Source organism: Shewanella salipaludis (genome assembly GCF_012911865.1).
GTDB classification, from domain to species: Bacteria; Pseudomonadota; Gammaproteobacteria; order Enterobacterales; family Shewanellaceae; genus Shewanella; species Shewanella salipaludis.
On the sequence record NZ_JAAXYH010000003.1, the window covers coordinates 57672 to 115342 of the forward strand.

52 protein-coding genes and 2 tRNA genes (2 of these 54 cut by a window edge) are annotated in these 57671 nt (G+C 54.8%); 13 read left to right on the forward strand and 41 right to left on the reverse strand.

Going from position 1 to position 57671, the window contains the following annotated elements; genetic code table 11:
- The 5 genes from HC757_RS05910 to trmB all read right to left on the reverse strand — a co-directional run.
- Nucleotides 1-216, reverse strand: partial view of a LysR family transcriptional regulator gene (locus tag HC757_RS05910; protein WP_169563396.1) — the 5' portion only. Its footprint begins 726 nt before the window's first position; only the first 216 of its 942 coding nucleotides appear in the window; the start codon lies at nt 214-216; the stop codon falls past the left edge of the window.
- Between the two features lie 444 nt (nt 217-660).
- Nucleotides 661-1485 carry a YggN family protein gene (locus tag HC757_RS05915; RefSeq protein ID WP_169563397.1) on the reverse strand — a complete coding sequence of 275 codons (825 nt, stop codon included), beginning with the start codon at nt 1483-1485 and terminating at the stop codon, nt 661-663.
- A 233-nt stretch (nt 1486-1718) separates the two neighbouring features.
- Nucleotides 1719-2633, reverse strand: coding sequence for a glutaminase B (gene glsB / locus HC757_RS05920; RefSeq protein WP_169563398.1), 915 nt, complete (start codon nt 2631-2633; stop codon nt 1719-1721).
- The gene (locus HC757_RS05925; protein WP_169563399.1) at nt 2633-2959 is read right to left on the reverse strand and encodes a 50S ribosome-binding protein YggL; all 327 of its coding nucleotides are present in this window, start codon (nt 2957-2959) and stop codon (nt 2633-2635) included. The genes glsB and HC757_RS05925 overlap by 1 nt, the downstream gene beginning before the upstream one ends.
- Before the next feature lie 63 nt (nt 2960-3022).
- Complete coding sequence (trmB, locus tag HC757_RS05930) at nt 3023-3739, reverse strand: tRNA (guanosine(46)-N7)-methyltransferase TrmB (RefSeq protein WP_169563400.1); 717 nt, start codon at nt 3737-3739, stop codon at nt 3023-3025.
- Between the two features lie 180 nt (nt 3740-3919).
- Here trmB and mutY point away from each other — a divergent pair, with 180 nt between their 5' ends.
- Together mutY and HC757_RS05940 are read left to right on the forward strand one after the other, a co-directional pair.
- Nucleotides 3920-5011, forward strand: coding sequence for an A/G-specific adenine glycosylase (mutY, locus tag HC757_RS05935; RefSeq protein ID WP_169563401.1), 1092 nt, complete (start codon nt 3920-3922; stop codon nt 5009-5011).
- A gap of 24 nt (nt 5012-5035) precedes the next feature.
- Nucleotides 5036-5314, forward strand: a complete 279-nt coding sequence (locus HC757_RS05940) for an oxidative damage protection protein (RefSeq protein ID WP_169563402.1) — start codon at nt 5036-5038, stop codon at nt 5312-5314.
- Between the two features lie 159 nt (nt 5315-5473).
- Here HC757_RS05940 and HC757_RS05945 read toward each other — a convergent pair whose 3' ends face one another.
- From HC757_RS05945 to HC757_RS05970, 6 genes are all read right to left on the reverse strand, one after another.
- A complete protein-coding gene (locus HC757_RS05945) occupies nt 5474-6055 on the reverse strand; it encodes a hypothetical protein (protein ID WP_169563403.1) in 582 nt (193 codons plus the stop codon).
- A gap of 1 nt (nt 6056) precedes the next feature.
- The gene (locus HC757_RS05950; RefSeq protein WP_169563404.1) at nt 6057-6296 is read right to left on the reverse strand and encodes a hypothetical protein; all 240 of its coding nucleotides are present in this window, start codon (nt 6294-6296) and stop codon (nt 6057-6059) included.
- 190 nt (nt 6297-6486) lie between these two features.
- Complete coding sequence (locus HC757_RS05955) at nt 6487-6942, reverse strand: GNAT family N-acetyltransferase (RefSeq protein ID WP_169563405.1); 456 nt, start codon at nt 6940-6942, stop codon at nt 6487-6489.
- A 34-nt stretch (nt 6943-6976) separates the two neighbouring features.
- The gene (locus HC757_RS05960) at nt 6977-7537 is read right to left on the reverse strand and encodes a DUF1579 family protein (RefSeq protein WP_169563406.1); all 561 of its coding nucleotides are present in this window, start codon (nt 7535-7537) and stop codon (nt 6977-6979) included.
- 133 nt (nt 7538-7670) lie between these two features.
- Complete coding sequence (locus HC757_RS05965) at nt 7671-8723, reverse strand: hypothetical protein (protein WP_169563407.1); 1053 nt, start codon at nt 8721-8723, stop codon at nt 7671-7673.
- 404 nt (nt 8724-9127) lie between these two features.
- A complete protein-coding gene (locus tag HC757_RS05970; protein WP_169563408.1) occupies nt 9128-10072 on the reverse strand; it encodes a choice-of-anchor H family protein in 945 nt (314 codons plus the stop codon).
- Between the two features lie 233 nt (nt 10073-10305).
- On the opposite strand from HC757_RS05970, the gene HC757_RS05975 reads away from it, so the two are divergent.
- The 4 genes from HC757_RS05975 to HC757_RS05990 all read left to right on the forward strand — a co-directional run bounded on the left by HC757_RS05975 (nt 10306) and on the right by HC757_RS05990 (nt 14509).
- Nucleotides 10306-10623 carry a PepSY domain-containing protein gene (locus HC757_RS05975; protein WP_169563409.1) on the forward strand — a complete coding sequence of 106 codons (318 nt, stop codon included), beginning with the start codon at nt 10306-10308 and terminating at the stop codon, nt 10621-10623.
- Nucleotides 10624-10626: 3 nt separating this feature from the next.
- Nucleotides 10627-11376, forward strand: coding sequence for a response regulator transcription factor (locus HC757_RS05980; RefSeq protein ID WP_169563410.1), 750 nt, complete (start codon nt 10627-10629; stop codon nt 11374-11376).
- Nucleotides 11377-11437: 61 nt separating this feature from the next.
- Nucleotides 11438-12859: an ATP-binding protein gene (locus HC757_RS05985; protein WP_169563635.1), complete on the forward strand. Its 1422-nt coding sequence runs from the start codon at nt 11438-11440 to the stop codon at nt 12857-12859.
- A 180-nt stretch (nt 12860-13039) separates the two neighbouring features.
- Complete coding sequence (locus HC757_RS05990; RefSeq protein ID WP_169563411.1) at nt 13040-14509, forward strand: DUF3300 domain-containing protein; 1470 nt, start codon at nt 13040-13042, stop codon at nt 14507-14509.
- A gap of 126 nt (nt 14510-14635) precedes the next feature.
- Here HC757_RS05990 and HC757_RS05995 read toward each other — a convergent pair whose 3' ends face one another.
- Together HC757_RS05995 and HC757_RS06000 are read right to left on the reverse strand one after the other, a co-directional pair.
- The gene (locus tag HC757_RS05995; RefSeq protein WP_169563412.1) at nt 14636-15223 is read right to left on the reverse strand and encodes a YceI family protein; all 588 of its coding nucleotides are present in this window, start codon (nt 15221-15223) and stop codon (nt 14636-14638) included.
- Nucleotides 15224-15227: 4 nt separating this feature from the next.
- Complete coding sequence (locus HC757_RS06000) at nt 15228-15779, reverse strand: cytochrome b (RefSeq protein ID WP_169563413.1); 552 nt, start codon at nt 15777-15779, stop codon at nt 15228-15230.
- A gap of 386 nt (nt 15780-16165) precedes the next feature.
- On the opposite strand from HC757_RS06000, the gene HC757_RS06005 reads away from it, so the two are divergent.
- A tRNA-Phe gene (locus HC757_RS06005) sits at nt 16166-16241 on the forward strand.
- A gap of 7 nt (nt 16242-16248) precedes the next feature.
- Nucleotides 16249-16324: transfer RNA gene (locus HC757_RS06010), tRNA-Thr, on the forward strand.
- Nucleotides 16325-16602: 278 nt separating this feature from the next.
- Here HC757_RS06010 and HC757_RS06015 read toward each other — a convergent pair.
- From HC757_RS06015 to HC757_RS06070, 12 genes are all read right to left on the reverse strand, one after another.
- Nucleotides 16603-17919, reverse strand: a complete 1317-nt coding sequence (locus tag HC757_RS06015) for a sugar MFS transporter (protein WP_169563414.1) — start codon at nt 17917-17919, stop codon at nt 16603-16605.
- A gap of 228 nt (nt 17920-18147) precedes the next feature.
- A complete protein-coding gene (gene nagX / locus HC757_RS06020; protein ID WP_169563415.1) occupies nt 18148-19284 on the reverse strand; it encodes a transmembrane glucosamine N-acetyltransferase NagX in 1137 nt (378 codons plus the stop codon).
- Between the two features lie 104 nt (nt 19285-19388).
- On the reverse strand, nt 19389-20522 hold the full coding sequence (gene nagA / locus HC757_RS06025) for an N-acetylglucosamine-6-phosphate deacetylase (protein WP_169563416.1): 1134 nt from the start codon (nt 20520-20522) through the stop codon (nt 19389-19391).
- Nucleotides 20523-20628: 106 nt separating this feature from the next.
- Nucleotides 20629-21627 (reverse strand): glucosamine-6-phosphate deaminase NagB-II, encoded by a 999-nt coding sequence (nagB-II, locus tag HC757_RS06030; RefSeq protein ID WP_169563417.1) that lies wholly within the window; start codon nt 21625-21627, stop codon nt 20629-20631.
- Nucleotides 21628-21689: 62 nt separating this feature from the next.
- On the reverse strand, nt 21690-22589 hold the full coding sequence (gene nagK, locus HC757_RS06035) for an N-acetylglucosamine kinase (protein WP_169563418.1): 900 nt from the start codon (nt 22587-22589) through the stop codon (nt 21690-21692).
- 220 nt (nt 22590-22809) lie between these two features.
- Nucleotides 22810-25554 carry a family 20 glycosylhydrolase gene (locus tag HC757_RS06040; RefSeq protein WP_169563419.1) on the reverse strand — a complete coding sequence of 915 codons (2745 nt, stop codon included), beginning with the start codon at nt 25552-25554 and terminating at the stop codon, nt 22810-22812.
- Nucleotides 25555-25615: 61 nt separating this feature from the next.
- Entirely contained in the window at nt 25616-27103 is a 1488-nt protein-coding gene (locus HC757_RS06045; RefSeq protein ID WP_169563636.1) for a methyl-accepting chemotaxis protein, read from the reverse strand.
- Nucleotides 27103-28002, reverse strand: coding sequence for a pilus assembly protein PilM (locus HC757_RS06050; RefSeq protein WP_244623227.1), 900 nt, complete (start codon nt 28000-28002; stop codon nt 27103-27105). Before HC757_RS06050 ends, HC757_RS06045 begins: the two co-directional genes overlap by 1 nt.
- Before the next feature lie 431 nt (nt 28003-28433).
- Nucleotides 28434-29993, reverse strand: coding sequence for a tryptophan halogenase family protein (locus HC757_RS06055; protein WP_169563420.1), 1560 nt, complete (start codon nt 29991-29993; stop codon nt 28434-28436).
- 15 nt (nt 29994-30008) lie between these two features.
- A complete protein-coding gene (locus HC757_RS06060) occupies nt 30009-30704 on the reverse strand; it encodes a SapC family protein (protein WP_169563421.1) in 696 nt (231 codons plus the stop codon).
- A 23-nt stretch (nt 30705-30727) separates the two neighbouring features.
- Entirely contained in the window at nt 30728-32272 is a 1545-nt protein-coding gene (locus tag HC757_RS06065; protein ID WP_169563422.1) for a tryptophan halogenase family protein, read from the reverse strand.
- Nucleotides 32273-32382: 110 nt separating this feature from the next.
- On the reverse strand, nt 32383-34872 hold the full coding sequence (locus HC757_RS06070; RefSeq protein ID WP_169563423.1) for a TonB-dependent receptor: 2490 nt from the start codon (nt 34870-34872) through the stop codon (nt 32383-32385).
- Nucleotides 34873-35388: 516 nt separating this feature from the next.
- Between HC757_RS06070 and HC757_RS06075 the strand changes: the two genes are divergently transcribed.
- On the forward strand, nt 35389-36405 hold the full coding sequence (locus HC757_RS06075; protein ID WP_169563424.1) for a LacI family DNA-binding transcriptional regulator: 1017 nt from the start codon (nt 35389-35391) through the stop codon (nt 36403-36405).
- Nucleotides 36406-36458: 53 nt separating this feature from the next.
- On the opposite strand, the gene HC757_RS06080 is transcribed toward HC757_RS06075, so the two are convergent.
- Nucleotides 36459-37748 (reverse strand): NAD(P)/FAD-dependent oxidoreductase, encoded by a 1290-nt coding sequence (locus HC757_RS06080; protein WP_169563425.1) that lies wholly within the window; start codon nt 37746-37748, stop codon nt 36459-36461.
- 241 nt (nt 37749-37989) lie between these two features.
- Nucleotides 37990-38328 carry a nitrogen regulatory protein P-II gene (gene glnB / locus HC757_RS06085; RefSeq protein ID WP_169563426.1) on the reverse strand — a complete coding sequence of 113 codons (339 nt, stop codon included), beginning with the start codon at nt 38326-38328 and terminating at the stop codon, nt 37990-37992.
- Nucleotides 38329-38544: 216 nt separating this feature from the next.
- On the opposite strand from glnB, the gene HC757_RS06090 reads away from it, so the two are divergent.
- Both HC757_RS06090 and HC757_RS06095 read left to right on the forward strand, forming a co-directional pair.
- Complete coding sequence (locus HC757_RS06090; RefSeq protein ID WP_169563427.1) at nt 38545-39057, forward strand: GspH/FimT family pseudopilin; 513 nt, start codon at nt 38545-38547, stop codon at nt 39055-39057.
- 216 nt (nt 39058-39273) lie between these two features.
- Nucleotides 39274-39771, forward strand: a complete 498-nt coding sequence (locus tag HC757_RS06095) for a GspH/FimT family pseudopilin (RefSeq protein ID WP_169563428.1) — start codon at nt 39274-39276, stop codon at nt 39769-39771.
- Between the two features lie 10 nt (nt 39772-39781).
- On the opposite strand, the gene HC757_RS06100 is transcribed toward HC757_RS06095, so the two are convergent.
- The 12 genes from HC757_RS06100 to murJ form a co-directional block, all read right to left on the reverse strand.
- Nucleotides 39782-40081, reverse strand: coding sequence for a TapY2 family type IVa secretion system protein (locus HC757_RS06100; protein ID WP_169563429.1), 300 nt, complete (start codon nt 40079-40081; stop codon nt 39782-39784).
- Entirely contained in the window at nt 40078-40485 is a 408-nt protein-coding gene (locus tag HC757_RS06105) for a type IV pilin protein (RefSeq protein ID WP_169563430.1), read from the reverse strand. Before HC757_RS06105 ends, HC757_RS06100 begins: the two co-directional genes overlap by 4 nt.
- A gap of 79 nt (nt 40486-40564) precedes the next feature.
- Complete coding sequence (locus HC757_RS06110) at nt 40565-44086, reverse strand: pilus assembly protein (protein ID WP_169563431.1); 3522 nt, start codon at nt 44084-44086, stop codon at nt 40565-40567.
- Between the two features lie 2 nt (nt 44087-44088).
- A complete protein-coding gene (locus tag HC757_RS06115) occupies nt 44089-44523 on the reverse strand; it encodes a pilus assembly PilX family protein (RefSeq protein ID WP_169563432.1) in 435 nt (144 codons plus the stop codon).
- 11 nt (nt 44524-44534) lie between these two features.
- The gene (locus HC757_RS06120; protein WP_169563637.1) at nt 44535-45479 is read right to left on the reverse strand and encodes a PilW family protein; all 945 of its coding nucleotides are present in this window, start codon (nt 45477-45479) and stop codon (nt 44535-44537) included.
- Nucleotides 45480-45518: 39 nt separating this feature from the next.
- Nucleotides 45519-46118, reverse strand: a complete 600-nt coding sequence (pilV, locus tag HC757_RS06125; RefSeq protein ID WP_169563433.1) for a type IV pilus modification protein PilV — start codon at nt 46116-46118, stop codon at nt 45519-45521.
- Nucleotides 46119-46315: 197 nt separating this feature from the next.
- A complete protein-coding gene (gene ispH / locus HC757_RS06130) occupies nt 46316-47245 on the reverse strand; it encodes a 4-hydroxy-3-methylbut-2-enyl diphosphate reductase (protein WP_211164306.1) in 930 nt (309 codons plus the stop codon).
- Nucleotides 47246-47286: 41 nt separating this feature from the next.
- Nucleotides 47287-47709, reverse strand: a complete 423-nt coding sequence (gene fkpB, locus HC757_RS06135) for an FKBP-type peptidyl-prolyl cis-trans isomerase (protein ID WP_169563435.1) — start codon at nt 47707-47709, stop codon at nt 47287-47289.
- Complete coding sequence (gene lspA, locus HC757_RS06140; protein ID WP_169563436.1) at nt 47710-48231, reverse strand: signal peptidase II; 522 nt, start codon at nt 48229-48231, stop codon at nt 47710-47712.
- A 9-nt stretch (nt 48232-48240) separates the two neighbouring features.
- Nucleotides 48241-51063 carry an isoleucine--tRNA ligase gene (gene ileS / locus HC757_RS06145; RefSeq protein WP_169563437.1) on the reverse strand — a complete coding sequence of 941 codons (2823 nt, stop codon included), beginning with the start codon at nt 51061-51063 and terminating at the stop codon, nt 48241-48243.
- A gap of 31 nt (nt 51064-51094) precedes the next feature.
- Nucleotides 51095-52030 carry a bifunctional riboflavin kinase/FAD synthetase gene (gene ribF / locus HC757_RS06150; RefSeq protein ID WP_169563438.1) on the reverse strand — a complete coding sequence of 312 codons (936 nt, stop codon included), beginning with the start codon at nt 52028-52030 and terminating at the stop codon, nt 51095-51097.
- Nucleotides 52031-52095: 65 nt separating this feature from the next.
- On the reverse strand, nt 52096-53655 hold the full coding sequence (gene murJ / locus HC757_RS06155) for a murein biosynthesis integral membrane protein MurJ (RefSeq protein ID WP_169563439.1): 1560 nt from the start codon (nt 53653-53655) through the stop codon (nt 52096-52098).
- A gap of 251 nt (nt 53656-53906) precedes the next feature.
- Here murJ and rpsT point away from each other — a divergent pair, with 251 nt between their 5' ends.
- Together rpsT and HC757_RS06165 are read left to right on the forward strand one after the other, a co-directional pair.
- Complete coding sequence (rpsT, locus tag HC757_RS06160) at nt 53907-54173, forward strand: 30S ribosomal protein S20 (protein WP_169563638.1); 267 nt, start codon at nt 53907-53909, stop codon at nt 54171-54173.
- Between the two features lie 238 nt (nt 54174-54411).
- Nucleotides 54412-55839 carry a M20/M25/M40 family metallo-hydrolase gene (locus HC757_RS06165; protein ID WP_169563440.1) on the forward strand — a complete coding sequence of 476 codons (1428 nt, stop codon included), beginning with the start codon at nt 54412-54414 and terminating at the stop codon, nt 55837-55839.
- Between the two features lie 83 nt (nt 55840-55922).
- Here HC757_RS06165 and yaaA read toward each other — a convergent pair whose 3' ends face one another.
- A complete protein-coding gene (gene yaaA / locus HC757_RS06170) occupies nt 55923-56696 on the reverse strand; it encodes a peroxide stress protein YaaA (RefSeq protein ID WP_169563441.1) in 774 nt (257 codons plus the stop codon).
- Between the two features lie 126 nt (nt 56697-56822).
- A protein-coding gene (locus HC757_RS06175) for an alanine/glycine:cation symporter family protein (protein ID WP_169563442.1) crosses the window boundary here: on the reverse strand, nt 56823-57671 show its 3' portion. Its footprint extends 615 nt past the window's final position; the window shows 849 of its 1464 coding nt (coding positions 616-1464); the start codon falls outside the window, past its right edge; the stop codon is at nt 56823-56825.

The following is a 57671-nucleotide window of genomic DNA, read 5'->3' on the forward strand; positions in this document are numbered from 1 at the left end:
TTCCTCCCCCTGGACATAGAGCAGGTGTCCGGCTTCGGTCAGGCTCAGGCTGCGGGTGGTACGCTGTATCAGTTGCACCCCTAACTTATGTTCCAGATCGGCCACCTGAGTACTCACCTTGGACTTGGAGATCCCCAGCCTTCTGGCCGCCGCGCTGAAACTGCCGGCTCTGGCCACATGAGTAAATATCGCAATAGGTTCTAACAGTTCTAACATGAAAGTTGCCTTAAGCTGGTTACGTCACTGAAGTAATAATTTTCGGCGGCCTAAAATCAGAGTATTCATCTTTTCCATATGTCTTATCCAGCTATATCTGCTGATATTGGCGACATGGAAAGTCTGTCAGGCCGGGGAAAACAAAATAATGCAGGGCTTGCCATCTGAATCTAGAGTCAGATTTTTGTTATTTTTTAAGAGTATATCAAATATTGGCTTGCTGGCTGCATTTATCCTCGAACCTTGGGGTTAAAGCGGCTCCCCGCCTCAGCCAAGCAAGGCAAGATTTCCCGGGAAGGCTATGTTGCAAATGTCGGTGACCCTGGTGCGGCGGCCACTTTCCGGACGCCAGATAAGAAAAAACCCCTGCATCAAAGGGGAATGCAGGGGGCGCAAGTCATTATCGAGCAAGGGAGGTAACAGGCTAACTAATCTCTGATTGAACTATTCGCGCAGAGGCCGAGGCTCGGATTCTGCCAACACATAGGGAGCCAACTCGGGGATTTCCTGTCTCAGCTGCCCTTCGAGCACCAGCAGCTGCTCGAAGCGATTGCACAGGCCTTCGGCCTTGGCTTCCAGGGCCGAAGATTGAGTTTCAACCTGGGTCTCTATATCATCGCCTATGGCCTCCATCTTGGCGGAAAATGTCTCCATTTTCTGCTCGAAGCTATCCCCATCTGAGGACATCAACTGGCTGCCGAGGCTCATCATCAGGCTGCCGATGGAGTTCTGTACCAGATCCTCGATTTCCTGTTCAAATTCATCACCGAAGGCCTCATCCAGCGACGAGTCGGTCGCGCCAAGATAGTAACGCTCACCATCCCGGTAGGCGATGCTGTCGAGACGCTGCTTAAGCCCGGATACGAGCTTGTCAAACTTATCCCCTGAATCTTCCCCCAACAACGGGGTCAATGCCATGGTGACGGCCTTGGATGCCAAGGAGACCGCCTCGTTCACCAGGCCTATGACCTCGGGAACCTGTGCCGACACTTCGGTCGAATACTGGGTAAGCATTGCCTTCTGTTTGGCATTCAGGCTTACCTGCTTGCCTTCGACATAGAGGCGATCCAATTCGATACGATACTGCTCAACCCCTTTGTCGCTGACGGTGAGCTTCTTGGGCTCGACAGTCAGATCGTAATTCAAAGCGACCTTACAGTTATCCACTTCCACGCCATGGGATTGCGCCTCATGGGCCTGTGCCAGGCCGCCCAGGGCAAACAGTCCTGTGCTTATCACTAAACCTGTCATTAACTTATTCATTTTCATCTCTAGCATCCTATTCCGTAAGGGTCCTGATGTGCTGCTTCTTGATACATAGATAGCACAGCGCGTGCCAATCTTTCAATACATTGAAAATAAAGGATTTTAAATGGGATGATACTAGGACTGCGGCCCTGAGTTGGCAAATAACACCATTATCTGGTGTTATTTTCCAGGCGTTTTTCGCCGGGATTGGCGCCATGCGCCTGAGGATGAAGATTCAGAAAAGTGAGTCGAGGCTAGAAGATGCAACGTCCGAGCTCTTGGCTCAAATGCTCCAACATGGCGGTTCCGGCCAGGGAATTTCCCTGTTTATCCAATTCCGGCGACCAGACACAGATAGCCATGTCCCCAGGGATCACGGCAATGATGCCGCCACCTACGCCACTCTTGCCCGGCATGCCGACTCTATAGGCGAATTCACCGGCACCGTCATACAGGCCTGAAGTCGCCAACAGGGCATTCATTTGCCGGGTCTGCACCTGGGTAATCAAACGCTCGCCGGTGAGAGATACACCGCGATTCGCCAGATATATCATGGCCCTGGAGAGATCGGCACAGCTCATCTGCAACGAGCAATAATGGAAATAGCTCTGGAGTACAGTGTTGACGTCACCATGGAAATTACCGAAGGATTTCATCAGGTAAGCAATCGCCGCATTGCGGGCACTGAACTGATACTCGGAATCGGCAACCAGCCTGTCGTAGCTTATCCTCTCGTTGCCACACAGCTTGCGGACCACTTCCAGCATCCTGTGTTTTGGAGCCCCCAGGCGTGCCTGCAGCAGATCGGCAATCACCAAGGCACCGGCATTGATGAAGGGATTACGGGGTATGCCGCTCTCCAGCTCGACCTGCACCAGGGAGTTGAAGGAATGCCCCGACGGCTCCTTGCCTACCCTGGCCCAAATCTCGCTTTCTTCATAAAGCGTCAGTGCCAGGGTCAGGCTGAAGACCTTGGAAATACTCTGGATCGAGAAAGGCTCGAGATAGTCGCCGGCCCCCAGAGTCACACCTTCGACTGTGGTGATGGCGATCCCCAACTTACCCGCATCTACGCTGGCAAGCGCAGGGATATAATCTGCGACCTTTCCCTGCCCTAACAAGGGTCGAACCCGCTCGACCACTTGCTGCAACAAGGCAAGTTCCGGCATTAACCCCACCAGATATCGTAAAGTTCGCTCACTTCGACTTGGGATACTTTTTGCTTATCCCAGAATCCCTTGACCGCGGCTATGTCGTCGGCGGTGCACTTGCCTATGGTCTGGGTCGCAATTATGCCTTCCCATTCCTTATGACCGCCGCCATGGAAACCCAGCTTACGGTTTTCGATCACTTCATCGATAAACTGATCCACCAATGCATCTATGTCCGTCTCAGACACTGAATCATCGAAGGTCCAGCTGATATCGAAACCCAGCTCCTGAAACTCATCTACCCGCAATTTTTTACGCAAACGACGGCTACGGTTCGTGGCCATAAGATTTTCTCCCTAATATGAAATGAGTCACTCCCCGCCGCTGCGGCAAGGAGTGGTATTGTGTCAGGCTATGCGTTCGAACATAAGATCCCAAACTCCGTGGCCCAATCTATGGCCGCGGGCCTCAAATTTGGTCAAGGGTCTATGATCCGGACGTTCGACCACAGTGCCTGTCGCCGACTGGTTCTTGTAGCCGGGTGCGGCATTCATGACTTCCAGCATGTGCTCGCTGTAATCTTCCCAGTCTGTCGCCAGATGGAATACCCCGCCAACTTTCAGTTTACGGCGAATGAGCTCGGCGAACTCGCTCTGTACTATGCGGCGCTTATGGTGACGCTTCTTATGCCAAGGATCCGGGAAGAAGAGTTGTACCCGGGTCAGGGAGCCATCGGCTATGCTATGTTCCAGCACTTCCATGGCATCGTGGTGATAGACTCTCAGGTTGGTGACCCCGGCCTCGCCGGCGCTACCCAGACAGGCACCGACGCCCGGCTTATGCACTTCTATGCCGATGAAGTTAAGCTCGGGAGCCGCGGCCGCCATCTCCACCAGAGATGCGCCCATGCCGAAGCCTATTTCCAGCACTGTATCTGCCTCACGGCCAAACACCCGGGACAAGTCCAAAGGCGCCGGGCTGTAATCCAGGCCCATGGCCGGCCAATGGGATTCCATCGCCTGTGCCTGACCCTTGGTCAGACGCCCTTCTCTCAAGACAAAGCTTCTGATCTTACGCAGATACTTGCCTTCTTCATTAAATTCAGCGGTGGTAACGTCGCTCATGTTTGCCTAGCCTCGTGGACAGCACGGTATATAAAGAAGGGGCATTATCCAAAGTTCAACATACAGTGCAAGCCCTAATGCTGAAAAAGTATACCAAGAATCCCTGGCAGTGCGAGCTTAGCGAATTTACCGGGGATTTTCGCCCTTGTTAAAGGCATTTCCAGTCGCTACACTGCGCCGATGAAATCGACTCCCTCTTTCGCCGAGCGCATCAATGCTTGGTATGACCAACATGGCCGCAAGAGCCTGCCATGGCAACAAGACAAGACCCCCTATAGCGTCTGGGTGTCGGAGATCATGCTGCAACAGACCCAGGTCGCGACCGTTATCCCCTACTACCTCAAGTTTATGGCGCGTTTTCCCGATGTGTGTGCCTTGGCCGATGCGCCCCAGGATGAGGTACTGCACCACTGGACAGGCCTGGGTTACTACGCCAGAGCCAGAAACCTGCATAAGGCGGCACAACTGATAAGGGACGAGTTTGCCGGGAAGTTTCCCGAAGCATTCGAACAGGTACTGGCACTGCCCGGCATAGGCCGCTCTACCGCCGGGGCCATCTTGTCCCTGTCATTGGGGCAACATCACCCCATCTTGGACGGCAATGTCAAACGTGTGCTGGCCAGGCATGGCGCCATCGCCGGCTGGCCGGGGCAAAAGGCTGTCGAAGAGCAACTGTGGCGACTCACCCAGAAACTGACTCCGGCACATGAGATCCAAAAGTACAATCAGGCCATGATGGACATGGGCGCCGGCATCTGCAGCCGCTCCAAACCAGATTGTGCCGCCTGCCCTGTGGCCATCGACTGTCGTGCCCAGTTGAGTGGCAGACAGAGCGACTATCCGGGCAAGAAGCCGAAGAAGAGCATTCCGGCAAAATCGGCCTGGATGCTGGCCTTGGTACGCGACGGCGAGGTACTGCTGCATAAGCGTCCCCCGGCCGGGATCTGGGGTGGCCTCTGGTGTTTCCCCGAATTCGGCACCCGGGCCAGTCTGGATGAGCATCTACAAGGCTTGGGCCTTGGCGGCAAGCAAGGTCTGTGGCTGACGGGTTTTCGCCATACCTTCAGCCACTTCCATCTGGATATCCAGGCGCTGATGCTGGATGTCTCGGGTGGCAAAGAAACCCGGCTTGAGGCCCAAAGCGCTAACCGCATCATGGAACCCGAGTCGGCGCTCTGGTATAACATACACAATCCCGCCAGGATTGGGCTCGCCGCCGCCACCGAGCGGCTGCTTGCCGATCTGGCCGCCACTGGTTCAAATAAGCAGTAAATAAGCAGTAAATAAGGAGTAGTCATGGCTCGCACCATCAATTGTGTGTACTTAAACAAAGAGGCCGAAGGCCTGGATTTCCAGCTTTATCCCGGCGACTTGGGCAAGCGCATCTACGATAACATCAGCAAGGAAGCCTGGAGCCTGTGGCAGAAGAAACAAACCATGTTGATCAACGAGAAGAAGCTCAACATGATGAATGTCGATGATCGCAAGTTTCTGGAAACCCAGATGATAAACTTCCTGTTCGAAGGCAAGGACGTAGAGATCGAAGGCTATGTGCCGCAGAAGGATCAGGACTGATATCAAAGCCTCGATATAAGATAAGCCGAGCAAAAAAGCCACCTGCCGTGCGGGTGGCTTTGTGTATATGGCTGCAGTCACTGTTAGAGTGATGCAGCGACTGCACTGTCACGAAAAAGGGCTGACATCATCCCTTTTCAGCTTTCCTGCGAGTGTAAGCTAAAGCAGATCGAAGCGCTTTTTATAGTCAGCCAAAAGTTGCTGCTGTTTTTGCGTGAAGGCTTCAAGGCTCGGGTTGATTCCACTGTTATGCTGGGTTTCAAACCAATCAATCAGCTCAATACGTATCTGGTATCCCTGTTTTACACAATAACCTGGGTCACTAAGCATAATTTTTGGCGCACCTAAGGTGGCACCCGAATACCAGGTACACTCGGTGTAACCATTGTCGTCAAACCAGTTTCCCAGCTGCCAGCTGTAAACGGCCCAGACCAGTAAAAAAACGGGAAAACTGGCGATGATAAAATAAAGCCCTTTTTTCTGGGCCCGTTCAGATTCTGGACGCCGTAACCGGCAGGCTATGCCTCGTATAAGCACTGCCAGGGCAGGCATCATGACCAGAAGTGGAGGAATCGAGGTGCGTATCTTTATTAAAGTTCCTTGCTCGTGAACACGTGCCAGCATAGACAACTCTGAAAAGAGCGAATACACATAACCCGCTATAACAAGTAAAAGCAGTACTATAAAAAAAATACCCTGTGCTGGTCTCAATTGAGCGTCTTGTGACGACGAAGTGTTCATATTAATAATCGCGTCCGTAGTATGGGATGCCAAACAAACGATGTACAAAACCTATGGGATCTTCATCGTACATACGTCCGGCCCGGTTAATTTCTTGCTTTATTTGCTTCAGATTACTTTGGATATTTTTCTCTAAAGTACGCAAGCTTTCTGAAATTCGGCCATGAGAATGGACAACTCTGGTCAACGCTTGCCTTGGATGAGATTGTAAAATGACGTTCACGGCAATGATATCAGCCATCCAGTGTAGTCCTATTTTTAAGCGCCATTACAAGCAGCTGAAGGCTGCGGAAAAACGCCTCAAAGTGGTACCTATTGCCTGCATGCGAAAGCTCATCGTGATCCAGAATGCCATGCTGAAAATGAGGAGTTGCGGTGTGCAAAAAATGTATAAATATGTTGACTGAACACCACAGTCACTTGTCAGCAACTCACAACACCAACTTGAAGCCTTCATGGGTCGCTTTGAAGCCAAGCTTCTCATAAAACCTGATTGCATCCGGGCGCAACTTGTCACTTGTGAGTTGAACTAGGTTACAGCCCTTACTTTTAGCCTGTTTGATTGCGAACTCAAACATTTGCTCACCGAAACCTCTACCACGGAAATCTTCGTGAATTCTCACGCCTTCAATCAGACAACGCCAACTACCAATATGAGTTAGATAAGGAATAAACATAAGCTGTAACATACCGACTAAAAAACCCTCAAACTCTACAACTAGCAACTCATTATTCGGATCTATATCAATGGCATTAAATGCCGATAGATATGCTTCATTCAGCGGCACTGTTGCGTCTTCCCTTTTGCTACCCAAAGGATCATTTGACAGCAAAGACACTAGACTTTCCAAATCATCGAGTTTAGCTGGACGATATTTCAGTTCCATTGATACTTCCTTTTTGCTTCTGCCTGCTAACACTTCAACCAGCTGGCGCGCTAGTGGTCGGCTGCATTGACTTGTTAGCGCCTTGTTTTGGACGATAGACATCATAGCGCGCAAAATGCTTCCATGTGCCATCCGCTTTTGATGATTCTAGGACAAATACCCAAGTATTAGTTTCCGGGTTGTAGGTAAATGTATCTCGGAAAGTACTAGCAGCACCGTACGGAATTGAAAATTGAATGGAGTTATCAGTGACGCCGCCTGTACCATGTGGAACTGAATATTTTGCGCCAAAGCTATCCAACCAATGTGCAATGATCGTACTACTTTCTGAATCGTATCCGATTAGCACGCGTGCCTCATACTGTGAAGGCACCTGAACATCATCCATGTGGATCTCGGTAAATGTGCCTTGCAGCGTAGGTCCGGCATTCATTCGGTAAGTGACAGGCTTACCCATGACATCACCGGACATAACCCAATCGCCATCCAGTGCTTTTAAGACCTCTGGCCGTTCCGAGATTTTGGGGTGTTCTTCGGCATGCAGGGAGACAACTCCAAAGCACACCAATAAGCCGGCTATTTTTAAAAGTTGCATAAATTTTTCCTTTGAGTACTAGACATAATAATTCCCTGGGCAAGTGTCGGCCTCCTGGTTACTGGCGTAATCGGAAATCTCACATTAGTCATGGTGCTAAATCCGAGGGGAAGGTCAGGCCTTGTTAGCCGAATTATTGATATAACCAATTAATTTTAGCTAGCTCATTATCAATGACAGAACTAGAAAGCTGCTGTGTACCACATTGAAACCATGAGAAATTTGCACGAAACCTATGAAGTTGAGATATTTTCTTTTTAACACCATCAGTAAGTGGCGTAGATGACCAAGGGTTTTCAAAGAATATAATGCCGTCCTTCACTAACAATATTGCACCATGCAGTTGGTTACGCTGTCTAAAAAGCCCTTCTTGCTGCTGTTGATAATAACCAAATTTAAGGTCTAGGTATTTAAGAACAGTTCTTTCTGGAACAAATGTGCTCTCACCCGACTTTCCATAAAATGCATGCCAAACGCCAAAACTACCCGTATAGGCTGTACCTGCATGTAAAACGGTTTTCAATGGTTGTGTATCATCGCTAACCACATCAAAGCCATGAGTTAAATCTAGCCATAGTAAATTTGTCGCATCTCCACGTGTCTGATCGTTTTCGCGCTTATGATTAATTACACGATCAATTACTTTATTGGCTGGATATTTTTTTGCTCCATATGCCTGACCAGTTAGAGGGCGTGAGAATGTGAGAACAACAGATTTACCCTTTTGAGACTTTTGCTGTTCACTCACCGCGGCTATATTTTGCTGTGATGTCTGGGGGCAATAAACCTCAGCAAAACCAGAATCAAATAGCTCAAAATCAGGTGTTTTAGCCCCTTTAGCTTCAGATAAAGGCTTTAGATCGTTAAATGTCTCAGCGAGAAGCCCACCTGCGGTCACTTCAGCAGCAACTTTTGAGTTAAGATAAATCTTATCCTGCATTTCAGTATAAGGCGATGTCGATAATTCTTTCAGATTATCTACTAACCATGAAGTGTGCATATCACGATCAATTAATGCTTCGACTGCTACTGAAAGATTAAGCAAATTCGAATAATTAGCTGCAAGGACACTATTCCCAGCATTTGTCGACATCATATGACCAAGATAGCTATCAGCTAAGACTGATATCTCATTTTTCTTTAAGAAATCATCAAAGCGATGATACCCAAAGTCTCTTAATTCCATAAACGATCATTCCTAACTGTATATTTAGGCGGCTAACAGCTGTATAGTGCGCATGGTCCAATATAAACCACGTTATCATAAGTTGCTGTTGTGTAAAGCATTAAATCCGACTTTCGTGCAAAAAATCATAGACAGCCTCAAAACTTTTACTCAGTAATAAAACACCCTGAACAGAGTCCGTCATTCACTAATTCACCGGTCCCTGGCCATAGCTCACTGGGTAATAAACGCATCAAAGGTAAGGTTGTCGGGGATTGAGATGGCTAATGCGCCAAAGCTTGAGTGCACAAGTGAATTTATGCTGCAAGCTTGACAAAAAGAAACAGCGCCCTCGGGCGCTGTTTCTTTTATCCATGCTGACAAATGCCTGATTGCAATTCCTGGCTACAATTCCTGACTGCAAATCAGGCTGCAAGCCGGCGGCGCAGCCAGGCGCCTCCCGCCAGCAATGACAGGCCGATAAAGGACAGCGCGCCGCCGGCATGGCCCTCGCTATGGCTCTCTTCGGGCGGCAGATCCCAATCGCTGCTCTCCAGCGGCAAGGCATACAACTCATTGGTGTCGTAGGAGCTGATGCTGGCGACCACGTCACCGAAGCCCACTTCGTAGAGATCGATCAACACATCATAGTGATCCGGGCTATAGCCGCTGTAGAGGTTGGTCAACACTTCGAAATCGTCCAGATCTGAGTCGCCCCTGATGGTGAAGACCTCGGTCGTGAAGTAATGGATCCAGGGGCCGCCATCCTTGCTCAAGTAGAGTTCGGCGAACACATCCGCATAGGCATCCGCTTCCAGGCCAAAAACATCGGCATCGAAGGTCACGCTGAAGCTCTGGTAGAAGCCGTCATAGTCATAATCTTCAAACAGACGGCTGCTGACATCATAGATGCTGAACTCATGATAGGCAGGGTTGCTATATTGCTCGGTTGCGCTGCTCGCCTGGCGCTCGGCGGCGCTCGCCTTGGCCTCATGCTCTGCCATCACCTGTTCCCTGGTTTTATCCTGCGCCACGGCTTGCGGCGAGTATGCCTGCTGTGTCTTCTTCAACTGCTGCAGCTGTTGCAACTTTTGCGACTCGTCTGACTGCGCCTCCGTTCGAGCGCCGCCATCGAGACGAGTGCCTGCATCCTCGGCGCCGACCCTGACGGCCTGGGACGCCAGCCTCTTTTGCACCGGCTTTGACCCCATTGCCTCCTCCTCTGCATGGACACTCCCGTGAGCGCCGAGCGCCAGCAAAGCACTCAGTAAGAGTCCCGACTTAAAGCTGCTCTTGGCGGTAACGAAATTGAGACCAGTGCCTGCCTGGCCGACACTCTTTGGCTGGATTGCGGTGGATGAATCTTTCATTGTTCTAACTCCATGAAATGCACTTATGGCCGCCATTAGAAGCGAGCCAAGGTGAACCCAAGCTGAACGTTGCCGGGCAGAATCGTCACCGGGAATGGCATTCAGCCTGGGTTCAGCCAGGCTGGTTAAATTTGGTACGGACAACAGGCATTTCCGCCCTATCTTTAGTCCCATGTTTCTTAATTTTATGGGATCTTTTACACTGAGGTTACGACGCTGAACTGGTGGAACCCATGAAAATTGCTGCATCTTTGTCCCTGATGATCTGCTTATTGCTGCCTTGCCATATTGCGGCGGCGCAGCTACGGCCTGCGAGTCCAGGCCCGGGCGAACGCGCCAGTCAGCCGCCCGCGGCTGAAGCCAGGCTCCAGGTCAACAGTGCACAACAGGCAGTCCAGCTGGTTAAACGTCAATACCAGGGCAAGGTATTGAAAGTCAAAGCGGCCAGGGTCAATGGTCATCCGGGTTATAAGGTCAAGCTGCTGAGCGATGATGGCATGGTGTTCTATGTCGCCGTCGATGCACAAACCGGCAGAGTCATGAGGAACTAACCTATGAGATTACTACTGGTAGAAGATGACATTGACTTACAGAGCAACCTCAAGCACCACCTGCTCGAGGCGAATTACACGGTAGATCTGGCGTCCGATGGCGAAGAGGGTCTGTTTCAGGCCAGTGAGTACGCCTATGATGCGGCCATCATAGATGTCGGCCTGCCGAAGCTGGACGGCATCTCACTGATCACCGAGCTGCGGGCCCGGCAGATAAGCTTTCCTATCCTGGTGCTGACGGCGCGAGACAGCTGGCAGGACAAGGTCGCAGGCCTGGATGCCGGTGCCGACGATTACCTGACCAAGCCGTTTCATCCCCAGGAGCTAGTCGCCAGGCTCAAGGCGTTGATCCGCCGCTCGGCCGGCAAGGCGAGCCCTCTGATCCACAATGGTCCTTTCAGCATCAATACCAGCAGTTATGAAGTCTGCAAGGATGAGCAGCCCATCAACCTGAGTGGTTCCGAATACAAGCTGTTCGAGTTCCTCATGCTGCACCAGGGGGAGGTCAAGTCCAAGACTGTGCTGACGGAACACATATATGATCAGGACTTCGATCTGGACTCCAACGTCATAGAAGTCTTCATCGGCCGGCTGAGAAAAAAACTCGATCCCGACAATCACTATAACCTGATCGAAACCTTGAGGGGCCAGGGATACAGATTGAGATCGCTGGCCGGCGAGACAGCCAACGACCCAGAAAACCCGGCCAACAGCGCCATGGCGGGCAGGAATGCAGACAAGCGGCATGAGTGAGATGAGCTCCTATCCGGCTGCCGAGCCCGAGCCTAAACCTAAGCCAGAGCCTAAAACTGAGATGAAAACGGGAGCAGCAAGAACGCCGCCTCGGGCGCCTTGGCTCAAGACCGGCGTGCTCAACTCCCTCAAGGCCAGGTTAATTGTCAGCGCCCTGCTGCTTATCCTGCTATTGCTGCCCGCCATTGGCATCACCCTGAATGATGCCTTCAAGCAACAAGTCACCACTGCCGCCAGGAATGAGCTGAGCGCCTATGTCTATTCGGTGCTGGCGGTAGCCGAAGTCGATGGTGACAAGCTGTTGATGCCTGAGCAACTGCTTGAAAACCAGTTCAATCTGTTGCAGTCGGGTCTGTATGCCATCATCACCAAACCCGAACCGGGCGCGGTGCAGGAACCCAAGACGGGCATGCTGTGGCATTCAAACTCCTTTCTCGGCCTGGAGCCGCCAGCATCACTACCCGCTCCGGCGATAGGCCGGGGGCAGTTCGGCCGGTTAGCGCTCGCGGATAAGCCCTATCTCATCTACAGCTTCAGTGCCAGCTTTGCCGGCGATGCCCAGGGGGACGAAGCGATCCCAAGCCAGGCCAGGAACTTTCCCATCACTGTGCATATCATCAAGGACATGGCCGATTTTGAGCGACAGAATCGGCTGTTTACCCACAAATTATGGACCAGCCTGTTGGTTATCATGCTATTTCTCATCATAGTGCAACTGGTCTGGCTGTTATGGACACTGAAGCCGCTGGCGAAGTTTAAACGGGAATTGGCCGAAGTCGAGCAGGGAAAGGCCATGCAGCTGAGCACCAGCTACCCCAGGGAATTGCAAGCGGTGGCGCGGCAGCTCAATACCTTACTCGACACTGAGCAGCACCAGCGCAAGCGTTATCGCAATGCCCTGGCCGATCTTGCCCATAGCCTGAAGACGCCGCTGGCGGTGATCCAAAGTCAAACGGATTTGAGCAAGAGTTCGAGCGAACAAGTCGCGGCCATAAATCGCATCATAGGCCACCAGCTGAAACGGGCGCAATCGGCGGCCGGCGCCTCCTGGCACTTGGGGGTCACAGTCGCCGGTCTGGCAGAGAAGTTGCTGCGCACCCTGGGGAAAATTTATCCCCAGGTTGGGCTCCAGAGCCACATAGATCCCCAAGCCCAGTTCAGAGGCGACGAGGCGGATCTGGCCGAACTCCTGGGTAATCTATTGGACAACGCCTGCAAGGCGGCGAGCAAGCGAGTGAGTCTTGACGTCGCCTATGAAGGCGACAGACTGGTGTTCACCATCGAAGATGATGGCCCGGGCGTCCCCCAGGCACAGGAGTCACAGATATTCGAGCGCGGCATCCGTGCCGACTCCTATCACCAAGGCCATGGCATAGGACTGGCGATCGTCAGGGATCTGGTCGACAGTTACCAGGGACAGCTGTCTCTGGCGCGCTCGGCAACACTCGGTGGTGCCAAGTTCAGCTTATCCTTCAAGCGCTGACCCCTTCCAGCTAGATTAAATAATCAATTTACTATCAAATACTTATTGATAACGCATCGCGCTAAACCGGCAAGCATCGGGGGCTGTTTCCAGCCCTGGCCAAGGTATTTTCAGCCTTCAGCTTATGTTCATCTTGACCCGGATATCATCGGCTCATAGTCAAAAGAGACTGGAGGCGACATGAACAGAATCATCAAGTGGAGTTGTCTGTCTATCATGATAGCGCTCAGCCCTACACTGGTCGGTACCCAGGCCCATGCAGAGGAAACCGCTGCGGCGAGTGAACAGGGCCAGTTCAGCGAAGCCGAGTTGGCACAAATGTTGGCTCCCATAGCCCTGTATCCCGACAGTCTGCTCACCCACATACTGATAGCTGCTACCTATCCACTGGAAATCGTCGAGGCGCAGCGCTGGCTCAATAATCATCCGGGACTGAGCACCAAGCAGCTGATGGCCAAGGCCGAAGATCAGGATTGGGATCCTAGTGTCGTGGCCCTGTTGGCGTTTCCCACCGTCCTGAAACAGATGAATGATGATCTGGATTGGACTCGGAAACTCGGCGATGCCTTCTTGCAGGATGAAGCCGGCGTGCTGGCCAGTATCCAGTCCCTGAGGCGAGATGCAGATGCCGCCAACAGCCTGGCCGACATGGACAATATGAAGATAAAACGCGTCGAGCAGCAGATCATCATAGAGCCGGCGCAACCACAAATGGTGTATGTGCCTTACTACGACCCATGGATTGTCTATGGTCACTGGCGCTGGGTCGGTTATCCGCCCGTCTATTGGGACCTCCATCCCTACTACACACGCCATGGACACTTCTATTGGCATACGGGGATATATATCAGCTTCAACTATTTCTTCAGCGCCTTCAACTGGCCTCATCACCACATAATAGTGACTCAGCCGCGGGGGTCGTACCATTACCGCAGCAGACCAGTCATAGCCCACAGCCATGGGGTGCAACGCTGGCACCATCAACCTCACCATCGCCGGGGGGTGGCCTACAGGAATGACAACCTGAGGCATAAGTACCATAGCAACAGACCCAGTATGCTCAGGAGCGACAGCTTGGGCCATAGGCCACAACAGAGTATCAACCGTTCGAAACAGGTACAAACGCTCAAGGGGCTGGAGAATTTCCCGGCATACCAACGCAGTGACAGGCTGCATCAGCCCAGAGATAAGGTATTCATCGACAAGCTGAGGGGCAACGATTACCGCGCCAAGGTCAGGGGGGATGTGCATAAGGGCAAGCACCAGTCGGCTCATGGGCAGCGAGGGCTATCCGGCCCCATGCCCAAAACAATCCCCACCAGGAGGCTGGAGCAAGGAGCCAAGTTCAAGGGGCATCATGATGTGACGACATCGAAACCGGCTGCGGTTAAACCTCAAAACCGGGGAAACAGGGACTGGGGGCACAGGGTCAACAAGAGTTCGGTCGATAGGAGCTCGGTCAACAAGAGCTTGGCCAACAAGAGTTCGGCCGTGGGCCACAACAGGGTAAACCAGGCGAGCAACAATAGCCGCAGTCATTATAAGCAGAATAATCACGGCCACAGCCAAGCCAAGCCCGAGAGCAGACGGGCGCACACAGGGGGAAGACACAATGCGAGCGATGGCAGAAGAATGGAGCAGCGAAAATAGCCATGAAGCCGGATAGGGCTCCACGCCCACAGAGATTGGCGGCGAAACAAGATAGTGCCACAGCAAATGGCCACTTCGAGAGTGGCCATTTTTATCACACAGGCTCAGGCGGCCAAATCCAAAGGCCTACTGACGCACCCCTTCGACCACCAGATTCAGGGCGACATGGGTCGATGCCGGGCCCAGATCGAAGTTGATCCCATAATCTTTCAGGGCAAACTCGCTGGTGCCGACAAAACCGGCACGGTAGCCGCCCCAGGGATCCTGACCTTCACCGACCGCATGGGCCTTGATTGTCAGCGGCTTGGTCACGCCATTAAGGGTCAGTTCGCCCTCAATCAACATATCCCCCTCCCCCTTGTCTGTCACTGAGGTAGATGCGAAGGTCGCGGTGGCAAATTTTGCCGTGTTGAGGAAATCCGGGCTGCGCAGATGCTTATCACGCTCGGCATGGTTCGAATCCAGGCTCAGGGTATTGATGGTGACATTCACCTTGCTCTGGGCCGGCTTGGCCGCATCGAAGTTGAAATTACCGCTGAAGTCGTTGAAGCGTCCGACAACGAAGCTGTAGCCCAGATGGCTCACCCTGAATTCAATCGAGGCATGGGCGCCCTGAGTGTCTATCACATAGTCTGCGGCAGAGGCCGTCAGCGGTGCCGCGGCAGCAGCCAGGAAAGATGTCGCCATCAATGTCTTGAGTAAATTGTTCTTCATTATCCTATCCCCTGTTGAAGGTGAGCATTTTGGTTAAGGTGTTATCTTTATCGAACAGATGATGCTTGAGAGCGCCAGCTGCATGTATCAGTACCAGGGCCATCAGGCCGTAGGCCGCAAATTTGTGAATATCGCCGGCGATATCTGCCTGGTCCGCAAACAATAATCCCGCCGAAGGGATTTCGAACCAGTCGAAGACCCAGAGTCCGCGACCATCGGCGGTCGAAATCAAGATCCCGCAGCCCATGATGAGCAACAAGAGACCATAGAGTAAAAGGTGAGCCAGCTTGGCCAGTCTTTTCTCCCAGGGTCTATGGCCAGCTTCGGCTGCCGGGCGGGTGTCGAAACGCCGCCAGACCAACCTGAATAGCGTCAACAGCAGCAACAGGATGCCAACACTCTTGTGAATATGGGGCGCCGTCTTGTACCAACTGCTGTAATAACTCAGTTGCACCATATAGACCCCCAAGGCAAACAAGCCGAGTACCACCAGGGCCGTCAGCCAATGTACCAAGATGGCCAGGCGGCCATAGGAGCGCTCATTACCGCGAAACATAAGGATCCCCGCTGCTGAATGTTAATGACTATGATAGCGCCATTCTGAAATACTAATATCGCTAAAAATCGGCTATATCGTCCTAATTTATAGAAAGCTGGTTAAAGTGTCAGTTTTATCCATTAATTCGCAGTAAAACAGCCGGGTTAGCCGAGTGGAAATCACAATTAGTGCCGGTTATATCTCCCTTATGGGCCTGAAAGTCCCTCTAGACAGGTAAAAAACACCCACATTGAGCATTAACTAGCCGAACAATTGAGTCATCCGGAAAAAGCACTTGCAGGATGAAAACCCTAGCTATATTATGTGCGCACTCCAAACGACGCAGGCATTAACGACTCAGTTAATACGCGGTTTGCAGTAGTCAACTAGCGCTCAGTTTAGTTGCCCGAATAGCTCAGTCGGTAGAGCAGCGGATTGAAAATCCGCGTGTCCCTGGTTCGATTCCGGGTTCGGGCACCACAATTTAGCCGGCATAGCTCAGTTGGTAGAGCAACTGACTTGTAATCAGTAGGTCCCGAGTTCGACTCTTGGTGCCGGCACCATATAAATAAAGAAACCACCTTATAGGTGGTTTTTTTATGCCTGAAATTTGGCTTAGTGTTTATGGGCAAGTTAGCTAGCGAAGCGTCACTGACGACTCTCGTTAATCACACAGGTCCCGGGCTCGACTCTTGATGCCGACAGCATACAAATAAAGAAACCACCTCCTAGGTGGTTTTTTTATGCCTGAAATTTACGCTTGGCACTGACGACTCTCGCTAATCACGGCGCCATGAAGCAAAAAAGGAGCCAGAGGCTCCTTCTCACAGACTCCCTGCCCCTACCAGCTGCGCATCTTATGGCCCTTGAGCGCATAGAAGAGGATGAACAGATAGCATGGCAGGCCGACCCAATAGCCGAGTTGGGTATCGCCGGCAAAATGGGCCAGCTTGCCGAAAAACAAGGGCAAGATAGCACCGCCGGAAATCCCCATGATCAGCAAAGCCGAACCTTGAGCCGTATATTTGCCCAGGCCATCCAACGCCAGCGGCCAGATAGAAGGCCATACCAAGGCATGCGCCAGGCCCATCAGGGCGACACAGGCAACCGAATTGGGGATGACAGGAATCCCCATCCAGCCCCAAAGCACAGAGGCAATGCCGGTGCTCTCGGTCGAGCCAAACACCACTCCGAGGATACAGAGGCTGCCCGCCAGGGCCGAGGCGAGCAAGGCTTGCTTCTGTGACATGAATCTTGGGATGCAAGTCACCCCTATCAGGTAGCCCAACACCATAAATACCATGGTGTAGGACGTCAGAGACGAGAAGTTACTCAGCCCCAGACTGGCGCCATACAGGCCTATGGTATCACCGGCGATCACTTCGACGCCGACATAGGCAAACAGCGCCATGGCGCCCAGGATCACCTGGGGAAAATGCATTATGCCGGCCTTGTCTGCATGTTCGGCCGGCTGCTCGGCGACCTCCAACTCGGGCAGTGAAGAGAACTTGACCAAGGCGATGAGGAACACCAGAGCCCCGGCCATGTAGACATAGGGCATCACCAAGCGGGAAGATAAGGCGTCGATCTGCGCCGCCCTGTCCACCGGATTCAGGGCCGCCAGATGTTCGGCGGTGAAGTTTTCGAAGCCCGATAGCACCAGGGCGGTGAAGATCAACGGCACTATGACGCCGGCACCCTTGTTGATCAGTCCCATGATGCTGATCCGCATCGCGGCACTCTCACGCGGTCCTATATGCACCACATAGGGGTTCGAAGCCGTTTGCAGAATAGTCAGCCCGGTACCCAGCACAAACAGGGCGGCGAGAAACAAGAGATAATTGGCGGCCTGGGCGGCAGGAATAAACAACAGCGCCCCAACGGCCATGATCCCCAGGCCTATCGCCATGCCATTCTTGTAACCCGTCAGTTTCAGAATGGATGACATGGGCAATGCCATCACCGTGTAGGCAATATAGAAGGCGAATGTCACGAACAATGCCTGAAACTCATTCAACTCACAGATGATCTTCAAGAATGGGATCAGCGAGCCGTTTAACCAGGTCACAAATCCAAAGATGAAGAAGAGCACGCCTACGATAGTCATAGGCAGGACACTGCTTCTTTGGCTCACCTGAGCCTGGGTTGTTGCTGTCATGTTCATAAACCTGCTTCTTATAGTTGTTAATCCCTGATGCCGAAAGACATCCCAGCCATCCTATAACATTATTGGTTGTGACTTTGTAAATATTGCTGTGATCTTTGATGGCTTTTCGGGCCGATGTTTCACCGATGTTAGAACATAAAAGCCAAAAAGACAACGCTGTCATTCATCTGAAATAACAAACCTGTACCCAAGCCGCCGACCCAGGCTGTGGCGCAGGAGTCAGATGCGAATGAAGATGCCACGCAGATACAACCAACGGAGCAACAACCATTGCACCAACAGCAGGGCGATGACACCCAGTAGCTGCTGCGCCGCCAGCGGCGCGGCGGCTATCACACCACCGAACAGACTCTTGGCCAGAAACGCCCAATCGAACAGACTGGATGCCAAATAGATGATGATGGCATTTGTGCCTATCACCACGAAGGGAAAGAAGGCTTTCTGCCACTTGAGCACATCGACCAGGGCGTAGAAGAGCGCCAACAGTATTAAGCTCCAGCCGCTGGTGACCAACACGAAGCTGCTGGTCCAGAGATCTTTATTCACCGCCAGCACGGCATCCAGCCACCACCCCAGCCCCAGGCAGAGCCCCCCCGCCAGCACCAGCATGGCGACCTTGAACCACTCGCCTTTGACATGGGGCCTGATGATGAAGTGGCCGGTGAATACCCCGGCGAGCGCATTGACTACGGCAGGAAGGGTCGACAAGAGTCCCTCGGGATCGTATTCACGTTGCAGGTAAGTGATGCCGGGCAACCAATGGCTGTCTACATAGGCATTGATAGACCCGGCCTGGGTCAAGACGCCGGCGCTGCCGCCGGGGAAAGGCAGCCACAGCTGTATCGCGGCATACCCACATAAGATCCCCAGGGCGCAGATGATTTGTGTCCTGAGCCCCGTATGCCACACCAGCAGCGCGGCGAAGAACCAGGCGAAGCCTATGCGGGCCAATACACTGGCATATCGCACCTTGTCGGGATCGGCCGGCAACCCTGCCCCCCAGCCATGGTTGTAGAGTATACCCAGCACTATCAGCAGTGCCAAGCGCTTGACTCCATGAAGATAATGCGGCCTGCGCTCGGAAAATGGCAAGCTGTCCAGGCGTTTGGGCGACAGCCCCAAAGCGACCCCCGAGAGGAAGATAAACAGCGGAAAAATCAAATCATAGAAGGTGAAGCCATGCCATTGACTGTGGTGCATCTGGGCATCGCCCCGGGTCCATCCCTGCCAGCCGGTTAAGAGCAACAGGGCGGCAAACAGGCCTTCGCCGCCGAGTATCCAGAACATGTCGAATCCCCGCAGCGCATCCAGCGACATGAGCCTGGGTTTGCCCGGTTTGACTTGGTTCGAGTGCATTTATGCTTACCTCTTATTATTATTTTTCAAGTAAAATTAAGCCCTTGCAATAGATTAATATCACAAGGGCTTGCTTCGCATGCCGCCAGGGCTCCCCTACCGGCTCAGCCGGGGAACACGGCTCGCCCGGCTATATAGGTCGCGCTTACCCTTCCCTGGCCGTCCAATATGGCCAGATCGGCACTGTATCCAGGGCCGATGCGCCCCTGTCTATCCGCTATGCCCAGAAACTGGGCCGGATAGAGGGAGGCCATGCGCAGCGCCTCTTCCCTTGGCAGCCCCAGCAGCTCGATCGTGTTGTTGACGGCGCTGGCCATGTCGAGCACACACCCGGCCAACTCGCCGGTCACGGCATTTAACCTGTCACCGACACGGACTACCTGGGTACCGAAGAGTTCGAAACCTGCTTCCTCATCCTGGCCCACGGGCGGCATGGCATCCGTGACCAGCATCACCTTGCCCCTGGGTTTGGCCCGCAGCGCTATTTTAGCCGCCGCCGGATGCACATGGTGACCATCGACAATCAAGCCACACCAGGCATCCTGGCTCTCTATGGCGGCGCCCACCATGCCGGGACTGCGGGAGCCCAATCCGGACATGGCGTTGTACAAGTGGGTGAAGCCAGTCGCCCCGGCTTCGAGCGCGGCAACAACTGTGTCGTAGTCGGCGTTGGAGTGTCCGAGACTGACCTTCACCCCGGCTTCGACCAAGGCCTGGATCACTTCGGGGGCGACGTTCTCCGGGGCCAGAGTCACCAGCTTGAGGCCGAGATCCTGACGGCTGAACAACGCCAGCTCCGCATCCGAGATGCGCCTTATGTACGCCTGGGGATGGACGCCCTTCTTGGGCAGCGACAAGTGTGGGCCCTCGAAGTGTATCCCCAGAACACCGGCGCTGCCCCGGGAGATGGCCAAGGCCACGGCATCGGCCGCCTTGGCCATCACGGCCACATCGTCGGTGATCAGGGTAGGCAGAAAAGCCGTGGTGCCGAAGCGGGCATGGGCACTGCCTATGGTTTCTATGCAGTCCAGAGTCGGGCTGGCATTGAACAGGGCGCCACCGCCGCCGTTGACCTGAACATCGACAAAACCTGGCACCAGGGTGCCGGAATGCCGCGTCTCCTTAACGCCGCCGACGGTATCCAGTGCCAGTATGTGGCCGTCTTCCAGGGTAACAGGGATGTCATGATGGACTCGCTCGCCATCGAATAGGTGTTCGGCTATGAGGGTCTGTTTCATCTTGTCTCTCTATTGCTCATACTCGGGCCTGTGGTTGTCAAAGGTCTCAAATCCCGGCGTCTCAATCGAAGTGCCAAAGTCAAAGTGTCTCAAGCAAAGTGCCGGGTCAAAGTGTCTGGGTCACTTTCTTCAGCCCGGCAGGTTGATCCGGATCTATGCCTCTGGCGAGCGCCACCGCCGCCACATCTATGTAGAAGCGCTGCAGCAAGGCTAAGGGCGCGACCCTTGGATGTATGTGACTGGAGGTCTGGTTCAAATGTACCAAGTCTGCCCCGCGCTGACCTACGTCTTCTATCTTCTCTATGTGACTGGCATAGGACTCATCGCCGACACACACATCCACTATGGTGAGTTTCTTCTCCACCAGAGTCACAGGCCCATGGAGGAACTCGGCGCTGCTGAACGCCTCGGCATGGATGGAGCAGACCTCTTTCAGCTTGAGGGCAATTTCCTTGGATATCGCATAGCCCAGGCCACGTCCCAGCACCACCAGGTTTTTCACCTCAGCCAACGCCGGCGCCGTCAACTGCGGCTCGGCATCGATGGCCGACTGCAGCGCCGCCGGCAGGCCGGCAACGGCTTGTGCCAGTGAATCACTCTGGGTCCAGGCAGCCGCCAACTGCAACAAGGCCGCCAAGGTCGCCAGATAACTCTTGGTCGCGGCAACGGCCTTCTCTTCACCGGCACGCAGCGGCAGCACCACATCGACTATGTCTTTGATGGGGGCCGTCTCATCGTTTACCAGGGCGACGCAAAAAGCGCCGGCATTCTTGGCCATGCGGGCCTGGGCCAGGATATCGGGACTGCGGCCCGACTGGGAGATGACGATCACCAGGCCAGTGTCCAGCTTGAGCGACTTGCCATAGACGCTGGCGACCGAAGGTGCGGCAGCGAATGTCGGCACCCCGGTTTCGATTTCGAACAGGTATTTGGCAAATACACCGGCATGATCCGAAGAACCGCGACCTACTATCATCACGAAACGCGGATTGAACTCACGCAGTTGCTTACCCAGTTCGGCGCTGATGCCGGCATTGGCACTCAGCTGTGCGGCTATTTTTTGCGGTGCTTGACGCGCTTCTTGCTCCATTATGGTATTTGTCATCTCTGTACCCTTAAGTTCTATTACTGCGATAAAGGATCGGCCCGGCAACCGCCGGGCCGCGACTAAGCCAGCTTGTTAAATTCTTGGGTGGCGAAATACACAGCGCCTATTTCCGGTGGTGCCAGGGTCGGTGCCAGGCGCGCCACCACCTCCTCGGCCAGCCAAGGCAACAGGGGCTCGGCCAGGCCTCCTATCATGGAAAATCGCGGCGGATCTATTTCGAAGAGTCTGAGTGCCATCTCGCTGATGTAAGCTGCGCCCTCCTCGACTATGGCCCTGGCGACGGCATCCCCCTCCTGCGCGCATTGCAGCACCAGGCGCGCCAGCCTGGCGTAGTGGCTAGATGAGCGGCCGGCGAGATGCTCGACTATGCCCATGGCATCCGTCGCGGCGAAGTGCGCCAACAGCCGCTCGCTCAGGAGTGTCTGTGTGGCGAAACCATCCAGCGCCAGCAATGCCTGCTCTGCGGCCCTGAGGCCCAACCAGGCGCCACTGCCCTTGTCGCCCAGGGCGAAGCCATGGCCGCCGAGACTGAGACTCTGCTCGCCCACATGGGCATAACCGCAGGAGCCGGTGCCGGTAATGATCACCGCCCCCTCGCCGCCGTTATGGGCACCTATGCAGGCGGTGTGCAGATCTGTGGTGACAAACATCTGCTTGAACGGATGGCCCCAGGTCGCTATCTCTTGGTATAGGTGCGGCACATTGACGCCGGCCAAACCTACACCGGCAACGAGCTCATGAGTGTCACAGCTCGACATGCCCGCATCCTTCAGGGCCAATTCGGTCGACGCCAGGATGGATTCGAAGGTGTGTGCCAGACCATGGAGCGGATTGGCCCGCCCGGCGATACCCGTGCCCAGTATCCCCTCTTCATGGCTATACAGGCTCGCCCGGCATTTGCTGCCACCGCCATCTATACCTATGAACACTTGTTGTATTTTTGTCTGGTTCAACCCCATACACCCTCTGTAGCCATGCATTCAGAACCGCGGCCCAACAGGCTTGGCCGCCGGCTCCTGATTAAGTTAACTCGATGTTACAGCAGAAATGACAACGCTGTCATTTACTTTTTTTAAAAATATCCATGATGAAAAAGATATCTGTGAGCCGCCACGGGCCGAGCTCCGCCGGGGAACATCCGCTTGCCGAGGCTCAGCGCCTTATCTAGCCCTCAATGCCTTATTTGCGCCTCTCGATTAGCGTCAGGCTGCGTCCCCTGCGCCGGCCATCGGCGGCCAGCACCCTGACATCCAGCGGCGGCTTGACCGCGACCGGCCCGGCATAGGGCTGCCATTGGCCTCCGGCTTCGCGGTACTCTATGCCCAGGCCGGGGAAAATCACATTGGCCACCAAGTTGCCGTCGACGATGCGGGCCCCTGGGGTCGGCACCCGATAGCGAATCCCCGCCAGATCGAGTTTACGCAACTCCTTGCTGCCGAGGGTATTGGCCATCCGGCTCCACTGCGCCGCCTGCTTGGCACGCATTTCCTGGCTGAAGAAGCCCGAAGTCCGGTTATAGAGAGCCCCCTGATACTGATAAGGCACCTCCCAGTCGGCCTTATGCCAGGCGCGCTCGGCCAGCATCAACAGCCGCGGAAAGACCATGTACTCGACCGTGGCATCGCTGCGCAGGGTCTCGCTCCAGAGCTGCCCCTGGATCCCCTGAAACCCTTTCCCCTGGAGCAGAGGACCACCTAGCTTCTGACCCGCGGCATTGAGCTTGAGCCTGTCATCGGCTTCGAAGGGCAAGCCTTGGATGTCGGTCCATTGCTCGGCATTGGCCGCCAGGTTATCCGGCATGAAGCTGAACACATGGCGACTGTTGTTACGGCGGGTGCCCCAATAGTAGCCCGGCTCCTTGGGATCTGCCTCATAGGGGAAGTCGAAGTACAGCACCTCGGGGTTGGACAGCACTGTATCCCAGCCGAGATTCGCCTGCTGATGGGCGCGCACATGCCCCCCATAGGCTATTATGTCCCAGACGTTGGACTGCACCTTGGCGGGCATCTTCTCCGCTCTGGTATGACTCATGCCGTCACTCCAGCCGGCGGCTTCTATGCCTTTGGCCTGCAGCAGTTTGGCGATACGCTCGATGAAGTAGGCGCCCAGCTGCGCCGTCGACCCGAGTTCCTCGCCTTCATCTCTGTCTTGGCTGTCGGCATTGGCGCTTACGAGATGCCGGCAGGCCGGCGAGTCCACCCAGGCACCCGCGGTCTCGTCGGCCCCTATGTGATAATGGCGCAGCGGCTGTCCCGCCTGCCGGTGCAGCTCGGCGATTTCATCTATGACCTTTTCGACAAAGTGATAGCTGGACTCGAGGCATACGTTGAGCGTGTTGTCATCGTAATACTGCACCGAGGCATAGCTTGTCTCGTCCAGCGGGTCCACCAAGTTATACTCGGCGGCAGCGACAGGCTCACCGGCGGCGCTCAATCTGCGGCTCCTGGCTGCCATCGACTTGATGGCCGCCCGCGAATGCCCAGGCATATCCATGGAGGGGATCACTTCTATCTGCCTCGCCGCGGCATATTGCAGTATCTCGATATAATCCGCCTTGGAATAGTAACCGCTCACTCCCGTATCTGCATCCGGACCGCTGCCCAACTGAGGCAGCAGGCAGGTATCTTCGGTGAGATCGTGGCAACGCTTGCTGCCCACCTCGGTTAACTCGGGTAAGCCCTCGATCTCCAGACGCCAGCCCTCATCGTCGGCCATGTGCAGATGCAGCTTGTTGAGCTTATAGGCCGCCATCTGATCCAGCAGCTTCAGGATAAAGGCCTTGGTGTGGAAGTTGCGCGCCACATCCACATGCATGCCGCGAAAGGGGTATCTGGGGCTGTCTTCTATGCTCAGGGCATTTACTTTCAGGCTGTTAACATCGACCAAGCCGGCGAGCGACGCCAGTCCATAGGAGAATCCCGCCGCATCAGCGGCGCGTATGTCTATGGCACCTGGCCGGATCTCCAGCCGGTAAGCTCCCTCGCGGGTCTCTGCCCCGGCCTCATTGCCCGTGTCTGTTTCCTTCCCGGCTTCTGCCAGGGGTAAAAAATTCACTGTCACCCCGGTATCTGACTCGGCGACACCGAGGCGAGCCAGGCGCGCCAAGGCCGCGGCGACCTCGGCGCGGGGAAGCCGATTCAATACCACCTCTATGCCATTGGCCAGCGACACAGGGCCGACATCTGGGACGGGGGTGACCGCTTTTGGGGTAGGGATTATGCTGTTCAGCGCCAGTGCCGGCGCGATTGGGGTGGCGGCATTGGCCTCAAACAGGACCCCGGCGCCGGCCCAGTCGATGGCATCTGTCTCGCTGCGCTTATACTGGCGCTCGGCGTCGACGAAGTCCTCGACATAGGGCCGGGTTTCCAAGCCCGTGTCGGGATCGCGGCTCAGCCTGGTGCTGGCGATGACCACGGGTTTGAGTCCGGCGGCAACCAGATAATAGTTGGGCATGGCATCGATTTCCGACAGCTGCCAGTAATCCCCGAGGAAACTCAGGGTGTGGGTCTCCCCCGGCCTGAAGCCGTTGAAGGCCGGCGTCGGTGTCAGCTTATGCAAGTCGCCCTTCACCTGGCTGAGGTTGAACTCCTGCGACCGGAACACTTGTACCGGTCGCATCTGGCTGAAATAGATCGCCCACCCCTTGGCCCGCATCTCGACAGAGGAAGTGAAATCAATCGCCGCGCTGAAACAGCGGCCATCGGCCCTGGCGGCATCACAGCCCTGGGTCCCCACATTGGACAACACCCGATACTTGACCTGGAGTCCATCGGCAAAGCGCTGCAGCTCGGCTTGGCTGATGCCCCCCTGTTGAGCGGCGTTTTTTGTGCCAGGCTCGGTCCGCCCTTGGGTATCGGCAGGCCCGGAGCAGGCCGACAATCCCATGGCCAGGGTGAGGGTAGCGGCGGCAAATGTGAGTTTCATATTCATCCTTATTCGATTAACTGCTGTCCTGGCTATCCGGCGGACACCATCTGGATTGGGGTTATAACCTGAAAGAATTGACCAGTGTCCGCAGTCGCTCACCCTGCTGGAATAAACGCTCACCGGACTGGGCCAACTGCTCGCTGTCCACCGACGCCGAGCCGGAGACATGGGCCAAATCGTTCAAGCTGCGGGAGATAGCCTCGGTGACGCAGGTCTGTTCCTGCGCCGCGTGGGACACCTCTAGGTTCATGGTGCTGATGTTCGACACTAAAAGCGTCACCCGAGTCAGCACCAGCTTGATGTCTTCCGAACGGCTCAATGCCTGTTCCGACAACTCCTGGCTCGAGTGCATCCCGGCAACGGTCGCATCGACCCGCCCCTGCACCTGCTGGATCATCTGCTGAATTTCCCCCGTCGCCTGCTGGGTGCGACTCGCCAGGGTTCTGACCTCATCTGCGACCACGGCGAAACCGCGTCCCTGCTCACCTGCCCTGGCGGCCTCGATAGCCGCATTGAGTGCCAACAGGTTGGTCTGCTCGGCGATGGCCTGGATCACGACCACCACCTCGTCGATCTTCTGGGTCTCCAGTTGCAGCCTGGATACCGAATCGGCCGAACGGGATAACTCCTGTGCCAGGCGGCGGGTGACAGCGAGTCCGGCATCGAACTGAGATTGCCCCTTGTCGACCTCCAGGTCCGCCTGGCCGGCTTCCTCTGCGGTGCGCCTGGCATTGGTCGCCACCTCATTGGCGCTGGCACTGAGCTCGGTCACGGCAGCCACCGCAGCCTCGGTTTCCTTGCGTTGGGTCTGCACCCTGGCATTATTGGCCCTGGACAAGTCCCCCAGGGTCTTGGCCTCCTCGAGCAATTGCGCGGCCGTCTCGTGCACCCTGGCAATAGTGCCATGAATTTGCTCGACAAAACCATTGAATGCCTTGGCTAATTGGCCTATTTCATCCCGGCTCTCTACCGGCAGTCTATGGCTGAGATCGCCATCGCCGCCGGCGATCTCCTCCATGGCCCCGACCACATGGGCCAGAGGCGAAATCACCAGGCGCTTAATGATCAGGAAGATAGCCATTAAGCTGGTGCCGAGAATGATCAATGCCTGCAACAGATATCCCAGGAGGAGCGCCGTCAGTTGTTGCTGCATGGGGTCGGCAGAAAACACCAACGTCAGGCTGCCGGTGGGCTTGCCATTGTCCTCGAAGTGGATCTGCCGCGACGCCAACATAGCCTCGCCCGCCCCGCTCGCTTGCGTATTTTCGGCCAGGAGCTTGCCACGATGATCTCTTACACTAATCGCATGTATTTGCGACGATTTTAGCATCACAGAGAGCACGGCATTCATCTGTTCATAGTCGTAGGTAAACACAGGCTGGGCCATGGTCACCTGCAGATTGGCCAAGGTATTGGCTTCAAACTCGGCAAAGTCCGTCGCCAGCTTGCTGCGCTCACGCCAATAGGCAGATGTAAACAACAGACTCACTATCAGAAACAGTGCCAGCGCCAAGCCCAGCTGTACTTTAGTCGCCAGGGAATTCATCATTTGACTCCTTGCATGCTGAAGAGATCCAACCACAAGGCAGGGCGCGCCGTCGGGGTCAGGGGACTCGAGTCCTGGGTATCCAGTCGCACTATCAGGCGCCGCTCGAATTGAGCCAGCTCATAGAGGGCATCGAGCTTAAGCTCGCGCTTGAACATAGCGTCGAAGCTGCCATCGGCTATCATGCTCTCCAGACCGGCTTCCAGGTCTTGGGCGAGCCGCTGGCGTTTCGGGGAGACGAAAAAATAGGCCGGCGCTCTGTATTGCAGCAGGATATGGCTGTCGACCTCCAGGGCGGGATCCGGATGCTTGGCGAGCTCCTCCCATATTTCCTGGGCACCGAGCGCCAGATAGTCGAAACGTCCGCCCTCGAGCATGGGATAGAGATTCTTGTACTGATAACTGGTCACCAGAGGCAAGCCGTTGGCGGCCAGTATGTCGGCATCCGGCCAGTAGCGGTTTTGTCCGGCGCGCAGGGTGGCGAATTCTTCCTTAGAGCCAACGGCGGCAAATTTGGCCCTGTCTTCGGCGCGGATGATCAGCAGTCTATTCCCCAGCAACCCTTTGAAAATGGGGATCCGCACGGGTATGACGCTCTCCTCCAGCGCTTTGGATGTCATGCTCCAGAACACATCGACATTGCCCGCCAATGCCTCCTCGACCTTGCGCTTCTGGTTCATGTCTGTGGTCAGGGATTGGATCTGATACTGCTCCCGGGAGCGGCTCAGCGCCGTCTGTAATAATGTCAGCTGCCAACTCGGCGGTATGCTGGTAACCACCTTCCCGGCAAGAGGAAGGCTCTGAGTGTCGGCAAGCGCCGGGAATATGCCGCAACAGGCACACAGCAAGACTACGGGAGCCACCCATTTGGATATTGGCACCCATTTAAATATTGGCATAGATGCAGCACCTCTCTCATACCCGGCGAGAAGCCGAGGGCCTTATTCTTATTTTGCCGCTACTTTCAGGCGCCGCTGCTCGATAAAAGCCCGGACCCGATACTGCTGCCGCAGCGTATTTCCCTGAAAAAAAAGCCGGGTACCTGTTACAGCACCCAGCCAACGCTAGTTTCTGGGGAGAGACTATTCAATTACAAACACAAGTGCACAGTCGTTCGACGAGCATGCATTTGCCAAAGACATGAAGCAGGAGACCTCTTCCTCTTCATGCTGATCTACAACAGAGTCACACAAGCAAAATGACAACGCTGTCATTTGTAATGTACACAAGAAAAAACAAGATTTCTACATTTTTTTGACATCTTGGTGTTTTTTGCGATCCAAGGCTGGAAGGCCCGAGCAACGCTCAGGCTCCCTGACAGGGTTCGGGATTAAATCGTCTGGAATCCGAACCTGTATACCTTCTCCAGCAGGTGTCTGTGGCTGGGTAACTCGGCCATCAGGCGCTCGCTCAGCTTGTCTATCTCGGCAAACTTCTGCAGCGCCTGTTCGCCGTCGCTGAAGGCGCTGCGATTGGCCGACAAATCTGTATTGAACCCCATGCCATAGAGCACGAACAGATAGCTGTCGAGCACGAAGGGCTCGAAGGCATAGTCGAAATCATGTTTGCTGGGGGGATGATGGCGCCATTGCGTCAATTTCTCCTGCAGGCTGTCGGGAATCGAAGTCGGGGCGACATTGTCCCGCCAGTACTGGCTGTCTCTGCGACCCGAGATGCAATAGTGCAGCTTGATAAAGTCTATGCTCTTGTCCCACCTGAGCTTGAAGGTGGCATTGAACTTGCGCCCGGCATAGTCGAGCGATGCCCTGCGGCGGGGAAAGGTATCGGCCAGCATATTGGCCGCGGCTTCGACCAGGAAGATGGCCGAGGCTTCGAGCGGCTCTATGAAGGCCGCAGACATGCCGATGGCGACGCAGTTATGCTTCCAGAACTCTTCCCTGTAGCCCAAATTCAAGGGGATCTTGCGTACCTCGAGGCCTTCGCTCTCGGCACCGACATAGTCGCGCAACACCGCCTCGGCGCGCTCGGCACTGCTGTGACGGCTCGAATACACATAGCCCACCCCGCGGCGATTGTGCAATCCTATGTCCCAGGTCCAACCCGCTTCATGGGCCGTGGCTATGGTATGGGAGGCGATAGGCGCATCGGGGCTGGAGTAAGGCACCTGCATCGCCAGCGCCGTGTCGTTGAATATAATGTCGTCTATCTTATGCCAACCTACATTCAGCGCCTGCCCCAACAAGATGGCGCGGGAGCCCGAGCAGTCGACAAAAAAGTCTGCGTCGACCCGCCCCCGGGTGTCTGTCACCAGACTGCTGATGGCGCCGGACCCGGCTTGCTCGACCTCAATGACATTGGCGCAGATGAACTTGACCCCGAGTTTCTGGGTACAATGCCGCTTGAGAAAGTCGGCAAACTTGGTGGCGTTCAGGTGATAGGAGTAATTCTGGATGGCGCCATAGCTGGGGGTGGTGATCTTCTTCGGTGCCAGCCCCAACCGGGAGATGCGGCTCTGGGTGGTGGTCGCCATATCGTAGGGCTGTGGACTCTGCCCCAACAACCAATAGGGTGCCAGATTAAAATCATAGGCGGAATGGAATACCGCGCTCAAGGGATGGAAGTAGCTGTGTTTACTGCCCTTGAGCGGCGTCTCGCGCCAGTTGACGAACTCGGCCCCCTGTTTGAAAGTGGCGTCACATTCGCGCATGAATTCGCTCTCGTCCACCCCTATGGACTGCAACGTGCTCCGTATGGTCGGCCAGGTGCCCTCGCCGACCCCGAGGATGGGGATATCCGGCGACTCTATCAGAGTCAGCTGCACCCCGTCAGGGTCCAGGCTATTGAGCTTCTTCGCCAAAATCGCGGCGGCCAGCCAGCCGGCGGTGCCGCCACCTACTATCGCCACTCTGTCTATCGTCTGCTTCTCCATCTGTCCTCACCCCGGCTATTGAGCCAACCTGACTAATGATTGCACCTGATTGAGCGACAGCAGTGCGGCATAAATGGGCGCAAGATAGCCCCCGTGCTTAAGCCCGATGAAAGCCTGATCATCGAGCCGGTTCAGCGCGGCTTCGTCTATCACATAACAGCCCGTCAGTTCGTAGGGCGCCCCTGAATTCAGGCGGATGCTCAGGCTCTGGGACTGGAGCAGCTTCAGCTCAATCAGCCTTTGAATGAATGACTGGGTTATGAGGTTTTTCTGCGCCCAGGCGACAGCCGCTTCGCTGCGGCGATTGAGAAATTCACTGGCATTGGCCCCGTCAAACAGGGCCTCACCTGTTTCCCGGCCGACGAGCGGGCTGGCTTCGTCGATGCAGATGGCGAAACTGTCGCCGCCCTCGCTCACTTTGAGCGCCACCAGCGGGTAATGGCGCAGAGATTCGGGCACATAAGCCCCCAACCAGCCACCGTCTTTCCAAAATAGATTCTGCTCGGGTTTGAGCCCGGTCAGGGCACAGGCCCTGAACTGGCCTGTGTCGCCGTCCTTGACGAAGACTATCGGCAAATGGGTCGCCGCCATGGCAAATTCATGCACGGCCACAGGCAGCAGGTGACGCGTTTTAGCGTGGGCAAAACTCTTGTCAGTGGTTAATTTCAGGCTTTGATGTTTCTGACTGTCCAATGCAACCAAGGTACTCATAAGTTATTCTCGTTATTAGTCGACTAAATGGTTGAAAAACCGTATTGATAGATCCTGTCGAGCAGGTCTCGCTGTTGAGGTAACTCTTTGATTAAATACTCAGTCACCTGCTGCACCTTCTCGAACTGCGCCATGGCTTCGGCATGCAACGGGTAACGCTGCCAATTCACCTGCTCGGGTTTGAACCCCATGCCATATAACACATATTGATAGCTTTCCATCGGGAAAGGCTCATACACATGGGGAAAGTCATAGGCACTGACGACTTGCTGTTGCCAACTGGCCAGGGTCTGCGCCAGCGATGCGGGTATGCTCGACGCCTCCCTATTATCCAACCAGAAGGCCTCGCTGCGCCCGGACAACAGATAATGCATCTTGATGAAATCGACGGTTTTCTGCCAACGAAAATGAAAGGAAGCATTGAACTTCTTCTCCGCATGGATCAGCCCCTGGCGTCGTGACGGCAATTGATCCACCAGCATGTTGCCCGCGGCTTCGATCAAAAATATCGCCGAGGCCTCCAGGGGCTCGACGAAGGCGGCCGACAAACCTATGGCGACACAGTTCTTATGCCAGAACTTATTGCGATAACCCAAGTCTATCTTGAGCTTCCTGGCGGTAAGCCCCGCCGCGGCGTCGCCTATATAGTCCCTCAAGGTACGCTCCGCATCCTCATGGCTCTGGTGCCGACTCGAATAGACATAGCCAACACCACGGCGGTTACTCAGGCCTATGTCCCAGATCCAGCCGGCCTCCTGGGCCGTGGAATGGGTGCAGGCATTGATGGGGCCGGCGGCATCCGGGTAGGGCACCTGAATGGTCACCGCATGATCCGTCAGCAGAGTATCGGCAATGGAGGTGAAACCGACCCCCAGCGCTTCGCCGAGCAGCAGACTCCTGAAGCCACTGCAGTCGACGAAGAAGTCGGCCGCGACCGTACCCCAGGTATCTGTCACCACCGCCTCTATGTAGCCCTCGGCATCCAGGCTGACATCTGTCACATTGGCGGCGATGAACTTGACCCCCAGCTTGTCGATGGCGTGGCTTTTAAGCAGCTCGGCGAACTTGCCGGCATCCAGATGGTAGGCGTAATTCTGTATCCCTTCGTAGGCTTTGGACGTGATCTTCTTCGGTGCCAGACCCAGCTCGGCAATCCTGGCCTGGGCGCTGACGGCCTGGGCATAGGGCAAGTCGCCGGCGTCGCCCTGCAGCCAGTAGGGCGCCAGGTTGAACTGGGTGGGATCGAAGATAGAGGTAAACAGATGATGGTACTGATTGGGTCGACTGGCATTCTGCCAGTTGATGAACTTGGTGCCTTGCTTGAAGGTGCCATGACAGGTGCGCAGAAACTCGGCCTCGTCTATGCCGAGTGACGCCAGGGTGGCACGCATGGTCGGCCAGGTGCCCTCCCCCACACCTATGGTGGGTATGTCCGGCGATTCAATCAGGCACACCTGAATGCTGTTGCCATCCAGGCTGTTGAAGGACTTGGCCAGTTTAGCGGCCGTTAACCAGCCGGCGGTGCCGCCGCCGACCACAAGCACAGAATTAATAGTGTCTGAATGCATTGAGGATACCTGCACAAAATCGATTCCCATAACATATAGCAATGCCGGGGATGGGGATATGCCCACGCAAAAAAGGAAGGCAATTGCCTTCCTTCTCATGCCGTTGGCTCTTAGAAACGATAAGAGGCCTTGAGGGTATAACGACTGCCGTTATCCGTGATAACACGCACGGTTTCGGCACCTGTGCTGTGACGCTGATAGGTTATCTCACCCAGCAGGTTGACCCCTTCCAAAGACACATCGAAATTCTCTGTAATGTGTGCCGTCACAGAGGCATCAAGGAAGTCCTGGGCATCGAATACATCGTTGCCGTTACCCAGGGCAGTACCTTCGGCGGTGAACTCATCACGATTGGTATAGGCGATACGGGCGGTGAAATAATCATGCTCGTAGAAGCCTGTGATGTTGTACTGATTGCGCGAAGAGCCGGGCAAACGAATAGGTTCACCGTCATCGGTTTCACCCGTGGCATCGACATAGGTGTAGTTCACCAAGGCACCGAAACCATTGTCGAAACTGGTCTGCCATTGCAGTTCGAAGCCTTCTATCTTACCGCCACGGCCCTGATCCGGCACAGAGACCTCATACAGATGCGGCACGGGAACCTCGGTCAAGTCTTCAAATATCTTGGTGGTGGTGATGAAAGAAGCTATGTCCTTGTTAAACACCGCAAAAGATAACAGCGAAGACTCATCGTAGTACCACTCCAGCCCTATATCCATCTGGGTGGCGCGGAAGGGATCCAGCGCCGGGTTGCCGCGAGAGGTCTGGTAACGACCGCTCTCGGGCACCGTATCGGGTAAGCCACGGTAACCGGGAGTCAACTGGCTGTAGCCGGCGCGGGTCATGACCTTGGCGGCCGACATGCGCAGTATGAGATCATCGGCCAAGTCTATCGCCAAGTTGAAGCTCGGCAAATAATCGTCGTACTCGCCCTTGAAGGTGTCTATCTCGGTCAGGTTACCGTTGTAAGCGCTGCCTTCGGTCTTAGTTTTGACATAACGCAGGCCCACGTTGCCTCGGTAGCTGTCGCCGTCGAAATTACCCTGAACATAGGCGGCGAACACATCTTCTTCTATCTTGCCATAGTTGCTCAGGCTCTCATCCCAGCTGGTCACTGCATCGTTCAGGGCATGCCAATAGGCCAGGCCGTCAATTTTCACATATTCGGTTGGCGTGCCAGGGGCGACAACCTCATCGAAGTCGCTCAACAGACCATCGTCGAATTGAGAGATGTTGGTGATCTGGCTGGTATCACCGAGCGTCGCGCCAAACTGCCTGTTGGTAAATTCATGCGAGCGCAGTTTCAAACCTGTTTCTATGCTGTTGATGGCGCCGAAATCGACATCCAACTTGAGATCCACCTGCCCATAGACCTCTTCATCCTCAAGCTTGGATTCGGCCAATGAACTGCCTTGGAATGCTTGCCAGCTGGCATCGGACAAAGACACGCCATTGGGCGACAGCAACATGGCATCGGCGAGATCCATGTCCACATCGACAGTGATACCCGTCGCGGCGTTGATTGGTTGACCCCATAGGCCGTTGGCGTTACCGCCGTTGCCGCCGTCGGAGTAGGTCTTGCCCAGGACACCGCTGAGCAGGTAACCGTCACCCTGGTATTCGGTGCGCAAGTCGATGACAGTACTGGTCATCTTGGCGCGGCGGGTGTTGGTATCCTGCGCCAACCAAGCGGCATCGTTCACAGTGCCGCTCAAAGGCAGGCCATTGGGCGCAATACGGGCATTGGCAGTGTTGGTCATGGTTGCACCGTTGGCACCTATCACCAGGAAGTTCTGGTTGGTGTTGGTGGCATCGAGCTCGGTACGGAAGGCATGCAAGGTGAAACCGAGTGCATCCGATGGCTGGAACTGGGCGGTCAGATCGAAGGCGTCGCGGGTACGGTCCTGATCGAAACCGGCAATACCCGATGCCGACCAGCCCTCTTCCCAGTAGTTCTCGGCCTTACGACCGCGACCGATAGACTCCAGAGTCGATGCCATACCCAGGATACCGAAGGTTTCGTCATCATTTTTCCAACTGAACAAGGCACTGCCGCCCAGACCATACTCGCTGTCGGCCAAGGTGTTGGTATTGGCTTCGGCGGAAGCGAAGAAGGTGTTAGTGTCCAGATCCAAAGGCTTGCGGGTATGCAGAATAACGGTACCGCCGACGCCGCCCTCATCGAGCGAGGCAACGGGTGACTTGAAGACCTCCAGACCGGAGATCATCTCGGATGGCATCAGATCCATGTTGAAACTGCGCCTGTTGGCGCCTTGGGAGAACCAGGCGGTGGAGGCCACAAACTGGCCATTCATCTGCACTTGGGTCAGGGTGGGATCGACACCGCGGATGGAGACCTCGGCACCCTCACCGGCGAAACCCCGGTTGATGGATACCCCGGCCACCCGCTGCAGGGATTCGGCGATGTTTTTATCCGGGAATTTGCCTATGTCCTCGGCCGTGATGGCATCGACCACAGCATTGGAAAAGCGCTTCTCGTTCATGGCCGCTTTCTGTGAGGCCCGCATGCCGCGAACTTCAATTTTTTCTATATTTTCAGTACCCACTGCCACCGCATCGGCAGCTTCTGCGGCCATGGCACCGACTGATACCGCGCCTCCGAGCAGGATGGCAATATGTGTTGCTAGAACAGTTTTTCTAAATGTAGATGGTCGCATCTCGTTTCCCTTCCATAACTTTATTATGATTTTTTTATTCATAACCATTCCCGAAAGAATGACAACGCTGTCATGTCTGGGTCAAACATTACACAATTATTAACAGCCTTGCCACAAGAAAATAACGCCGCAACGAAAAGAATGCGCTAAACCAAGAGGCTCAAGTCGTCTCCTTTGTCGCACTTTCCTATTGTAGACAATATGTTAAAATCCATTGCCAAGTTAATTTTTGTATTAAAAATAACCTACTGAAGTGCGGCATCTGTCTTGAGTCAGACTGAATTCGGCATTGCCTATTAGGCAAAAAGCTCGCACTATAAGGCGATGAAATGTAAGACGAGCCGCGACGCTTAGGGCACTCAACAAACCAAAATGCCTGATATTCATAGCAACGGTGAGTGTAACCCCCTTCGGACACAAAGAGTTTTAACCTAGATGAAAGTCACCATAAATGACGTTGCCAAATATGCCGGCGTGTCGATAAAAACCGTCTCGAGGGTTACCAATTGTGAGCCTTCGGTGAAACAGGCCACGATAGACAAGGTCAATGAGGCCATTAAATTCCTCAATTACCAGCCGAACCTGGCGGCAAGAAATCTGGCCGGTACCAAGTCCTATGTCATAGGCTTCATCTATGACAACCCCAATGCTTATTACATCATTGACATGCAAAATGGCATCTTGTCTGCGTGCAAGGATCAGGGCTATGAACTGCTGATCCACCCCTGCAACGCCAAATCGGCCAACATATGCGAAGAGCTGACCACAATGGTGAAACACGCGCGTCTGGCCGGGCTGGTATTGACCCCTCCCTTGTCCGAAGACCCAGACATACTGAAGGCCTTGGATGCCATAGAGGCCAATTACGTGCGCATTATTGCCGGCGAGCAGGCCGGCGCCGAGCCGGGCCTCACTGTCTTGGTCAACGACAGGCATGGGGCGGTAGCCATCACCCAGCATCTCATCGACTTGGGTCATAAAGACATAGCCTTCCTCAGTGGCGACCATCATCACGAATCGACCAAGGAACGCCTCGCCGGCTACCGGCAGGCCTTGAAAGAAAATCGGTTGCCTATTAATGAGGCCAACATTATCGAAGGCCAATACTCGTTCGAATCGGGTGTGGAAGGCGCCAATAAACTGATTGGGTTGGAACATCGTCCTACGGCGATCGTGGCCTGTAACGATGAAATTGCCGCGGGGGCGCTGTTTGCCGCCAGGCTCGCCGGATTGGATATTCCGGCAGACCTGTCTATCGTCGGCTTCGAGGACAGTCCCTTCTCCAGGCAAACTTGGCCAAAGCTCACCACAGTGCATCAACCCAACGAAAGAATTGCCCAAATAGCGACCGAACTCCTGATCGCCAAGCGCAGAGAACAGCACCCTGTGATGTCCAGAGTCTTTACCCCTGAGCCGGTCATTCGCGACTCTTCCGCTATCCCCAAAGGCTAAACCGCCAAGCCAGGGCCTGCGCCAAGACCTGAGTTAGGACCTGCGCCGAACTGCTAATGCAGTTTAAGCTTGGGTCTTTGCCAGCGCAGCAATCTTTGGGCGATCCTATACACCAGGGCCGAAAACCAGCCATAGAGGCTGCTCAGATGTCGCTGGTACAGAGACATATACATCAGCCTGGCAAAGTGACCCTCGATGAAGAAATCACCCGATCTCAGGTTACCCATCAGATTCCCCACCGCCGAGAAGCGGCTCAGGGACACCAGTGAGCCATAGTCTTTATATACGAAGGGCTGCTCCGCCTTATCCTTGAGCCGGTTGAGCATGTTGCGATACAAGGTTTCCGCCATCTGATCGGCCGCCTGGGCCCTCGGCGGCACGGGTTTGCCTGAGTCCAAGATCAGCTGGGCACAGTCTCCCAAGGCATAGATGTCCTCATGACCTTTGACCCGCATGCAAGCATCCACTTCGACCTGATTTCTGGGGGTAATAGGCAGAGGGTCGAAATGCTGAAACACCTTGGGCCCCTTCACCCCAGCCGCCCATACCTTGATGCTGGCCGCGATCAGGTCCCCATCCTGGGTGACGAAGCCCTCTGAGGTGACTTCTTTCACCTGCACCCCAAGGTGCAACCTGATACCTATCCTGTCCAGCACGGCTTGCGCCCTGGCGCTCACCTTTTCGGGCAGCTGAGGCAAAATTTTGGGTGAGGCTTCGATCAGATGCACATCCAGATGATGCTTGGAAATGTTCAGGTAGCCGTATTCCTTCACCGACTCGATCACATGGTGAAGCTCGGCCGCCAATTCCACTCCAGTGGCGCCGGCCCCGACTATGCCGATACTGAGCTTTTCCTGGGTCTCATTGAGCTGTAACAAGGCATCCAGCAGTTTCTGATGAAAATGGTTGGCGTTGTCCAGACTGTCGAGGAAAATGCAATGGGCTTCCGCCCCAGGGGTATTGAAACTGTTGGAGGTACCGCCGAGTGCCAGTACCAGATAATCGTACTCGAGTTGCCGAGACTCAATCAGCGTCTCCCCCTCCTTGGTCAGCACAGGTGCCAGCTGAATGGATTTCTGCATGGGATCGCACTGCAGCAACTCGCCGCGAACATACCTGTAGCCATTTTTCAGGCCGTGGTCCCGATATAATAACCCTTCGTTGGATTGATCTATCACACCGACTGCGACTTCGTGGAGTTTGGGTTTCCAGATATGGATGGCGCTTTTATCGACCAGGGCTATGTCCAACTCACCACTCAGGCCCAATTTACGGCCCAACTTGGAGGCCAAGGCCAAACCACCGGCACCGCCGCCAACAATCACAAGCTTTTTCGCTGTCATAAGCTATCTGTCCAGTCATCAATACTGAGTTCAGTTATACCATGTCGGCCGGCCAAGGTGTTGGCATTAAATAATGAAAATGCAGTACAAAAAATAATACTAAGTCAAATTGACAACATGAATGACTGATGGCAATCGAAATGGAGAGGCAAGGGATAGCAAGTTAAGCAATAAGTTATTGAAAATTAAGCGTTCACTCAGGAGCCGGTAACAGTTCCCGAGTGAGTCTCATTAATGATGACTAAACCGCTTCTTCGTTCTCTTCACCCGTGCGGATACGGATGACGCGCTCGATATCTGTGACAAAAATCTTGCCATCGCCTATCTTTCCGGTTCGAGCCGTTTCAACTATGACATCTATGGCCTGATCCAGGATATCGTCCTGGATCACCAATTCAATTTTCACTTTAGGCAGGAAATCCACCATATATTCGGCACCGCGGTAGAGCTCCGTGTGTCCCTTCTGACGGCCAAAACCTTTGACTTCCAGCACTGTCATCCCGGTAATGCCAATCTCTGCAAGTGACTCACGCACATCATCGAGTTTAAATGGCTTAATAATGGCTTCGACCTTTTTCATCAAAAACTCCTTCTACACTTGCAATGGATTTATCGGCTTGAGATGCACAACATCTTAACATGTTAACTGCTGAGTTCAGAAGCGTTTCTCCTCACTATTGCTCCAACGTACTGCTTCAACGTATTGATTCAGCGGCTCCCGTGATGAAACGGCCATGACAAAATGCCCTATACTGAATTCAGGGGTGCGGTTGGCCCCGAATTCAAGGACGAGCATATGAAACGACTGACGGGGGTAACCCTGATAGAGTTACTGACGACCCTGGCCATCGCCCTGATAGGGGTGCTCTTGAGTGTCCCTTCGCTAAGTAACCTGTATGAGAAAGCCCGCGCCGACAGCGCCATCAGCAGGATACAACAGACACTGCTATTGGCCAGAAATCAGGCCATCAACTTAAATCTCAGCGTCAGTGTCTGTGCCCTGGAGGCAGATATCTGTACCGACCACTGGGAAAATGGTTTGGTGGTGTTCACCGACAGCGGCGAACCCAACAAGCTCGATGGTGAAGACAAGATCCTGCAACAGACGGACGCATTCGATTCAAAAGATACGCTGAACTACAATCGTACCTCGGTGCGATTTCAATCCGATGGCCTGGCATCCGGCAGCAATGGGACGTTCAAATATTGCCCCGGCAGCCTGGACAACCCCAACTCCCGTGCCGTGGTAGTCAACTCCGCGGGCAGAGTACGGCGCTCCCTTGCCAACGACATCAGCTGCAGTAACTAGCCTGGGGGTATTAACGGGCGGTAGCGCATACAGGGCTGCCGGCCGTGAGTTAAATTCCCGCGCTTTTCCTCGGAAGCTGCACACTCATCTGCGCCGGTGCAGGCCGAAGCAAGCCGGTTACAACTGACCAATTTTAGCAACAACTGTGGCTTTATTTTGCTGAAGTCATTGGCGTTCTCCCTTATACTCGAACCACAGCCCGCAAGGAATCTTACCATGACACATAAGCACAACGGATTTACCTTGGTCGAATTGATGGTCACTGTGGCTATCGCCGTCCTCTTGCTGTTAATCGGGGTGCCGGCACTGAGCAGCGTCTACCAACAGAGCCGCAGTGATACCAATATCAAGACCATTCAGGAAGCGCTGACATTCGCCCGCGCTCAGGCGGTGAACTATGGCAGAGAGATCATCGTCTGCCCCTATGCGGCAAGCCCCTGTGGGACAGACTGGAGCAAGGGCTTGAGCGTCTATACCCTGAATGCCGGTGCCAAAAGAGTCCTGAGGGAGTACCAAGGCTTTAACAGTCAGGATGCCATCAAAGTGACGGGAGCAGACGCAGAGGCGAAGATTAGCTTCGGCGCCGATGGCATGGTTTCCTCGAACGCCGAATTTATCTATTGTCCAAACGGCGCCAGTTCCGCATCCAGGAGTGCCAAGTTGGATGCTTCGGGCCGCCTCAGCGAGGGGAGCAATGGTCTGAGCTGCGGATAAGCGCGACGACTTACCTCAGCGTGGCTTTATCCAATTGCTGGGCACGCCCGAGTGTAAACTCTTCATCGAGCGGAACGCATTCTTCCACCGCTTTGATGAAGTATTTTTTCCCTTTGTTATCCATTAATTGCCTGCCAGGCAAGCCTGCCATCTTCAGCTTGAGCTCCGTCGCCTGCCAACGGAAAAACACTATCTGATCTCCCTTGACCGAGCCTATGTAACACTTATAGTCCTGTGTATTGGTCGAGGTTTCCAGCGCATGCCCAGTGAGCGGGAGCAGGCTCAAGAGCAATAGGTAAGCAGTCTTCATTTCCAGCACTCCGCTTTAGGGCCTTTAACGCCGGCATCTGTCATAGTGAGCGAAGTACAAGTCGTATCTCTGCTTGCCTGCGCCCCTTGTGGGGTAGCCGTGATGGTAAAACTGGTCGTCCCCTTGGAAGCCACAGAATAATGCTGGTGCTCGGTCACGAAGGGACTGGCACCCAATCCAAGCTTGGTCATGTCTTCGGTATAGACCCTGTTATCCAAGTAATATTGCTCCTGCAGATTGGCGACACGCATCACGGCCGCCTGGCCCTCGGATCTGGCGCTCTTGGCCACATACTGGATATAGGAAGGGTAGGCAATGGCTGCCAAAATCCCGACCACAGCGACGGCAATCATCAATTCTATCAAGGTGAAACCCGAGTCATTTCCTGGCATTTTCTTTAACATCTTGTTTGGCATCTCTTCTGGCTTAGCTGCAACTGTTGATATTGGCATGGCTCTCGCTATGCCGCTCGAGAGTGTCATGCTACTCATCGACATGATAGTAAATTTTATTCACCCCTAGCCCTGAGCCTACGTTGACCGTCCCGCTACAGGTATTGTCGACACACTCGCCCTTGCCGACCCCGATAATATAAATATAGGAAGGATCGCCGACATTCTCCGGCGGCGGAATGATGATCTGCGGCGTGTCCGGCACACGCTCACCCAGTTCTATGTAGAGTTGCTCATAGGTGCGGGTGCCCTTATGCAGATCGAAGACATACAAACGTCCCTCCCCCGAGGCGACACACACATTGGCGTCGGCGGCATTCACAGGCGGTACATAGGAAGTGAAATAGACTTTACCACCGACGATCAAGCCTGCGGTAAGACTCTTCTCCCCCACATCGGCAAAATCATAATACCAGCCGAGTTTCTGGCCGAAGGCAATATTTTCACTCTCGGACGAAGGCGCCGCCGAGGTCACATTGTAGAGCTGTGCCAGGGTGATAGGCTCAGGGATGGCATTGACTGTGCCATCGAAGCTGCGGGTCACCACATTCCTGTCCTGCAGCACATAATACATGTCCGCCACTTCGGTGCCAGATGGATGCGCCCGGTTGCCTGTGCCCACGGTCACGGCATCGTAAGGCACATTTTGATAGCTCTTGGTGACTGTGGAGGTCTCACCATCGCTGACCGTGACCTCGGAAATATTGCTGAAGACGGTCTGCGCCACCACGGGCTCGGCGAAGAAGCGTCTGTCGGTTGCCGCAGTGCTGCCGCCCAGATCGGCAAACTTAAACCCGGTCCAGGTGGTTTTGTCACTGCCCGGCATATCCATGCGCCACACATAGCCACCCGTATCCGTCGCATATATCCTGTCACTGTCGCCATCGTTGTTGCTGTCAAGCACGGCAACCGTATTGGGGATGCTGTCATCTATACCCGGCAATTGTGTCACCCCGGTCGCCGCAGTCGGGGCAAAGGTATGCAGCAAGCTGCCGGTCTCGGCATCGACTATATATACCCCGCGCCCCGAAGGGCTGGCGGAAGGGGTGGCATCATAACTCAGATCATAACCACCGCCGAAGATCAGCACCGGCTTGGTATAACCGGGAATGCGGGTGATAACTGGTTCGCTCCAGCTCTGTCCCAGTTCGGAAAAGCCGCTGCTCTCGGCAGAAATCCGCCACATAAACTTGGGGCTGTCCGGTGTCGTGATGTCCAAGGCATAGTAAGAACTGCCACCGCGCCGCATGCCGACAAATAACCATACGGTTTCGACCCCTGAGGTATTGCTCTTGACATAGGCGACCGGAGACGCATCCATGCCGTAGACACTATGGCCACCCGTGGCCTTGTTCTCCCTCAGCTTGTTGATATTGGGCAGCAGCTCATAGGGCATGAAGGCCCATGATTCCGAGACACTGTTGCCTGCGTCTTGAAACATGTGCAGCAGGCCTTGGTTGGTGCCCAAGATCACCCTGACATCCGGCGTGGTTGGAGAGCCGAAGTTTATTGCCAATGGTTTGGAGTGCAAGGGATCGCCCATGACATCCGTACGCACATCCGAGTCTTTGACTTCATCGTCGACGTCATAGCCCTTGAGCCAACCGAAGCTGTTGTCCAGCTCGGTCGTGCCCATATAGGTGGCAAGCTCGGCTTCACCGCCGGCAACGGCTGCCGCATTGGTCTTATTCAGCGCCAGCAAGGCCCCGCCCGAGCCCAGGTTACTGTACAGCACCCTTTGGGCAACACTCTGTTTCAGCTTCGCCGCAGCGCCGCCCAGTTCGACGCTGTTACCGTCTTTCACCGAAGTACAATCACTCCAGAAGGTACAGGCGTTATCCTTGATGTTGCCATCGCTGCCTATGGCGGGTGCACCGTTGGCATCGACCAGGGTGCCCGCCGGCGTGACCTTGAGCTTCTTCAGGTTGCCGCTCCATCTGGGCCCCTTGCCCGGCAGGAACATGGCGTAATAGGCGGCGTCGAAGGTCTGGGTTCTATCGAAGTTATTACTGGCGATACTGGGAGAAGTGAAGCTCGAGTCTATCTCGAGAATAGAGGTCAGGGCGTCACTCAATGCATCTTGCAACGCCAGGCTATTCCGGGCGGCAAAGTACTTGCCGCCGCCACGTTTGGCCGTTTCCTGCAACAGGGGCGCGGCATCGTCGGCCCCCGCACTGAAACCTATGGTAAAGGTGCGCACCGTCTGTGGCTGATCTTCGCCGTTGGCATCGTTCACATGGACCAAGTCGTTGTGATACATGTAACTGGCGAGTGCCGGCAGGCTGCTCGGTGTCGCCAGGCCGGTGCTGAAGCTGGAGTAATCCCCTTCGCTGCTGGCGCCAGACGTCAGGGTGGCAATGGCAGTGTCGGCATGGGAATCCACCGTCGGCACCCCATCTGTCACATAGATGACATAGGCAATCCCTGGGCATACCTGGAAAGGCGACACATAACTGCCGGCGGCTTCTATGCTGGTATCGTAAGGCGGTTGATTGGCCCAATAATTATCGCCGCGCAGAAAATTATAATCCGAGTCTTTATGGCCATAGACTATGGGTTTACCGGCAAAATAATTGTAAGCCTCGAACAAGGTTTCACACAGAGGCGTGTTGGTATCGGCCGGGAGTTTATCTATGGTGGAAAGCAGATCACTCTTGGCGGTGGCAGACATCTGTTTAATGCCGGACACTATGCGGCCGCCATCCCTGTCACCTTCGTATGGGTAATTGAGGTTGAATACCGCCAGACCGAAGTCCACCGAAGGTGTGGTGATGACGATGTTTTTTATCGCCTCCTTGGCAACTTCCAAACGACTCTGGGGCACCACAGGCAACTGACCGAGTTGTACCAAGGTATACCAGCGCAGGTAGTTGTCCGTATACAAGGTCACAGGCTCGCCCGTACCAAAATTGGTGCTCTTGGCATCGCCGATGGCATTGGCCCAGCTGCTGGCGGGATCCGAATTGTGATTATAAGGGTATGCCTTATTGTCTACCTTGAGGGCGTCGACCGGGAAGCCATTGGCTATGCCGGTGGCGTTCGCCGGATCGACCGCTTCTATGTCTTCCCAACAGTCTATGATCTCTATGTTGGCACCATTATTTTCCGGTACCTCGATCCAGCTGCCGGTCTTGCCCTTGACGTTGTATTCCCTCAGGAAGCCGGTGAAGCGCCCGTATTTATCCAGTGCGGCTTTGCTCTGGTTACAGCCATTGATGGCGTCGAGGAAGCGTCTGGCTTCGGATGGACTGTCGGGGGTCGGCAAACTGGTATTGTCTATGCCTGAACCCTTGGTGAAATACAGCATTCGCCCCTGATAGGCATTGGATGAGCCCACTGCCGGATAGACGGTATTGGGATCATAACTGCCGGCGGCATCTTCTTCTATGGTGGCCATGCTGCCGGAGTTATCGAAAATAACCAGTACCTTGGCTCTGGCTCCCGTTCGGGTGGAGGATTCAAACACATAGAGTTCGGTATCATCGGCCCAGCTGAGGGCACAAGTGCCAAGCATGGAAAACAATAAGGCCAATACCAGTCGCTTAGTCATCATCTCTAGATCCTTAATACTTCTTGTTCGATACCCGCAACCACGGTGAGTTGCCCAAGATCGTCACGGCCAAAGGTCGAGCTGCTGCTGATTTCCAGCCGTCGACAGGCGATAAGGTTGGCCGCACTCGCATTGGTGCTGCGCTGACAGCTCACATCCTGAATTGTGCCGTCTTCGGGTAAGGGGGTGATGGTCTGGGTGCCATTGAGCAGGCTGCTCTGGGTCGTCGTCGACATGTTGGCCAGGCCGGCGCCCTGATTGCTCGCAATCGCGGCATCCAGGGCGCCATTGGCGGCGATGCCCGCCTCAATTCTCTCCGAGCCGGCGCCGGACATGCGCATGGATTGCAGCGAGTTAACGGCCAAGGCAACCCCGATGAGCGTCATGATGATCAGCACTATCAGGGAGAAAAACAGCACTACGCCTTTCTGCTTGTTCATAATCATTTCCGTTATTTTCGAATAAACACAGGGTTTTCCAACACCACTGTCGTCGACATCACCTTGCGGCGAAAGTGATCGTTGGGCGCGGCTATGCTCTTGTCACCCAAGGTGTAACTGGTGGCGTTGGTGTAACTATTGTCGCTCTGGGTCGAGCGCACCAACAGAAATATCCGCAGCGCCACCAAACGCTGGAACAACTCGTTATCCCACATCAGACTGCTGACATTTTCTACCGGCATGAAACTGTCGGCCGTATCATCCCCGTCGTTGTCGAAACCATAGAGGATGCGCATATTTTCGATGCCCTCGACCAATTGCTCTTCGGTATTCATGCCACTGCCTGTGGTGAGAATTCTGCGTCTGAGCACGGGAATACCGTCGGCATCGTCCTTGATGAAATACACATGATGCTGATACTCCCAGATCCGGCTATTCGGCAGAGCCGGAGCCGTGGTGCCACTGAAAAATTCGGCCTGGGTCGAAGTCGCGGCCACATAATAACGCGCCGTTCCCAGCACCGCCGTGGATGGGCCAATCAAGCGCTTGATCTGCAGCACATCCGTGGTGCTGTTGACATCCCCGGCACCACTGAGGCAAGACAGGCTGTTGCCGCTCACTCCCGCCTCATAGCCCCATAGACGGCGAAAGTGGGCCGGTTGCGAATTGGGCAGACTGGCATTGTTCAAGCCGGCGCCGACACAGTCGTTGACCACATTGGCACTGACCTTGGTATTGCTGCCAACCACAAAGTCGGTACCCGTTATGTCGCCCATGAAGCCCAACTGGCTCACGTCCCGCTCCATCAGCGCCAAGGCGATCCTGCCGTTTTCCTGTAACTGGTTGAACTGACTGGTCGTGGTGACATTGGTCGAGGACATGCTGAACATGGTGAACAGCCCCAGGGTCAGAAACAGACTGATCACCAAAGCGACCATCAGCTCCACCAGTGACATGCCAACCTGTCTTAGTAATACATAATGCAACTCAGTCACCTATATAATCATGGTATTGACGATGAAGATGCGCCTGCGCTTGGCCAATGCCGTCTTGCCACAATCGCTGGCCTCATAACTGGTATCGCTGCTTTCCCTTATGCCACGCCAGGCAATCACCACCTTCACCACGGCATTGGGATAGGTACGTCCATTAAGGGTAGTCGAACTCGTAGTCACACAGGCATAGGGACTGTCCAGGCCGCCAACCAGCTGACTGCCGACGGCCTCGGCCGAGCCGTTGAGCAGCTGCTCCCACTGATACTTGTCCCATGCAGCCGTTTCCGCCGGGGTACACAAACTGGTGGCGCCTATGGCGACATCACAGGCCTTGGCCGGACGCGCCAGGGCACCGGTATAAGTCGCCGCATAGGCAGTCAACTGTCCCCGGTTGAGCTTCATGCGATTGACTATATCCTTGGCATAATAGGACGCCTGGGTCTGCTGGAAAGATTCGAAGCTGCCCCGCTTGGCGACCAAGTGCAAGTTGAAGATGCCGATCAGGCCAATCACGAGTATGACCAGGGCGATCAAAACCTCTATGAGGGAGAAGCCATTTTGCTGCTTGCTCCCGGGTGTCAAACATTCCATTTTAGTCATAATATTGACGTACAAACCTTCTATAAGCTCATGAAAAATGGCGATAAAAACACTATAAAGGTTAATGGTAGTTTAGTCGAATGTAACCTGCCAGTAACATGGTGTTTTATTATGTTGGCGAGGCTTAGCGAATGAATTTTCAGCAAAAAAAAAAGAGGCCCGGGCCTCTTTTTTTTAACTGAAAACTGAGAAATGACTTATCTGAGTTCGGCCGGTACGGCGAAGACGGTATCTTCCTTGCGCCCTTCGACCTCGGTTACCACGCTCGGGGCCAGTTTGGCTATGGCCTGAACCACCTGCTGCACCAACACCTCGGGGGCAGAAGCCCCGGCGGTGACCGCGACCCTGCTGATCCCCTCGAACCAGGCGGCTTCGATATCCGCCTCGGTATCGACCAGATAGGCGGCAGTGCCCGTCTTTTGGGCCAACTCCCGCAGACGATTCGAGTTGGAGCTATTCTTCGAGCCCACCACGATCAGGAGATCCACATCCGCCGACATGCTGCGGACCGCATCCTGGCGGTTCTGGGTGGCATAACAGATATCATCCTTGCGCGGGCCCTCGATGGCAGGAAAACGGCGCTGCAGTGCGGCTATGATGTCCAAGGTATCATCGACCGAAAGCGTGGTCTGAGTGACGAAACACAAGTTATCAGGATCTTTCACCTCGAGCGCGTCGACATCCGCCGGCGACTCGATCAGATAGACGCCGCCGGCTGGGTTATCGTATTGCCCCATGGTGCCTTCGACTTCGGGATGCCCCTCATGGCCGATCAAGATGCACTCGATTCCCTTGCGACTGGCGCGGGTGACCTGCAGATGCACCTTGGTCACCAAGGGACAGGTGGCGTCGAATACCTTCAAACCGCGCTGCTTGGCTTCGGCCCTGACGGCCTGTGATACCCCGTGGGCGCTGAAGATCACTATGCTGTCATCCGGCACCTGCTCCAGCTCATCGACAAACACGGCGCCGCGATCTTTCAGATTCTGGACCACATAACGGTTATGCACCACTTCATGGCGCACATAGATGGGTGGCGAAAACAGCTCGAGTGCCCGTTCAACTATGCTGATGGCCCTGTCGACCCCGGCGCAGAAACCGCGGGGGTTGGCCAGGAGTATATTCAGGCTAGGGCTGGTGGGAGCTTGCTTGGGATCGAAAGTCATAGTTAGAGTACCTGTACCACTTCCAACTCGAAGGTCACTGTCCGCCCCGCCAGAGGATGGTTGAGATCCACTGTGACCGAACTTCCCGCGACGTCACGCACTATGCCGGGTATTTCACTGCCACCCGGGCCGGCGAAACTCACTATCACCCCGGCTTCCAGCTTCATGTCCGCCGGGAAACGGCTCTTGTCCATATGATGAATGGCATCCGGATTCGCTTCACCGAACGCATCCTTGGCGGCCAAGGTAAAGCTATGTTTGGCCCCCACGTCCAGGCCAGCAAGTTCGGCTTCGAACGCCGGGCTCAGGCTGCCATCGCCCAGGTTCAGGCGGGCCGGCTTACCGGACGCCTTGGTGCTGTCGGCGGTAGAGCCGTCTTCGAGCACTATGTTCATGTGGCATATCAATGCAGATGTTGCTGTCACTTAATTTACTCCTGGCCCCTTGGGCTCGCCATTGTGCGCCGGCTTGCCGGCAACCAGGGCGTCCCAGATGATCAAGGCCGCACCTATGCAGATGGCAGAATCGGCAATATTAAACGCCGGGTAATGGCTTCGGCCCCAATACACATCGATAAAGTCGACCACGAAACCATGCATCAAGCGGTCGACCAGATTTCCCAGGGCGCCGCCTATGACCAAGGTATAGGCCAGGTTCAGGCGCCACAGGCCAGCGGCTTGCTTACGCAACCAGATGCTGAGAATGGCGGTGAACCCCAGGGCAATCAGGGTAAACAGCCAGCGCTGCCAGCCGCCGGCGTCACTCAAGAAGCTGAAGGCCGCGCCATAGTTACGCACATAGGTGAAATTGAAGCCGGGTAACAGCTGCAGCGACTCGTGCAGCTCGAAACCCTTCAAGACCCATTGCTTGGACAGCTGATCGGCAATAAACACCAATGCCACCATCCAATACCAACGCAGGCCACTGTCTTTCCAACTCGATGGCATACTCATACCTTAGGCAAACTCACGCTGTTCACCGGCACCTTCGATGTTGGTGACACAGCGTTGACATAATGTTGGATGTGCCTCGATAGTGCTCACCTCTTCTCTGTGGTGCCAGCAACGCTCGCACTTGGCCGCTTCGCTCTTGGCCACCACTAATTTCAAGGCGCCCAGCTCTGTCTCGGCCGCATTGTCCGGCGCCGAAGCCAGTGGCAACACTGAGGCACCTGAGGTCAAGAGCACGAATCTGAGTTCATCGCCTATCTTGGCCAGCTCGGCGGCTAGGGCTGCGTCGGCATACAAGCTGACTTCGGCCTCCAACGAACCGCCGATACGCTTATCGCGGCGCGCCTGCTCTATCACCTTGTTGACTTCGGTACGCACCGCCAGCAGTTGCTGCCAATAGTCATCGCTCAAGTCTGTGGCCAGCGTGACCGACTCCAGACCCTGATACCATTCCTGGGTAAACACATAGGCCGCCCGCTCACCCGGCAGCAGCTGCCAGATTTCATCCGCGGTGAAGCTCAGGATTGGCGCTATCCAGCGCACCATGGCCTCGGCGATGTGATACAGGGCAGACTGACAGCTACGACGGGCATGACCTTCCTGCTTCGCCGTGTATTGTCTGTCTTTGATGATATCCAGATAGAAGCTGCCCAGCTCGACCGAGCAGAACTGCATCAATTTTTGGGTCACCTGGTGGAAGTTGTACTGCTCATAGGCTTCCAACAACTCCTGTTGCAGGGCAGCAGCGCGGCGCACCACCCAACGGTCCAGCGCCACCATGTCCCCGACCGCAACCATGTCTTTCACAGGGTCGAAACCGTTGAGGTTCGCCAGCAAGAAACGCGCCGTGTTACGGATACGGCGATAGGCATCGGCACTGCGGTTGAGGATCTCATCCGAGACCGTCATCTCACCGCTGTAATCGGTGGCAGCCACCCAGAGACGCAGAATATCGGCGCCCAGCTTGTTGGTCACAGTCTGCGGCGCTATCACGTTGCCGACAGACTTGGACATCTTGCGGCCCTTGCCATCGACGGTAAAACCATGGGTCAGCACTTGCTTATAAGGCGCCTTGCCATTCATGGCGGTGGAGATCATCAGGGATGACATGAACCAGCCGCGGTGTTGATCGCTGCCTTCCAGATACAAGTCTATGTCATGGCCCTGGAATTCGGGACGCGCGGCAACCACGGACGAGAAGGTCGAACCCGAGTCGTACCAGACGTCCAGGGTATCCGTCACCTTGCGGTATTGCTCGGCTTCGTCGCCGAGCAGCTCGGCTTCGTCCAGATCCCACCAGGCCTGGATGCCCTGCTGTTCGATACGATGTGCCACCCGCTCCATCAGGGACACGCTGTCCGGATGCAGCTCTTCCGTCTCACGGTGTACGAACAGTGTGATAGGCACGCCCCAGGTACGCTGACGCGAGATACACCAGTCTGGGCGGTTCTCGACCATCTTCTCGATGCGGCTCTGGCCCCAGTCCGGGATCCACTGGGTATTGTCTATTTCCTTCAACGCCTGGGCGCGCAGGCCATGGTTGTCCATGGAGATGAACCACTGAGGTGTGGCGCGGAAGATGATTGGGGTCTTGTGGCGCCAGCAATGAGGGTAGCTGTGACGATAGGCCACATGGTGCAACAGAGTGCCCTTCTCTTTCAGCAGTGCGACCACATTGTCGTTGGCCTTGAACACATGCTGACCGGCGAAGATCTCTGTGTCCGGCTTATAGACGCCGTTATCGCCAACCGGGTTGGCGACTTCCAGGCCGTATTTCTGTCCGACCACGAAGTCGTCCTGGCCATGACCAGGTGCGGTATGCACTATGCCGGTACCCGCGTCTGTAGTGACGTGCTCGCCTAAAATGGCAGGCACATCGAAGGCGTAGAAAGGATGGTTGAAGCGCAGCAGCTCGAGCTCGCTGCCCTTGGCCTGGCCCAGGATGCTATGACGTTCGGCGCCATAACGCTCGAGACAGGCTTCGACCAGCACCTCGGCCAAGATCAGCGCCTGGGTCACACCTTCTTTCTCGAATTCGACCAGGCTGTAGTCCAGCTCAGGACTCAGAGATAAGCCGCGGTTGGCAGGCAGAGTCCAGGGAGTGGTGGTCCAGATCGCCATAGACACTGGGTGTGCGTAATCACCGACCTTGAACTTGGCCAGCACAGCAGCCTTGTCGGCGGCGCCAAAGGCGACGTCGATAGCAGGGGATGTCTTGTCCTCGTATTCCACTTCGGCTTCCGCCAGGGCGGAGCCACAATCGGTACACCAATGCACTGGCTTGACGCCCTTATGCAAGTGACCGCTGGCAATCACCTTGGCGAGCGAGCGCACTATGTTGGCTTCGGTGGCAAAATCCATGGTCAGGTAGGGATTATTCCAGTCACCCAGCACCCCCAAACGAATGAAGTCGTCACGCTGGCCATCGACCTGCGTGGCGGCGTATTTGCGACATTCTTCACGGAACTCGGCGGCGGATATCTTCTGCCCAGGCTTGCCGACTTTCTGTTCGACCTTGAGTTCTATGGGCAAGCCGTGACAATCCCAGCCCGGCACATAAGGAGCGTCGAAACCCGACATAGTCTTGGATTTGACTATGATGTCTTTGAGAATTTTATTAACTGAGTGACCTATATGAATACTGCCATTCGCATAAGGAGGGCCATCATGCAAAATAAAGGGTTTACGGCCAATACGACTCTCACGGATCTGTTGATACAGTCCGTCCTGGGTCCAGCGAGTTAACATTTCTGGCTCGCGATTGGCCAAATTACCGCGCATCGGAAACTCAGTTTCCGGCAAATTCAAAGTAAATTTATAGTCGCTCATTGATCCTATACCGTTAATTAAGCTGATAACCTCAGCCTGCATCATTGCCAAACAAGGCTCTGGCCTCATTTGCATCATTCAAAATTTGTTGTTTCAACGCCTCCAGAGACTCGAAGGGTTGCTCTTCCCGCAGCTTAGCCACCAACTCCACTTCTACCCTGCGACCATAGAGATCGCCGTCGAAATCAAACAAGTGCACCTCGAGCAAACATTCCTGGCCATTGACCGTCGGCCTGAAACCTATGTTGGCCATGCCTTCATACACTTCGCTGCCATCCCAGAAGAAGCGCACCGCAAACACCCCACGCACTGGCACTACGTTGCGTTTGAGGGCTATGTTGGCCGTGGGGAATCCCAAGGTTCGCCCCAGTTTCTGCCCATGAGCCACTCTCCCGCTCAGGGTAAAAGGGTGTCCCAGCATGCGCCTGGCTTGCTCCAGGTTGCCCTTTGCCAACTGCTCCCGCACCGCCGTCGAGCTAACCCGCTGATCGCCGAGCATGAAACTCTGGGTGTTCACCACGGTAAAACCGTACTTCTTACCCGCCTGGTGCAGCATCTCAAAATTGCCGCGACGACCCTTACCGAAACAAAAATCGTCGCCGACAACCAGGTACTTAACCCCCAGCTTGTTGACCAGCAACTCCTGAATAAAATCCTCGGCCGGCTGATTGGCAAACTTGGCATTGAAGTTAACACACACTAACCTCTCAACCCCGAGTTCGTCGAGCAACATGACCTTGTCACGCAATCGGCTCAAACGGGCTGGCGCATTTTCGCCACAGAACAACTCCTGCGGCTGAGGCTCGAAGGTCATCAGGGTGACAGGCAAGTGGTAAAGCTCACCCTTGCTCACCAGATTGGCTATCACCTGCGCGTGGCCACGATGGACACCATCGAAGTTGCCTATGGTCAACACACAACCTTTGTGTGCCGGCAAAATATTGTGTATTCCGCGGATTAATTCCATGACTTTATACGGCTGCCAAACCCAAATCGGCCGATTATATAACAGCTATCGTTGAGAATCAGCACTCAAACTCCAGGTTTCATCTTCCAGGGACGGATACCGAGCAACAACAGACTCAAAATGTAGCTCAAGGCACCCGTAACAATCAGGCCGGTTAAGGCCATGGCGCGCTCTGCCAACTGCCATTGCAGCCATGTGGACAGAGGCGGCGTCAGATAATACAAGACTAACACCATCATCAGGGTCGCCACTACGGCTTTTATGAAAAACCTCAGCGTTTGGCCGCCGACGCGGTAGATACCGGCCAAGTGCAGGCCGCGGTACAAGAGTCCGGCATTGAGCAGCGCCGACATGGAAGTGGCAATCGCCAGGCCGACATAACCGAAGGGAATGGCAAATACCAGATTCAGCCCCATGTTGCTCACCATGGCTATGACGCCATAGCGTACCGGCGTCCTGGTATCCTGGCGCGAGTAATAACCGGGTGCGAGCACCTTGACCAACATGAAACTGAGCAAGCCACTGCCGTAGGCCATCAAGCTGTAGGATGCCATGATGACATCCGCTTCAGAAAAGGCCCCACGCATAAAGAGCACCATCAACATGGGTTTGGCCAACAGGATGAGCCCGAACATGGCGGGCAAGCCCAACAACAAAATGGTTTCAATGCCCCACTCCAGGGTGCGGCTGAAGCCGGCGCCCTCGGCATTGACATGCTTGCGCGACAGTGCCGGCAGGATCACGGTCGCGATCGCTATACCGAAGAGTCCAAGGGGGAACTCCAACAAACGGTCGGAATAATAGAGCCAGCTGATCGAGCCCGTCATCAGGAAGCTGGCGATAAAGGTATCGAACAGCAAGTTGATCTGGGAAACGGACACGCCGAACAAGGCCGGCAGCATCAGGGTGCGGATCTTCACCACCCCAGGGTGCTGCCAGCCCCAGGAAGGCTTGACCAGGGCTTTCTCCCTTAAGAGAAACGGGATCTGGAACAGGAATTGAATCACGCCACCGAAAAACACCCCCCAGGCCAGGCCTATCTCGGGGCGGGCCATATTCGGCGCCATGTAGAGGGCGGCGGCTATGATGGCGACGTTCAGGAATACCGGGGTAAAGGCGGATACGGCAAAGCGGCCCCGGGTGTTCAAGATAGACCCGGCCAAGGCGGTGAAGGTGATGAACCAGAGATAGGGAAAGGTGATCTTCAGCATCAGCGATGCCAATTCAAATTTGGCCCCATTGGGCTCATCATTCAGCCAGGCCAGGAACCAACCGCCGCCGAATAAGGCCGACAGTATCGGCGATCCCAGCACGCCGAACAGGGTCACCAGGGTCACCATCAAACCCAAGGTACCTGCGACTTTACTGAGCAACTCCCTGGTTGCCTCCGGCGTGTGTTTTTCTTGATATTCGGTTAATACAGGCACGAAAGCCTGAGCGAATGCCCCTTCGGCAAACAGGCGACGTAAAAAATTGGGGATTTTATTCGCGAAGAAAAAAACATCTGCACTGCTGCCTGCGCCCATTAAGTTGGCAATCACCACATCACGAACCAGGCCTAAAACACGTGAAATCAAGGTCATAGCACTAACTATCATGCCAGACCGCATTAATTTTTTACTCAAACGACCCCCAGAACTCCGCCGGATTTCTTCGGCGATTTATGGCAAAAATTCGACCCTGGCTCTGTCACACGGCGGGAATTGCTGCTAGAATTGCGCCACATATTACACGAGTTGGGTTGAAGATCGCCAAGCCGGTTGGATTAATTTATCTTTATGATGATTATTCAATCATAGTCGTTGACAAAGTGACTAAAAGCAGGCATAGTCCTCGGCCTTTAAAAGTATCAAATCCAGTTTTTAGGAGTTGCACCTTGGCTAATAGCAAGTCTGCAAAGAAGCGCGCGCTTCAGTCTGAAAAGCGTCGTCAGCATAACGCCAGCCGTCGCTCAATGTTACGTACATACGTTAAAAAAGTAATCGCTGCAATTAAAGCAGGTGATCACAAAGTAGCAACAGAAGCTTTTGCTGCTGCACAACCTATAGTTGACCGTATGGCTGCTAAAGGTCTTATTCACAAGAATAAGGCTGCACGTCATAAGGCTCGTCTAAACGCTAAGATCAAAGCACTGGCTGCTTAATCGTTATTAGCGAATGAAAAAAACCGGCTTAGGCCGGTTTTTTTATGCCTGTTTTTCGCCATTCCAAGCCGATAGCCGCCGTCGTCACTGCTGCACGTCCAGCTGCAGACGTATTTACAGGCTTACATACTGACTTACAGTCGGGGCCGGGACAGGGCGTCGACTTTTTGTTAGATTATCCGACGGATAAAACCGCACCTAACTCAGTATCAGCAAATAACAAGAATCAAGGACATGCATGAAGCATTACAGAATGAGCTTATTAGCGAGCCTGCTGGCCGCGAACCTCTTTGGCTGCCAAGTACAGTCGGGCAGCAGCCACAATGCGCCTCAAGCGACGCCGGCGCCCGTCGCCTTGCTGCAACAGCAAGCCCTGGCCTCGGATCTCGGCTACTCCTTGGTCGAATCACTAACGGTGGAAGTCGGTCCACGTCTGGCCGGCAGCGATAAAGATCTGGTCGCCGTCGAATGGGCCGAGAGCAAACTCAAGGAACTCGGCTTCGATCGCGTCTACAAGGAGGCGGTACAAGTCCCAGCATGGGATCGCGGTGAGGCCAAGGCCAGCATAGTCGCGCCTTTCCCCCAACCTCTGGTCATTACCGCCCTCGGCGGCAGCGTGGGCACACCTGAGGCAGGCATTCAGGCCGGCATAGTCCGCTTCGACAGCCTGGCGGCGCTACAGGCAGCCAGCGAAGCCGAGGTCGCGGGCAAAATTGTCTTCATAGATCAAAAGACCGAACGCCACATCACGGGCAAGGGCTATGGCAAGAGCGTGGGCGGTCGCAGCCAGGGAGCCGTCGAGGCGGCCAAGAAAGGCGCAGTCGCCCTGGTGATACGCTCCATAGGCACAGATCATGACCGTATGCCACATACAGGCATGATGCATTATCAGGATGACATCAGCAGAATTCCGGCGGCGGCCATGTCCGCTCCGGATGCCGACTTGGTCGATGCCATGCTGGCACGCGATCCCCATGTGGTGTTGTCGCTCAAGATGTCGCCGAGCAGCCAGGGATTTGCCACCTCTTATAACGTGATTGCCGAAGTGACGGGCAGTTCGAAACCCGAGGAAATCGTCTTGCTCGGCGCACACCTTGACTCATGGGATCAGGGCACGGGTGCCATAGATGACGGTGCCGGGGTCGCCATAGTCACGGCCGCGGCCAAACTCATACAGGATCTGCCCCAAAAGCCTGCCCGCACCGTCAGGGTCGTGCTCTTTGCCGCCGAAGAAATAGGCCTCTTGGGTGGCAAGGCTTATATCCAGGCCCATAAGCAGGAGCTGGCGAAACATTACATGGCGGCGGAGTCCGACTTCGGCGCCGGAAAGATCTATCGGATGGATGTGAATGTCGCAGCAACGGCCTTGGATGAAGTAAAGGCTCTCGCGGCGCCCATGGCCAACAACGGGGTGGCATTCGGCGACAACGGCGCCTCAGGTGGTTCTGAGGTGTCCATGCTGCCGGCACAAGGGGTGCCTGTCGCCTCACTCAGGCAAGATGGTACAGACTATTTCGATTACCATCACACCCCCAACGATACCCTGGACAAGATAGATGCTGCGGCACTGGCACAGAATATCGCCGCCTATGCCCAGTTTGCCTATTTGATGGCCGACTCCAGGCTTCAGCTCAGACCTATCCTCTCCCAAGACGTCCAGGAGTAGCCCGACGGCTTGCCGGCACGATAAAAAAGCAGCCTAAGGCTGCTTTTTTATCTCTCCAGTGCTTATCTGCCCCGCATGCCCGGCTATTGTTCCTCTCTCAAGAAGGTAGGCTGCGCCGGCGTCGACTCTTCCTGGCTGTAGTAATAACCGCCGCCAGTAAATTGCTGTAACTGCTCGAGTGAATTGACACCCTGGGTGATGAGGTATCTTGCCATCATGCCGCGAGCCCGTTTGGCAAAGAAACTGATCACCTTATACTGGCCATTCTTCCTGTCCTTGAATACCGGCGTGATCAAACGCGCCTGCAGCTGTTTGCTCTTAACCGCCTTGAAGTACTCATTGGAGGCGAGGTTAACCAGCATGTCATCGCCCTGGGCGGCCACTGCGTTATCAACCTCATGGGTGATGCTGTCACCCCAGAACTCATACAGGTTCTTTCCCCTGGGATTGGCAAGGGCAGTCCCCATCTCCAGCCGGTAAGGTTGCATCAGATCCAATGGCTTGAGTAAGCCATACAGGCCGGAGAGGATACGCAGATGCCGCTGCGCCGCCGTGAGTTCCGAGTCCGTGAGCGAATCTGCATCCAGGCCGGTGTATACGTCGCCACGAAAGGCGAAGATGGCCTGCTTGGCATTCTCGAAGGAGAATTCGGGTTGCCATTGGGCAAATCTGGCCGCGTTCAAACCGGCAATCTTATCGCTCACCTTCATCAGTGAGCCTATGTCCTGGGGGCTGAGTCGACGGCAGACAGAGATCAACTCCTGGCTTTGATCTATGAAGTCGGGCTGGGTGTGTCTCTGGGTAACTGGGGGATGTTCAAAATCCAATGTTTTCGCCGGTGAAACCAATACCAACATCTAAGACTCCGCTCGTAAGGCGTTAAACAGTGCCCCTATGATATCTTCTGGGCATAAAAAAACCACGCATTAAGTTGCGTGGTTTTTCCGAATGCCCGGATAGACTCAGGCTATCAGCCCAGGATATCAGGTATTGAGCGGACGTTCGAGCGGCTCAGCAGGGTTCAAATCCTCACCATTCGTCCATATGCTGCCATCCAATTGCTCCCTCAGCTCGGGAAACTTGCGTGGGTCAAACTCGGGAATGGTTCCCGCATTCAGTTGCTCACGATAGTCATTGATGACACGAATCGCCAGTCCGGACAAGAGCAACAGCGCCACTATGTTCACCGTCGCCATCAAGCCCATGGACACATCGGCAAGATCCCAAACCAGGCTGATCTTGGCCATGGCACCAAACATCACCATTGCCAGTACACACAGGCGAAACAAGGGTAAGGCCTTCTTGCTGTTGCCCGACAAGAACATCACATTGGTCTCGGCGTAGGAGTAATTGGCGATGATGGAAGTAAAGCAGAACAGGAAAATGGCGATCGCAATGAAAGCCCCGCCCCAATCGCCGACATGGCTGGACAAGGCCCCTATTGTCATTCGGATACCGTCATCTGTCGTGCCCAGATCACCCGACAACAGGATAATGGCCGCAGTCGCGGTACAGATCACAATAGTGTCGACAAAGACGCCGAACATCTGCACGAAGCCCTGTGAGGCAGGATGATTGGGCGTAGGTGAGGCACTGGCCGCCACGTTCGCGGCGCTGCCCATACCAGCTTCGTTGGAAAACAACCCGCGCGCGATGCCTGCCTGCATGGCCTGGGCGACACTGTATGCCACGCCACCCGCTGCAGCTTCTTGCCAACCGAAGGCACTCTTGAAAACCAGGCTGAATATGGCGGGGATCTGCTCCAGATTGCTCATCACCACCATCAAAGCCACTAAGATATAGGCCAGCGCCATCACAGGAACCAAGATCTC

Coding starts and splice junctions, on each gene's coding strand:
- glnB (WP_169563426.1), bottom strand. CDS start 38,328: ATGAAAAAGGTCGAAGCCATTATTAAGCCATTTAAACTCGATGATGTG.
- HC757_RS05940 (WP_169563402.1), top strand. CDS start 5,036: ATGGCTCGCACCATCAATTGTGTGTACTTAAACAAAGAGGCCGAAGGC.
- mutY (WP_169563401.1), top strand. CDS start 3,920: ATGAAATCGACTCCCTCTTTCGCCGAGCGCATCAATGCTTGGTATGAC.
- HC757_RS06165 (WP_169563440.1), top strand. CDS start 54,412: ATGAAGCATTACAGAATGAGCTTATTAGCGAGCCTGCTGGCCGCGAAC.
- ileS (WP_169563437.1), bottom strand. CDS start 51,063: ATGAGCGACTATAAATTTACTTTGAATTTGCCGGAAACTGAGTTTCCG.
- HC757_RS06015 (WP_169563414.1), bottom strand. CDS start 17,919: ATGACAGCAACAACCCAGGCTCAGGTGAGCCAAAGAAGCAGTGTCCTG.
- pilV (WP_169563433.1), bottom strand. CDS start 46,118: ATGACTAAAATGGAATGTTTGACACCCGGGAGCAAGCAGCAAAATGGC.
- HC757_RS05970 (WP_169563408.1), bottom strand. CDS start 10,072: ATGAAAGATTCATCCACCGCAATCCAGCCAAAGAGTGTCGGCCAGGCA.
- nagB-II (WP_169563417.1), bottom strand. CDS start 21,627: ATGACAAATACCATAATGGAGCAAGAAGCGCGTCAAGCACCGCAAAAA.
- HC757_RS05990 (WP_169563411.1), top strand. CDS start 13,040: ATGAACAGAATCATCAAGTGGAGTTGTCTGTCTATCATGATAGCGCTC.
- ribF (WP_169563438.1), bottom strand. CDS start 52,030: ATGGAATTAATCCGCGGAATACACAATATTTTGCCGGCACACAAAGGT.
- HC757_RS06095 (WP_169563428.1), top strand. CDS start 39,274: ATGACACATAAGCACAACGGATTTACCTTGGTCGAATTGATGGTCACT.
- HC757_RS05965 (WP_169563407.1), bottom strand. CDS start 8,723: ATGGAATTAAGAGACTTTGGGTATCATCGCTTTGATGATTTCTTAAAG.
- HC757_RS05950 (WP_169563404.1), bottom strand. CDS start 6,296: ATGGCTGATATCATTGCCGTGAACGTCATTTTACAATCTCATCCAAGG.
- HC757_RS05995 (WP_169563412.1), bottom strand. CDS start 15,223: ATGAAGAACAATTTACTCAAGACATTGATGGCGACATCTTTCCTGGCT.
- HC757_RS06115 (WP_169563432.1), bottom strand. CDS start 44,523: ATGAACAAGCAGAAAGGCGTAGTGCTGTTTTTCTCCCTGATAGTGCTG.
- HC757_RS06100 (WP_169563429.1), bottom strand. CDS start 40,081: ATGAAGACTGCTTACCTATTGCTCTTGAGCCTGCTCCCGCTCACTGGG.
- HC757_RS06050 (WP_244623227.1), bottom strand. CDS start 28,002: ATGCCAATATTTAAATGGGTGCCAATATCCAAATGGGTGGCTCCCGTA.
- HC757_RS06090 (WP_169563427.1), top strand. CDS start 38,545: ATGAAACGACTGACGGGGGTAACCCTGATAGAGTTACTGACGACCCTG.
- HC757_RS05960 (WP_169563406.1), bottom strand. CDS start 7,537: ATGCAACTTTTAAAAATAGCCGGCTTATTGGTGTGCTTTGGAGTTGTC.
- yaaA (WP_169563441.1), bottom strand. CDS start 56,696: ATGTTGGTATTGGTTTCACCGGCGAAAACATTGGATTTTGAACATCCC.
- HC757_RS05915 (WP_169563397.1), bottom strand. CDS start 1,485: ATGAAAATGAATAAGTTAATGACAGGTTTAGTGATAAGCACAGGACTG.
- HC757_RS06105 (WP_169563430.1), bottom strand. CDS start 40,485: ATGTTAAAGAAAATGCCAGGAAATGACTCGGGTTTCACCTTGATAGAA.
- HC757_RS06080 (WP_169563425.1), bottom strand. CDS start 37,748: ATGACAGCGAAAAAGCTTGTGATTGTTGGCGGCGGTGCCGGTGGTTTG.
- HC757_RS06060 (WP_169563421.1), bottom strand. CDS start 30,704: ATGAGTACCTTGGTTGCATTGGACAGTCAGAAACATCAAAGCCTGAAA.
- HC757_RS06000 (WP_169563413.1), bottom strand. CDS start 15,779: ATGTTTCGCGGTAATGAGCGCTCCTATGGCCGCCTGGCCATCTTGGTA.
- HC757_RS05985 (WP_169563635.1), top strand. CDS start 11,438: ATGAAAACGGGAGCAGCAAGAACGCCGCCTCGGGCGCCTTGGCTCAAG.
- lspA (WP_169563436.1), bottom strand. CDS start 48,231: ATGCCATCGAGTTGGAAAGACAGTGGCCTGCGTTGGTATTGGATGGTG.
- HC757_RS06045 (WP_169563636.1), bottom strand. CDS start 27,103: ATGAATTCCCTGGCGACTAAAGTACAGCTGGGCTTGGCGCTGGCACTG.
- HC757_RS06075 (WP_169563424.1), top strand. CDS start 35,389: ATGAAAGTCACCATAAATGACGTTGCCAAATATGCCGGCGTGTCGATA.
- nagX (WP_169563415.1), bottom strand. CDS start 19,284: ATGCACTCGAACCAAGTCAAACCGGGCAAACCCAGGCTCATGTCGCTG.
- HC757_RS06070 (WP_169563423.1), bottom strand. CDS start 34,872: ATGGCCGCAGAAGCTGCCGATGCGGTGGCAGTGGGTACTGAAAATATA.
- HC757_RS05955 (WP_169563405.1), bottom strand. CDS start 6,942: ATGGAACTGAAATATCGTCCAGCTAAACTCGATGATTTGGAAAGTCTA.
- HC757_RS05945 (WP_169563403.1), bottom strand. CDS start 6,055: ATGAACACTTCGTCGTCACAAGACGCTCAATTGAGACCAGCACAGGGT.
- HC757_RS06040 (WP_169563419.1), bottom strand. CDS start 25,554: ATGAAACTCACATTTGCCGCCGCTACCCTCACCCTGGCCATGGGATTG.
- HC757_RS05925 (WP_169563399.1), bottom strand. CDS start 2,959: ATGGCCACGAACCGTAGCCGTCGTTTGCGTAAAAAATTGCGGGTAGAT.
- HC757_RS06120 (WP_169563637.1), bottom strand. CDS start 45,479: ATGTCACTGGTGGAGCTGATGGTCGCTTTGGTGATCAGTCTGTTTCTG.
- nagK (WP_169563418.1), bottom strand. CDS start 22,589: ATGGGGTTGAACCAGACAAAAATACAACAAGTGTTCATAGGTATAGAT.
- trmB (WP_169563400.1), bottom strand. CDS start 3,739: ATGAGCGACGTTACCACCGCTGAATTTAATGAAGAAGGCAAGTATCTG.
- nagA (WP_169563416.1), bottom strand. CDS start 20,522: ATGAAACAGACCCTCATAGCCGAACACCTATTCGATGGCGAGCGAGTC.
- HC757_RS05980 (WP_169563410.1), top strand. CDS start 10,627: ATGAGATTACTACTGGTAGAAGATGACATTGACTTACAGAGCAACCTC.
- HC757_RS06055 (WP_169563420.1), bottom strand. CDS start 29,993: ATGGAGAAGCAGACGATAGACAGAGTGGCGATAGTAGGTGGCGGCACC.
- HC757_RS05975 (WP_169563409.1), top strand. CDS start 10,306: ATGAAAATTGCTGCATCTTTGTCCCTGATGATCTGCTTATTGCTGCCT.
- glsB (WP_169563398.1), bottom strand. CDS start 2,633: ATGCCGGAACTTGCCTTGTTGCAGCAAGTGGTCGAGCGGGTTCGACCC.
- HC757_RS06065 (WP_169563422.1), bottom strand. CDS start 32,272: ATGCATTCAGACACTATTAATTCTGTGCTTGTGGTCGGCGGCGGCACC.
- HC757_RS06110 (WP_169563431.1), bottom strand. CDS start 44,086: ATGATGACTAAGCGACTGGTATTGGCCTTATTGTTTTCCATGCTTGGC.